This window comes from Nocardia wallacei, from assembly GCF_029869545.1.
Taxonomy (GTDB): Bacteria; Actinomycetota; Actinomycetes; order Mycobacteriales; family Mycobacteriaceae; genus Nocardia; species Nocardia wallacei_A.
The window spans coordinates 1-57671 of sequence record NZ_JARWQD010000106.1 but is presented as its reverse complement, the minus strand read 5'-3'; the positions used below and the strand labels follow the sequence as shown (position 1 = coordinate 57671).

The window sequence follows — 57671 nt, the reverse complement described above, 5'->3', positions numbered from 1 at the left end:
CGGGGCCGGGCACATTCGTGGTGCTCGCGGTGCCGAGATCGGCCGAATCGGTGCTGGCGCTGTGGGCGGTGGCCAAGACCGGGGCCGCGTTCGTGCCGGTGGATCCGGCGGACCCCACCCGCAGGTCGGCGGCCGTGTCGGCGGATTCCGGTGCACGCCTGGGGATTACCGTGGAGTCGGTGCGCGCGGACCTGCCGGAGGGGCTGGCCTGGCTCGTGCTCGATGATCCCGGCATCGCCGAGCGGGTCGGTCGACGGTCCGGCGATCCGGTTGGCGATACCTGTCGTTCGCGTCCGCTGCGCCCCGACCATCCCGCCTATCTGATCTATACCTCGGGCACCACCGGCACGCCCAAGGGCGTGGTGGTCACCCATCGCGGCCTCGGCCCGCTCACCGACTACATCGTCGAACACTATGGGGTGGACCGAGATTCGCGGGTGCTGCACGCGCACGCGCCCTCGTTCGACGCGCACCTGCTGGAGCTGCTGGCCGCCTTCGCCGCCGGGGCGCGGCTGGTGATCGAGCCACCGGCGGTCGTCGCGGGTGCCGAACTGGCCCGGCTGGTGCACGACGCCGGTATCACCCACTTTCTCACCACGCCCGCCGTGCTGGCGACCGTGACTCCTCGGCAGGTGCCCGGACTGCGGGTAGCGGTGGTCGGCGGGGAGGCATGCCCGGCCGAGCTGGTGCGGCGCTGGGCGCCCGAGCTGCGGCTGTTCAACGGCTACGGGCCGACCGAAACCACCGTCATGGCAACGCAATCCGATGCGCTGACCGCCGAGGCGCCGGTGCCGATCGGTCCGCCGCTGCCGGGCGTACGAGCGCTGGTGCTCGACCGGCGGCTCCGTCCCGTGCCGCCCGGGGGCCGCGGCGAGCTGTATCTGGCCGGTCCGGGACTGGCCGAGGGCTATCTGGGCCGACCCGGCGCGACCGCGCAGCGTTTCATCGCCGACCCCTTCGTCCGGGGCGAACGCTGCTACCGCACCGGGGATCTGGTGCGTGCGGAGGTGGACGGTGTCCTGGAGTTCCTCGGCCGCGCCGACGATCAGCTCGCCGTGCGGGGCCGCCGCGTGGAGCCCGCCGAGGTCGAGGCGGCGCTGACCGCCCTGCCGGAGATCGCGCACGCTGTCGTCACACTCGATCATTCCCCGGCGGGGGACCGGATCATCGGCTATGTCGTTGCCGCAGCAGGCTTCCGCACAGACAGCGCCGAGATTGTCCGGAAGCTGCGCGACCTACTGCCCGCCGCGCTGGTCCCGGCGCAGCTGATCGAGTTGGACCGGCTGCCGGTGACCGCACACGGCAAGATCGACCGCCGCGCGCTCCCGACCCCCACCCCCGCGCGGCGGCCCTATCGCGCACCCGGCACCGCACTGCAGCGGCTGGTCGCGGACCACTTCGCGGCGGCCACCGGCGCGGCGCGCGCCGGGCTGGACGACGACTTCTTCGAGCTGGGCGGCAACTCTCTGCTGGGCGTCGCACTGTGCGCGGACCTGGCGGCCACCACCGGGCAGCCGGTCACGGTGCGGTGGCTGTATACCGCACCGACCGTCGCGGAGCTGGCCGATCGCCTCGCCACCGACGACGGCGCCGAGGCGACCGACGACGCACTCGGGGCACTTCTCACGCTGCGCCGCAACGGTTCTCGGCCGCCGCTGTTCTGTGTGCACTCCGCGGTTCCGCTGGCGTGGTGCTACGCGGGGCTGGCTCGCCACATCACCGATCGCCCGGTTCTGGGCCTGCAGGCGCTGGCGGGTGCGCCGCGCGAAGGCATCGACGACCTCGCCGAGGGGTACGTCGAGGAGATCCTGCGTGTACAACCGGACGGGCCCTACCACCTGCTGGGCTGGTCGCTCGGCGGGCAGATCGCGCACGCCATCGCAGTGCGGTTGCGCGCCCGCGGGTACCCGGTGGCGCTGCTGGCGATGCTGGACAGCGTCGTCTTCCCCGATGACATGCCCCCGCCGCCCGTGCCCCGGATGCGCGATCTGCTCACCCACCTGCTGGGTGACGAGCCCGAGGACGCGGACGCGCTGGACGACCTCACCGCCGAGCAGGCCGCGGCCGAATTGGGCACGGCGGGGGCGTGTTTCGGTTCCGGGCTCACCGCCGAGCAGCTCACCCGCCTGCACCGCGGCTACGTCGACGGCGTGCGCCTGTCGCACGGCTACCGCCCCGGTGTCTTCGACGGTGACCTGCTCTACTTCTCCGCGACCCGCGGCGTCACCGAACTGTTCGGCGCGGACCTGTGGCGCCCGTACGTCACCGGAACACTGACCGAGTTCCCGGTCGATGCCACCCATGCCCAGCTCACCAACACCGACGTGGTCGCCGTCATCGGCCCGCGGCTCGCCGCCCACCTGGAGGCCCTTCGATGACCGTTCACCCCCGCGAGCCCGCGGTGCGGGACGGAACACGATCGGGGGTGCGGTGGTGGAACGTGTACGCGGATGGGGAGGGATGGGAGCGGGAGGGTCCGGCCGCGGCCGTGTTCACCAGGTGGGTCGACGAGCATCTGGTCCGGCCGCATCCCGATCTGGGGCGCGACGGGCCCGTGTGTCCCTTTGTGCGGCACAGCGTTACGCGAGAGCTGGTGTGGGCGGGGCTGGTGCCAGGCGGCGACCGGCTGACCGTCACCGATGTGCGGCCGATCGTCGACGACGCCCTCGATACCTACCGCGGCCTGCGCGGCGAAAACCCCACGGAGGCAAAGTCTCTCACCCTGGTCACGGCCTTTCCGGAATTGACTCGCTACGACCTGATCGATGCCGTGCACCAGGCGCGCAAGACCGAGGTGGTCGCGCAGGGCCTAATGCTCGGCCAGTTCTACCCCGGCTGCGCCGTGCCGGGCCTGTGGAATCGCGACTTCCGCCCGCTCGACGCGCCGGTGCCGATGCTGGTGCTGCGCGCGATGATGAGCACGGACTTCCCCTTCCTGGCCGCGCGCAGCGACTGGCTGTACTCCTACTTCACGCAGGTGGCGCCGAACCTGCCCGGCAAACTCCGCAGGGCGATAGCCGATCGGATGCGGGTGGACGGTCCCGCGGTGAGTGAGATCACCGCCCTGCGAGCGCATTCGCCGGGCGAACACGCCCGCTGACATCGTCGGTAATCGGACCGAGGCGGTGCCATACTCCACGCATGCACCGGCTACCGCGCTGCCTGTTCGTCCTGTTCGCGTTGTTTGCCATGATTGTGCCCGTCTCCGCCGCCGCGGATCCGGGCGATGGTCCGGCAATCCTCGATGTGCGCCCGCTCGGCGGTCGGCAGTTCGAGGTCGTCGTCTACTCCGCGGCGATGCGCAAGCCGATCACGGTGTGGGTGTCGCATCCCGGCGCGGGGGCGCCCGCGCTGTATCTGCTCAATGCCGTCGACGGCGGTGAGGACGGTGGCCCCTGGACCGCCCGCACCGATGTCGCGCAGTTCTTCGCCGACAAGCCGGTCAACCTGATCGTGCCGATGGGCGGGCGGGCCAGCTACTACACCGACTGGGTGGCCGACGATCCGGTGCTGGGCCGAAACCAGTGGTCCACCTTCCTGATTCGGGAGCTGCCGCCGCTGCTGGAACAGCACTTCCGGATGACCGGTCGCAATGCCGTTGCGGGAACATCGATGTCGGCCACCTCGGCGCTGGATCTGGCGATCCAGGCGCCGGGCATGTACCAGGCCGTGGGCTCCTACAGCGGATGCCCGCGCACCAGCGATCCGGTGTCGCGCGCCTATGTGCACTCGCAGCTGGGGGTTTTCGGCGCGAATGCGTCCAATATGTGGGGCGGGCCGGACAATCCGGCCTGGCCCGCGCACGACCCGATGGTCAACGCCGAGCGGTTGCGCGGTGTGGCCCTGTACCTGTCGGCGGGCACCGGGGGGCCGGGCGTGCACGACACCCTCACCGCTCCGACCATCGCCGGTAATGCCGGTAAGCTCGCCGACCAGCTGGCGGTGGGCGGCGCGATGGAGACGGTCGTCAACGGGTGCACCCGCGAGCTGGCCGATCGGCTCGGCGCGCTGGGGATTCCGGCCACCGTGGTCCTGCGGCCGGGTACGCACGCCTGGCCGTATTGGCAGGACGACGTGCACAATTCATGGCCGATGTTCGCGGCCGCGCTGGGGGTGTGATCCCGGCCAAAAGCGTGCCGGGAGATGGTGGGCGGGCTGGTGCCGGGAGATGGTGGGCGGGCTGGTGCCGGGATGTGGTGGGCGGGCTGGTGCCGGGAAGTGGTGGGCGGGCTGGTGCCGGGAGATGGTGGGCGGGGTGGTGCCGGGAGATGGTGGGCGGGTGGCACGCCGGATCACGCGCGGACGGGGCGGCGGTAGGTCAGCTTGTCGAACTCGCGGCCGTACTCGTCGACCGCGACGACGTCCATCTCGCTGGCGAAGAAGCCCGGTCGTACGTCGATGCGGAGGAACGAGTAGTTGCGGAAACGGACCCGCGACCACGGCGCCGATTCGTCCTGTTTGGCGCCGTCGGCGGTCCACACGTAACTGTTGGGCACGGTGGTGTCGGCGAGTTCGTGGCCGCGATAGGTCTCCTGCGAGCCGGGCTGGAACTCGTAGCGGGGCCGCCCGCCGCCGCCGACCGTGTAGTACACGGTGCCGTCGGACTCGGGATAGACGATCGCGTTGTCGCCCGCCACCTTGGTGGCGCGTTCGGCGCGGATCGGGTCGGTGCGTTCGAAGACGTGATTGTGCCCCTGCAGCACCAGATCCACCTGATAGCGATCGAACAGGCCGCACCAGGCATCGCGCAGGCCGCCGTCGCTGGCATGCGATTCGGTGGTGGAGTAGGCGCAGTGGTGGAAGAAGCAGACGATGAAGTCGATGTTCGGATCGGCCCGGTAGGCGGCGAGAGTGCTTTCCGCCCAACCGGTCTGGGCGCCGCCGGAGTATCCGGTATTGGCCCTGATCTCATAGGAGATGTCGTTGGCATCCAGGGACAGGACCGCCACATTGCCGTAGGTGAACGAGTAGGCCGACGGGCAGGCCGCCGGGCCGTTGCCCGGAAAGTCCAGGCGCGCAAGGTGTCCGCCGTACCCGTGGGTGTCGTAGGCGGCCTCCATGTCGTGGTTGCCGGTGGCGAACATCCACGGCGTGGTGGACGCGCTGGCCTCGATGGCGCCGAAATACACGTCCCACACGTAGGGGTTGAACTTGTCGAACCCGCTGCCCGCCTTGGCACCCGAGGGCACGAACTGCGGATTCTTGCCCGCCCCGGAGGGGTCGGCGTAGGCGATGTCACCGGCGAGCACGTGGAAATCCGGCCGGGCGGCGACGATCTGGCGCATCACGTTGTCGGCATGGCGCACGGACGGGTCGTTGTCCGCCTTGTAGTACATGTCGTCGTAGTCGCCGGGCGCCACACCGGCGGGCTGCCCGGGCGTTTCGTCGGTGCCCTGATCGCCCATCATCGTGAAGCGGAAGGGCAGCACGGCATTTCGCACGGTCGGCATGGCGGTGCTCGCCGCGCGGACCTCACCGGCGAAACCGTCGGAGGTGCGCCAGCGGTAGAAGTGCGGCATCCGGCCCGGCAGGCCGTCGACCGGTGCGTGTACGTAGAACTGTTCGGCCGCAAGCACTCCGCCGTCGCTGCTGGGGATCTGCGTGACCAGGTTACGCACCTCGGCCGCCAGGCTCGAACCCAGCGCGGGCGTGGGCCCGTGATCCAGGAATATCTTGGTGCCGTGCGGATTTCGCGAGAGCTGCGCGGCGAAGCGGAGCTGGCTGGCGGCGTCCGCGCCGTATCCGACATGCCGTCCGCCGACGGTCAACGGGGCGTCCTCGGCGTAGGCACGGCCCGCGAACGGGGAGGTGCCGACCGCGGCCACCGCGGCGGCCGCGGCCGTGCCGCGCAGGAAGTTGCGGCGCGAAACCCGGTGGCGGCGCAGGTGGGCGCGATGCCATTCGTACTGCTCGGCCATGGTCATGGTGGCGGCCAACGGCTCCGGAATCCCGGTGTCGGGGATATCGCCGGACGGGTTCAAGCGTTTCGACGGCATGGGGATGGATGCTTGTCCAGGCGGCGGGCCGTGGCAAATCGGACGCGCGAACTTGTCGGTGGTGGGGATCACAATGCTCGTATGGCCTATGACGAGGAACTGGCCGACCGCATCCGGGACCTGCTCGGCCCCATGCTGCCGGAGACGGTCGAGAAGAAGATGTTCGGCGGGCTGTCCTTCATGGTCGGCGGCAATATGGCGGTGGCGGCCAGCGGCAAGGGCGGGCTGCTGGTGCGCGTCGACCCGGCCGAGGTGGACAGGCTCGTCGACGGTGAGCTGGTCGCGCCGATGGTGATGGGCGGCCGATCGATGAACAACTGGCTACGGGTGGACATCGAGCTACTGGCGGACGACGAGGCGCTGCGCGAGTGGATCGACCGCGGTGTCGGCTACGCGCGCACGCTGCCGCGGAAGTAGCGGCACGCGGCGCCTGCGACAGGCGTGGTGCCCAGCCCCAACCGGAACGTCCGGGTGCTGTGGATTCTGCGGATTCGGGAGCGCGGCGACCGGCGTCGGGGGTATCTACGATGTGTACAACCGTTCACTGACTCCGACATGTTTGTGGAGGCTTCATGAAGTCCGATGTGGAGCAGTCCGGTACCGAGGAGACGGTGCGCCGCGTCGGTACCGTGATCATCGGCGCCGGGTTCGCGGGCCTGGGCGCGGCCATGGAGCTCGACCGGGCCGCGCATCGCGACTTCTTGATCATCGAGCGCGGCCCCGAGGTGGGTGGTACGTGGCGCGACAACAGCTACCCGGGTGCCGCCTGTGATGTTCCGTCGCATCTGTACTCGCTCTCCTTCGCGCCGAATCCGGACTGGTCGCGGACCTTCTCCTCGCAACCGGAGATCCAGGACTACCTGCGCCGGATCGCGCGGCGGTCCGGCGTGCTGGACCGGGCGTGGTTCGACACGCAGCTCACGCGGGCGCGCTGGGACGAGGCGGCCGCGCTGTGGCGGGTGGACACCACCCGCGGCCCGGTCGCGGCGGAGTACCTCGTCTGCGGGTTCGGGGTGCTGTGCGAGCCGAGGCTGCCGGATATTCCGGGCATCGAGACCTTCGAGGGCGACCTGTTCCATTCGTCGCGGTGGAATCACGAGGTGGAGCTGCGCGGCAAACGCGTGGCGGTGATCGGCACCGGCGCCTCGGCGATCCAGATCGTGCCCGCCATCGCCGCCACCGTCGGCCACCTGGAGGTCTATCAGCGGACCGCGCCGTGGCTGCTGCCGCGGCTGGACCGGCCGTACACGGCGGTGGAGCGGTGGGCATTCCGCCACCTGCCCGGCTGGCGGAAACTGAACCGGGCGTCGGTCTACCTGATGCGGGAGACCCAGGGCTACTGCCTGACGCGCGGCCCCGCATTCACCAAACCGCTGGAGCTGATCGCGGAGGCCAAGCTGCGCTGGGAGATTCGCGATCCGGAGCTGCGGGCGCGCGTGCGGCCGACCTTCCGGATCGGCTGCAAGCGGATGCTGCCGTCCAACGACTACTACCCGGCCCTGTGCCGGGAGAACGTCGACCTGATCACCACACCGATCCGGGAGATCACCCCGGACGCCGTCGTCACCGCCGACGGCGCCCGGCATGCGGCCGATATTCTGGTGGTGGCCACGGGATTTCATGTCACCGACTCGCCGACCTTCGCGATCGTTCACGGCCGGGACGGGCGCAGCATGGCCGAGATGTTCGACGGCGCCGGGCCGCGCGCCTACAAGGGCACGACGATGGCCAACTTCCCGAATGCCTTCGTCCTGACCGGCCCGAACACGGCCACCGGGCACACCTCGCAGCTCTACATGATCGAGGCGCAACTCGCCTACCTCGTCGACGCCCTCACCACGTTGCGCGAGCGCGGCCTGCGCACCTTCGAGGTCCGCGCCGACGCCCAGGCCGACTACAACGCCCGCATTCAGGCCGAACTGACCGGGAGCGTGTGGAATTCGGGCGGCTGCCGCAGCTGGTACCTCGACAAGAACGGACACAACACCACCCTGTGGCCCGGCACTACCTGGCCGTTCCGGCGGGAGACCCGCAGATTCGACCTCGAGGCCTACGAGGTGACGGCGGCACCGGCCCAGGAGCGGGAGACCTCCGCCGCGAGCTGATCCTCTTGTGGGAGAGCGCTTTTCAGGCCGGGGTCTGCAGGGCCGGGTACCAGATGTCGGTGAGGACCTCGGCGGCCCGGTCGGCGGTGACGTCGATGGTGCCCTGCATGGCCCAGCGGGTGAAGAAGCGTTCCAGCTGGGCGACCAGGAGCTCTATCCGGAGGCGGGCCTCGTCGCGGCGGTCGGCGGGCCAGCGGGACAGGTACGCCGGCATGCTGTCGGCGAGGGTCATGATGCCCTCGCGCGCGACCTCCCGGAACTCCGGCTCCAGCGCGGTCGCCTCGTCCCAGGCCGGGAGCAGGTCCTTGTTCTCGGCGAACCATTCGATCGCCCGGGTCATCCAGGCGGCGAACTCGGCGCGGGAACCGGTGACCAGGACGCGGTCCAGGTCCTCGTAGCGCTGCCGGACGCTGGGCAGTGTGCCCTGTTCGGCGATGGCGCGCAACACCTCGGTCTTACCGGTGAAATGCAGGTAGAAGGTGGCGCGGCTGCAGCCGACGGCCGCCGCGATGTCGTCGACGCGCACGCTCGAATAGCCCCGGTCCTCGAACAGCTGCCGCGCCGCGTCGACGATCCGGGCGCGGGTCAGTCGCTTCTGCTCGTCGCGGAGCGAACCGCGGTGTCCTGTCCTCGAATCCGTCGGCATGCCGTCGATGGTAGACGATCGTTCATTCACTAGACATGATGTCTAGCGAGTGCTACTGTGTGCCACGTCACGAGTGCTGCAACGAGTTCTAGTTTTGGAGAACAGAGTTGGACCCACGCGAACTGCCCCGGGTGTGCGTCATCGGCGCCGGGCCCTCCGGGATCACCGTCGCCAAACGCCTGGCCGAGCACGGTATTCCGTTCGATTGCTACGAGTGCTCCGACGAGGTCGGGGGCAACTGGTATTTCAAGAATCCGAACGGGATGTCGGCCTGCTATCAGAGCCTGCACATCGATACGTCCAAGTACCGCTTGCAGTTCGAGGACTATCCGGCGCCGGAGAACTGGCCCGACTTTCCGCATCACTCGGAGCTGTTCGCCTATTTCAAGGACTACGTCGACCACTTCGGAATCCGGGACAGGATCAGGTTCAACACGAAAGTGGTTGCCGCCGAACGAGACCCGGACGGGCTGTGGCTGGTGACCACCAACACCGGCGAGACGGCGACCTATGACGCGCTCATCGTGTGCAACGGCCATCACTGGGATCCCCGCTTCCCGGACTACCCGGGCGAATTCGACGGCGTCCTGATGCACAGCCACGCCTACAACGATCCGTTCGACCCGATCGATATGCGCGGCAAGCGGATCGTCGTGGTGGGCATGGGCAATTCGGGCCTGGATATCGCCTCCGAGCTGTCGCAGCGATTCGTGGCGGAGAAGCTGTTCGTGTCCGCGCGGCGCGGGGTGTGGGTGCTGCCGAAGTACGTCAACGGCCAGGTCGGCGACCGCCGGTCGATGCCGCGCTGGATGCCGCCGAAGCTGGGCCTGCGGCTCAAGCAGCGCTTCGTGCGCAAGTACCGCGGTGAGATGGAGAACTACGGGCTGCCCAAGCCCGACCACCGGCCGTTCGAGGCGCATCCGTCGGCGAGCGAGGAGTTCCTGCATCGCGCAGGCTGCGGCGATATCACCTGCAAACCGGCCATCACCCGGCTGGAGGGCGGGCGGGTGCGCTTCGCCGACGGCAGCGCCGAGGAGGTGGATGTGGTGTTGTGCGCCACCGGATATCACATCAGCTTCCCGTTCTTCGACGATCCGGAGCTGCTCCCCGACCGGGACAATCGCATCCCGCTGTTCGAGCTGATGATGAAGCCGGGCATCGACAACCTCTTCTATCTGGGCCTGGCGCAGCCGCTGCCGACACTGGTGAACTTCGCCGAGCAGCAGAGCAAACTCGTGGCCGCGTACCTGACCGGCCGCTACCACCTGCCGCCGCGCGCGGAGATCGAGGAGTCGGTGCGCAGGCAGGAGACCAAACGCACCGGGCGCTACTATGATTCGCCGCGCCACACCATTCAGATCGAGTTCGAGCCCTACGTTCGCCAGCTGCGCGAGGAGCTGGCCCGGGGCGCGAAACGCGCTGCGGCGGCGGGCAATACGCTGCCGGTACCGGCGCGGGCGGCGCAGGGGGTGCGGGGATGAGTACCTCCTCGGGTTTCTGTCTCGACGAATTCATCGGCGTGCGTGAGGCATTCGACGAGCAGCTGAGTTCGGGTGCCGAACTGGGCGCCTCGGTCTGCGTGACCGTGGACGGCGATCCGGTGGTCGACCTGTGGGGCGGCTGGGCCGACCCCGCGAGGACCGCGCCGTGGCGCGCCGACACCCTGGTCAACGTCTTCTCCGTCACCAAGACCATGGTGGCGCTGTCGGCCCTGCTGCTGGTCGACCGCGGTGAGCTGGACGTCCGCGAGAAGGTGGCCCACTACTGGCCCGAATTCGCGGCGAACGGCAAGGGCGACATCGAGATTCGGCACCTGCTCGCACACACCTCCGGGGTGTCCGGCTGGGAACCGCCGATCGCGCTGCACGATATCTACGACGCCGAGGCGGCCGCCGCCCGGCTCGCGGCCCAGCCCCCGTGGTGGGAGCCGGGCTCCGCCTCCGGCTATCACGCCCTGGACTACGGGCATCTCGTCGGCGCGGTGATCCGCCGCATCACCGGCCGCTCGCTGGGGGAGTTCTTCGCCGAGGAGCTGGCGCGGCCGCTGGGCGCCGACTTCCACATCGGCACCGGGCCCGAGCATTTCGACCGGATCGCCACCATGGTGCAGCCGGAGCTGCCGAAGTTCGACATGGCCGCGCTCGACCGGTCCAGCATCCTGGTGAAGACGCTGACCAGCCCGCTGCTCGACGTCGCCGAAACCGCCACGCCCGCATGGCGGCAGGCCGAACTCGGCGCGGTGAACGGACACGGCAATGCGCGGTCGGTGGCGCGGGTGCAGTCGCTCATCGCCTGCGGTGGCGAACTCGGCGGCCGGAAGTTCCTGTCGCCGAAGACCATCGACCTGATCTTCGAGCAGCAGTCCGACGGCGTCGATCTGGCGCTGCTGGTGCCGCTGCGCTTCGGCATCGGCTACGGGCTGCCGCACCCGCAGACCGTGCCCGCCGTGCCCGAGGGGCGGGTGTGTTGGTGGGCGGGCTACGGGGGCGCCATGGTCGTCAACGATCTGGACCGCCGGATCACCTTCGCCTACACCATGAATCGCATGGCGAGCAGTCTGATCGGATCCGAACGCTCGGACGCCTATCTGCGCGCGACGTTCGACGCGGTGCGGGGACGGACACGAGGAGTGGACCACACATGACCGAAGCCGTTGACCCGCAGGCCGCCGCGGCCCGCATCGCCGCCGAGCTGACCGGCCCGGGCGGGGCGTTCGAGATGACGGTCGAGCAGGTGCTGGGCGCACCGATCCCGGCGATGCGCCATCGCCGCCGCTCGCTGCCGGAGCTGCTGGAGGCGTCCCTCGCCTGGGGCGAGCGCGAATACCTGGTGACCGCGGAGGGCCGAATGTCGTTCGCGCAGCACGCGAACGCGGCCGGTGCGCTGGCACAGGGCTTGGCGGATCGGTACGGGGTCGGCAAGGGCGACCGCGTCGGCATCCTGGCCGCCAACGGCCCGGAGTGGGTGGTGGCGTTCTGGGCGGCGCAGTGCCTGGGCGCGATTCCCGTCGGCTACAACGCCTGGTGGGCGCCGCGCGAGATCGCCTACGGACTCGAGCACACCGAACCCGCGGTGGTGATCGCGGATGCGAGGAGAGCCGCGTTGCTGAGCGAGATCGGGTATCGCGGTCCGCACGCGGGCGACCCGGAACGTAGCGGGGATGCCCGGAGCGAGGGCGCCGACGGTGGGCCGGGCGCCGGTATTGCGGTGCTCACGGTGGACGGCGATCTGCCGGAGCTGATCGAGGAGTACTCCGGCGCGGCGCCGCGGACGATCGTGGCCGAGGACGATCCGGCGGTGATCCTGTACACCAGCGGCACCAGCGGACGCCCCAAGGGCGTGGTGCATTCGCATCGAAACCTGGTGGCCGTCACCGACTACCACCGATTCACCGATGCGATGGTGGCGGCCTTCCGCGGCATGCCGCACCGGGAACCGAGCGATAAGCGCTTCCTGCTCACCTCGCCGCTGTTCCACATCGCCAGCCTGCACAACCTGGTGATCCCGCGGCTGGCGACCGGCGCCGCCGTCGTGATCCACCAGGGCGCGTTCGACGTCGACAGGCTGTTGCGGCTGGTGGAGCGCGAACGGGTCACCAACTGGGGCGCGGTGCCGACCATGGCGAGCCGGATGCTCGAACACGACCTTTCGGGCTACGACCTGTCGACGCTGACGGCGTTCTCGCTCAATGCCGCTCCCTCGTCGCCCGCCTTCCAGCAGCGGCTGCGCGAGCGCCTGCCCGTCGCGCAGGTCGCGCTGACCACCAGCTACGGGCTCACCGAAAGCGGTACGGCCGCAACGGTTGCCACGCCGCCCGAACTCGCCGCGCATCCCGAGACGGTGGGGCGTCCCATTCTCGGCGTCGCGGTGGAGATCCGCGACCCCGACGGCACGCCGCTGCCCGACGGCGAGGAGGGCGAGATCTGCGTCCGCAGCCCGTACGTGATGCTGGGGTACTGGAACGACGAGGCCGCGACCGCCGCCGCGATCGATGCCGGGCGCTGGCTGCGCACCGGTGATTTCGGGACGCTCGAGGACGGCAGGCTGCGATTGTCCGGCCGCCGTTCGGATCTCATCCTGCGCGGCGGGGAGAACGTGTACCCCACCGAGATCGAGAACGCGCTCGACGAGCATCCGGCCGTGCTCGAATCGGCGGTGCTCGGCGTCCCGCACGACGACCTCGGCCAGGAGGTGGCCGCCGTCGTGGTCGTGTCGGCACCGGCCGCCGTCGACGAGACCGGGCTGCGCGAGTTCGCCGCGGCACGACTGGCCTACTTCAAGGTCCCCGCCCGCTGGGTGATCACCGATAAGCCGTTGCCGCGCAACGCCACAGGGAAGGTCGTGCGGCGCGAGATAGAAATCTGACCCCGCCGGGTCGGCGGGGCGCCGAAAGAGGTACTCCCGTGTACGACACCATCATCAAGGGCGGCCGCTGGTTCGACGGCACCGGCGCGCCCGCGGCCGTCCGCCATCTCGGCATCCGGGACGGCCGGGTCGCCACCGTCTCGCCCGTCCCGCTCGACGAAACCGGTTGCGGCACCGTGGTGGACGCCGCGGGCAAGTGGGTGATCCCGGGCATGGTCGATATCCACACCCACTACGACGTGGAGGTGCTGCTGGATCCGGCGCTGTCGGAGTCGGTGCGCCACGGCGTCACCACGGTGCTGCTCGGCTCGTGCTCGCTGTCGACCGTGCACGTGGACCCCGAGGGGGCCGGGGACCTGTTCGGGCGGGTGGAGGCGATTCCGCGCAAGCACGTGATCGAGGCCCTCGGCGACCTGAAGACGTGGCGCGGCGCCCACGAGTACGCCGACGCCCTGGAGGCCCTGCCGCTGGGCGCGAATATCGCTGGCTTCCTGGGACATTCGGATATCAGAGCCGCCGAGATGGGTCTCGACCGTGCGACGCGCAAGGATGTGCGGCCCACGGCGGCAGAGCTTTCCGCGATGGAGCGCCACCTGACCGAGGCGCTGGACGCGGGCTTCGTCGGCATGTCCTCGCAGCAGCTGCTGTTCGACAAGCTGGACGGCGACATGTGCCGTTCTCGCACGCTGCCCTCGACCTACGCGACGACCCGGGAACGGCGGCGGCTCAACGCCATTCTGCGCGATCGCCGCCGGGCGCTGCAGGGCGGGCCCGACGTGGCGCGCCCGCAGAGCCTGGTGGCGATGGCGGCGAGCAGCCTGGGCATCTGGCGCAAGCCGCTGAAGGTGAGCCTGCTGTCGGCGGCCGACATCAAGGCGATACCGGCCGTCGCGCATATCTTTCCGGCCACCGCGCGCCTGCTCAACGCGCTCGGCGGCGACTTCCGCTGGCAGCATCTGCCGGTGCCGTTCGAGGTGTACTCCGACGGCATCGATCTGGTGGTATTCGAGGAATTCGGTTCCGGCGCGGCGGCATTGCATCTGTCCAACCGACTGGAGGAGCGTAGGCAGCTGCTGCGCAGCGAGAGCTACCGCCGCCAGTTCCGCAAGGACTACGACCGGAAATACGGCCCGCGGGTGTGGCATCGCGACTTCTTCGACGCCGAGATCGTCGACTGCCCCGACGCCTCGGTGATCGGCAAGACCTTCGGCCGGGTCGGGGAGGAACGGGGCGGCGTGCATCCGGTGGACGCGTTCCTGGACCTGGTCGTGGAGTACGGCGGGAAGGTGCGCTGGCGCACCACGATCTCCAACCACCGCCCGCGCGTGCTGGACCGCTTCGCCGCCGATCCCGGTGTGCAGCTGGGCTTTTCCGATGCCGGGGCGCATCTGCGGAATATGGCCTTCTACAACTTCGGGCTGCGGCTGCTGCGCCGGGTGCGCGACGCCGAGCGGGCGGGACGCCCGTTCATGACGATCGAGCACGCCGTACATCGCGTCACCGGCGAACTCGCCGACTGGTACGGACTCGACGCCGGACACCTGCGGGCGGGGGACCGGGCGGATGCGGTGGTGATCGACCCGGACCGGCTCGACGACAGCCTCGACGCCTACGCCGAACACCCGGCGCCGTACTTCGACAACCTGTCCCGAATGGTCAATCGCAACGACGGCGCTGTGAATGCGGTATTCGTCGGTGGCACATACGTTTTCGGCGACGGCAACGCGGGAGACACGCTCGGGACCCGGCGCACAGGGAAGTTCCTCCGCGCCGGGTGACAGCCCGGATGTGCTGGGGCGCAGCATGTCTCACCCGCGGCCCGCGCACCGCAGTGCCCAGGCCAGGACGCCGAGGGCGCCGGTGTTGGCAAGCGCGCGCAGGATGTTCAGCCGCACCCAGGGCCCTTCGAACTGCTGTCGCAGGGCGGCGAGATCGGCGCCGTCGGTGACGGCGGCCAGCTGGTTGTTCAGCGGGATATTGCCCGCCGAGGTGATCAGGAAGCTGATCACGTTGAGCGCCAGCGCGGCCAGGATCCACCACAGCACCGTGCGCTGATCCGCCCGCAGGTGCAGCGCCGCCGCCACGGCCGTGAAGACGATCGAGCCGAGGAAGCTGAACATGAAGGCCGGGTTGACGATGACGGTGTTGATCCGGTTCATCACGTCCACGAAGGTGCGGTCGTCGACCTGCCGCAGCGCCAGCATCACCGAACTGGCGTAGGCGTAGAAGACCCCGGCCAGCAGGCCGGTCGAGAGGGCGGCCACCACGAGGGAGATCGCGCCGAACGTCTGGGTGGTGGTGCTTGTCGTTTGCATGGACCAAGTACACCGGGCGGCGGCGCGAATCGACATCGCTGCGACGCTCTCGGACATGCGCGAGCGTCCACCGGCGCGTCAGTCGTCGGCCATGCGGAACGCGCCGCCCTCCAGCCGGTCGATCAGGCGCCGGGTCCAGGCGGCGCGGCTGTCGGCGGTGTCGAGCCACAGGCCGATGACCTCGCCGACCGGGCCCCAGGTGTCGAGGTCGGCGTCCGGTGGCAGGTGGGCGGTGATGCTCGCGCGCCATTCGGCCAGCTCACGGGCCCGGTCGCGGAGCAGGGCGACGGCGTCCGCGCGGGGGAGGTCGTCGATGAAACCGACGGCCGCGGCCAGCATGTCCAGGCGCGGGTCGCGGCGGGCGAGCGCCGAGCGGAGCAGTTCGAGGTAGGCCTGCTCGCCCTCCGCGGTCAGCTCGTATTCCGTGCGCGGCGGCCCGCCCGCCTGGCTCGGTGCCGCGTCGTGCGCGCGCAGCAACTCGTCCTTGGTGAGCGACTTCAACGCGTGATACACCGAGCCCGACGTGGCCCGGGCCCATTCGTGCGCGCCCCAGGACTCCAGGTCGGCGCGCACCTGGTAGCCGTGCGCGCGGCCGTGCCGCCGGACCGCGCCGAGGACGAGCAGCCGAACCGCCGTCACGGGAGCCTCCTGTTCGGGGTTGTCGGGTCGACTAGCCGTATTTGGTTACTTGTCGAGCATAGCTCTACGCATATTCGGCCAGGGTCAGCCCTGCGTTCGCCTATCGCGTGCCGGAACTCTTACGCGCCGGGGCCGGTTTCCGCCGGAACGCGGTGTTCCTGGTGAACGCCCCGTTCAATCGTTTCCGCAGGTGGGCGAGGGGACGGGGATCGATGCCGCGCAGTGCCTCGGCGAGCAGGCGGGCGGGTTCGCCGCACGAGTCGTATCGGTCGCCGGGGTCCTTCGCCAGCTACGGCTGCGAGTTTGTGTCTGCGGTAGTCAGGCATAGCTTGATGCATGCATCGAGGAGCTTGCGGTCACCGCTGGCTACGACGAGATCGTGGTCGTCGAGCCGTTCCGCCGACGCGACGTGGACGGCGTCGTAGCCGCGAAGGGCCAGGTCATGGGCGAGGGTGGCGGCCCGTTCCGTCACCGTTTCGTCCGCCTCGACGACATCGAACTCCTGCCACATGCGGGTGTGTAGCCGAAGGGCGTCGGTGTGCTGACGCTCGGTAAGCCGTTCGAGGCGAAGGCCCTGTGCGAGCGCTGCGGCCGTCTCGACGTAGAGAAGCCGTGAGCTGACGACGCTGTCGGCCTCGTTCCACAGCCGCTGACAGAAGGCCGTGGTCGGTTCCCTTATCAAGAGCGGAACGAAGGCCGAAGTGTCGAAGTAAGCGATCACCGACGCTGCTCGGAAACGAGATCGCTCACGGATCCGTCCGGCTCGACCGGCGCGGGTGCGCGACCCTTGCGGCGCGTGGCAGCGCGGACGCGGCCCTCGGCGATGAGTTGTTCGAGCGTCGTCGGCTGGTCGACCGGCACGATGCGGGCGATCGCCGTGCCATGGTCGGTCACGGTCACGGTGTGTCCCGCCCGCACCTTCGCCAAATGTCGACTCAGTCCGTCTCGCAGCTCGCGTACACCGATCCGCATGGCTACTCCTGTGGCTATATTAGGTGCTGTAAGTATAGCCACAATTCGCCCGGCTGTTGTTCCAGGCTCTCGGGGCCGGGTTGTCAGCGGCGGGTCGGGGGGATTGCGGGGGCTTGCCAGGCCCGGGCGTAGCGGCGTTTGTCGCGGGCGTTGTGTTCCTTGCTGCGGTAGACGACGTAGGGGCGGACGAGGTAGCCGATGGGGGCGCTGAACATGTGGACCAGGCGGGTGTAGGGCCAGATGCCGATCAGGGTGAGCACGATCAGGCCGTGCGCCTGGAAGGTCCAGGGGGTGCCGACCATCAGGTCGGGCTCGGGATGCAGTGTGAAAAGGCTACGGAACCACGGGGATACGGTCTCGCGGTAGTTGTGCCTGCCCCACAGCAGGTTGCTGCCGACGGTGTTGAGCAGGCCGGTGATCAGGGCCCCGGCCAGCAGCACGTACATCACCTTGTCGTTGGTGGTGGTCGCCTGCCGCACCGCGGGCACGGTGATGCGGCGGTAGAGCAGGATGGCGATACCGGCGATGACGGCGACCCCGGCGATCGTCCCGGCCGTCACCGCGACCAGGTGGTAGAGGTGTTCGGAGATGCCGATCGCCGCGGTCCAGGACTCCGGGATGAGAACGCCGAGCACATGCCCGCCGATGACGCCGAGCATGCCGAAGTGGAACAGCGGGCTGCCCAGGCGCAGCAGGCGGGACTCGTAGATCTGGGAAGAGCGTGTGGTCCAGCCGAATTGGTCGTTGCGGTAGCGCCACAGGTGGCCGAGCAGGAACGAGGTGAAGGCCACGTACGGCAGCGTCATCCAGAGCAGGGTGGTCATCGGCGGCCTTCCGATCCGGCGAACAGCGAGGGATCCATCGCGAACGGGTCCAGGCCCACCTCTTCCCCGGGTGGCCCCTGCGCGGCGAGTTCGGCGATGCGGCGGCGGTCCGCCGTGGTGAGGGGCGGCAGTGTCGCCACGACCGCGGCCAGCGCGCCCGCATAGGGAGATCCGCTGTCGGACAACGACAATCGCAGCAGTTCGAGGACGGGAACATGCTCACCGAGCAGGCGTTCGCCGCCGATCGGGTCGACGGTGGCGGCGAACTCCAGCAGCACGGGCAGGTGGTCGGGCAGTTCGGAGTCGCCCAGCTCGACGCCCGCGTGCCGATAGGCGTGCTTGAACCGGAGCAGCGCCATCCCGCGCTTGCGGGTATCGCCGTAGGCGTAGTAGGTGAGGTGCAGGCTGGCGCGGCGGCGCAGGTCGAAGGTCTCGACGTACTGCTGGGCGAGGGCCAGGGGCTCGGTGCTGCGCAGGTGCAGCAGGACGGACTCCAGGTGTGGACGCACCTCGTCCGGCAGTTCGGCTGTGGCGCCGTCCATGTCGTCGATCATCGCCAGGGCTTCCCGGCTCGGATAATCGAGCAGCAGCGCCGCGACGCGCCACACGATGCGCCGCTCGCGCTCGGACATCCGCACGGTGGGCTCGGGGCGGCGGCGGATCTTCAGCAGGCTCATCGCGCGACCTTGCTCGGTTCGGGAATCGTCGTACCGGAGCCGTTCACCGCCGCGCCGTTGCCATGGCCTGATCGCCCACCGGAACCGTTGTGGCCGTTGCCGTTCGAGCCGTTCCGGGAGGGCAGCAGGCCCTCGGTGGACCTGCCGTCCCAGTTGAGCAGGTTGACGCGGGAGGACTTCTCCTCGGGTGCCGCGCCGTTGGTGTCGGTGAGGTGGAACTTGTCGTCCATGGCGTCGAACGCCGTCATTCCGGGCCCGCCGTCGACATCGAGGCTGCAGCCGGTCGCCAGCGAATCCAGTTCGTGCGCACGGGAAGTGGCGCCACTGGGAATCACGTAGCGGTGCTCGTACTTGGCGATGGCCAGCAGCCGGTACATCGCCTCGATCTCCTCCGGCGCCAGCCGCACCGATTCCGGAATGGACAGATCCGGCTCCTGGCCCAGATTGATCGAGCGCATGAAGGCCCGCATCCCCGCCAGCCGCTGCAGCGCGGCACGCACGGGCCCGACCTCACCGGCGGTGAACAGTTCGGCGAGGTACTCCACGGGGATGCGCAGCGCGTCGATGGCCCCGAACAGGTTGGCCACGTTCTCGCCGTCGTGTCCCGTTTCCGACAGCACGTCGACGACCGGCGACAGCGGCGGCACGTACCAGACCATCGGCATGGTCCGATACTCCGGATGCAGCGGCAGCGCGATCTGGTAGTCGACGATGAGCTTGTAGACCGGCGAATCCTGCGCCGCCTGAATCCATTCCGGGGAGATCCCGGCGCGTTCGGCCTCCGCGATCACGCGCGGATCGTGGGGATTGAGGAACACACCCAGCTGTGCGGGGTAGAGGTCCCTGTCGTCGGTCGCCGACGCCGCCTCCAGCACCGCGTCGGCGTCGTAGAGCATGACGCCGATGTAGCGCAGCCGCCCGACGCAGGTCTCCGAGCACACGGTCGGAATGCCGACCTCCACGCGCGGGTAGCAGAAGGTGCATTTCTCCGCCTTGCCCGTCTTGTGGTTGAAATAGATCTTCTTGTAGGGGCATCCGGTGACGCACTGCCGCCAGCCGCGGCACTTGTCCTGGTCCACGAGCACGATGCCGTCCTCGGCGCGCTTGTAGATCGCGCCGGACGGGCACGACGCCGCGCACGACGGATTGAGGCAGTGCTCGCAGATGCGCGGCAGGTAGAACATGAAGGTCTGCTCGAATTCGAGCTTGACCTGGTCCGACAGCTTGGACAGCAGCGGATCCCTACCGACCTGCTCCGGCCCGGAACCCAGGTCGTCGTCCCAGTTGGCGCCCCAGGTGATCTTCGTGTCCTCGCCGGTGATCAGCGATTTCGGCCGCGCCACCGGGGTGGTGTCCATGGCCGGGGAGCTGAGCAGATTGTCGTAGTCGTAGCTCCACGGGTCGTAGTAGTCCGACACCGTGGGCAGGTCCGGGTTGGCGAAGATGTTGAGCAGCCGCTTCATTCGCGATCCGGACTTCAGGGTGAGGCGGCCCCTGCGGTCCAGCTTCCAGCCGCCCTTCCACTTCTCCTGGTCCTGGTACTGCCGCGGATAGCCTTGCCCGGGACGGGTTTCCACGTTGTTGAACCACACGTACTCGGTGCCGGACCGGTTGGTCCAGGCCTGCTTGCAGGTGACGCTGCAGGTGTGGCAGCCGATGCACTTGTCCAGGTTCATCACCATGGCCAGCTGCGCCATGACACGCATGTCAGTACTCCACTTCTTGGCTGCGCTTGCGGATCGTGGTCACTTCGTCGCGCTGATTTCCGGTGGGGCCGTGGTAGTTGATCGCGAACGACTGCTGCGCGTAGCCGCCGATCAGATGTGAGGGCTTGATCATGATGCGGGTCAGCGCGTTGTGGATGCCGCCGCGTTTTCCCTTGGCCCCGTTCATGTTCGGCGTGCCCTCGATGCGCGGGACGTCCACCGCGCGGTCCTGGGCGTGGTACATGAACACCGTGCCCTCGGGCATGCGGTGGCTGACGATGGCGCGGGCGACGACGATGCCGTTGCGGTTGCTCGCCTCGATCCAATCATTGTCGGCGACACCGATTTTCGCCGCGTCCCTCTCCGACATCCAGATCGCCTGCCCGCCGCGCGAGAGCGTGAGCATGTGCAGGTTGTCCTGATACGCCGAGTGGATCGACCACTTGGAGTGCGGGGTGAGATACCGTACCGTGACGCCGCTGTCGCTCACCGTCCCGACGTCGGGCTCCCGGAACAGCGCCGCCATATCCAGCGGCGGCCGGAAGATCGGCAGCTGTTCGCCGAGTTCGATCATCCAGTCGTGGTCGAGGTAGAAGTGCTGGCGCCCGGTGAGGGTGTGCCAGGGCTTGAGCCGCTCGGTATTGATGGTGAACGGCGAGTACCGGCGCCCGCCGGTCTCGGATCCGGACCACTCCGGCGAGGTGATCACCGGGACGGGCCGGGCCTGGGTGTCGGCGAAGGTGATCCGCTTGCCCTCGTGCTCGGCGGCCAGATCCGCCAGCTTGGTGCCGGTGCGGCGCTCGAGAGCCTCGAACCCCTCCACGGCCAGGCGGCCGTTGGTGGTGCCCGACAGCGCCAGGATGGCCTCCGCCGCATGGACGTCCTTGGCCAGCGACGGACGACCCTGCGCGGCGCCCGACACCACGGTGCCGTTGACGCCGGCGAGGTATTCGACCTCGGGATCGGGGTGGGTGGTGACACCCTTGGTGGTGACGCCGAGCGAGTCGATCAGCGGCCCGAGGGCGGCCATCTTCTCCGCGATCTTCGGGTAATCTCGTTCGACCACAACGAGTTTCGGCATCGTCCTACCGGGGATCGGCTCGCAGTCCCCGGCCTTCCAGTCGAGCACCCGTCCGCCCGGCTGGGCCAGCGCATCGGCCGTATCGTGCAGCAGCGGCACCGCGACCAGATCCTTGCGCGTGCCGAGATGCTTCTCGGCCAGCCAGGAGAACCCGCGCGCGATGCGGTGGAACGCCTCGAAGTCGGTCTTGGCCTCCCAGGGCGGCGAGATGGCGGGGGAGAACGCGTGCACGAACGGGTGCATATCGGTGGAGGACAGGTCGTGCTTCTCGTACCAGGTCGCCGCGGGCAGCACGATATCGGAGAACAGCGTGGTGGAGGTCATCCGGAAGTCCAGCGACAGCAGCAGATCCAGCTTGCCGGTGGCCGCGGTCTCGCGCCATTCCAGTTCCTGCGGGCGGACTCCGGTGGCCTCGCCGGTCTGCAGGTTGGAGTCGGCGCCCAGCAGGTGCCGGTGGAAGTACTCGTTGCCCTTGCCGGAGGAGCCGAGCAGGTTGGCCCGCCACACGGTCAGGCAGCGCGGGAAGTTCTCCGGCGCGTCCGGGTCCTCGCAGGCGAAGCGCAGCTCACCGGACTTCAGGCCGTCGATCACGTGCTCCTGCGGTGTCCTGCCCGCCGCCTCGGCCTCGTCGACGAGATCGAGCGGATTGCGGTTCAGCGTCGGATAACTCGGCATCCAGCCCAGCCGCGACGCCAGCGCGATATTGTCGGCCGCGGTGCGCCCGGCGAATCGGCCGGAACCCAAAGGGGAGGCGAAGGATTCGGCGGTGAACGGGTCATAGCGCCACTGGTCGTTGGCCAGATACCAGAACACGGTGCCCTGCATCTGCCGCGGCGGGCGCTGCCAGTCCAGGCCGAATGCCAGTGTGGCCCAGCCGGTTACCGGTCGGCACTTCTCCTGGCCGACGTAATGCGCCCAGCCGCCGCCGTTGACGCCCTGGCAGCCCGTGAGCAGGGTGAGGGTGAAGAACGAGCGGTAGATCTGATCGGAATGGAACCAGTGGTTGGTGCCCGCGCCCATCAGGATCATGGAGCGGCCGCCGGATCGGTCGGCGTTGTCGGCGAATTCGCGCGCGATGCGCGCCGCCTGCACCGCGGGGACGCCGGTGACGGCCTCCTGCCAGGCGGGGGTGTAGGGCTCGTTCGCATCGTCGTACCCGGTCGGCCAGTGGCCGGGCAGGCCCGCGCGCGCCACACCGTACTGGGCGAGGAGCAGGTCGTAGACGGTCGTGACCCGTTTGCCCGCAACGATTCTGGTCGGCACGCCCCGGCTGAGCACACCGGTCTCGCCGTCGTAGCGAGGCAACCGCACGGCCGCAACGTCATCGGTGCGGCCGTACAGCGTCAGCAGGGGATCGACATCCCCGAGATCGAGGTTCCAGCTGCCCGCGCCGGAGTCGGAGAAGCGGTGTCCCAGCGCCCCGTTCGGGACCACGGGCTCGCCGTCGGCATCGAGCAGCACCGTCTTGTGCTCGGCTCCCTCGCCGGTGTCACCGAGATCGGCCGCGGTGAGGAACTTTCCGGGCACCCAGGTGTGGGCGCTGTACTCGCCGTCGGCATTCCAGCCGCCGTCGTGCTCGTCGAGCGCGATCAGGAACGGCAGATCGGTGTAGCGCTTGGTGTAGTCGAGGAATCGGGGCGTGGCCCTGTCGACGAAGAATTCCTTCAGGATCACGTGGCCCATCGACATGGCAAGGGCCGCATCGGTTCCGGGCCGGGCCGCCACCCACTCGTCGGCGAACTTGGTGTTGTCGGCGTAGTCGGGGGAGACCACGACCACCTTCTGGCCGCGGTAGCGGGCCTCGGTCATGTAGTGCGCGTCGGGGGTGCGGGTCACGGGCACGTTCGAGCCCCACATGATCAGGTACCCGGCGTCGAACCAGTCCGCGGATTCGGGCACATCGGTCTGGTCGCCGAACACCTGCGGCGAGGCCACCGGCAGATCCGCGTACCAGTCGTAGAACGACAGCATCGACCCGCCCAGCAGCGAGATGAACCGCGCGCCCACCGCGTGCGACACCATCGACATCGCGGGAATCGGGGAGAATCCGGCGACCCGGTCCGGGCCGTAGCGCTTGATCGTGTGGACGTGCGCCGCCGCGGCGATCTCGGCCGCCTCCCACCATTCGGCGCGTACGAACCCGCCCTTGCCGCGGGCCGACTTGTACCGCCTGGCCTTCTCCGGATCCTCGACGATCGATTCCCAGGCGGCCACCGGATCCTTCACCGCGGCCTTGGCCTCGCGGTACATCTCGAGCAGCGTGCCGCGCACATACGGATACCGCACGCGCGCAGGCGAATACGTGTACCAGGAGAACGAGGCGCCGCGGGGGCACCCGCGCGGCTCGTACTCGGGCTTGTCGGAGCCGACGGAGGGATAGTCGGTCTGCTGGGACTCCCAGGTGATCACGCCGTCCTTGACGTAGATCTTCCACGAGCACGAACCGGTGCAGTTCACCCCGTGCGTGGAGCGGACCACCTTGTCGTGGGCCCAGCGGTCGCGATAGAACTCGTCGGCGCTGCGCCCGCCCACCTTGTGCACGCTGCGCAGATCGCCGGACACCTCGCCGCGCGTGAAGTATTTGCCCAACCGGAGCAGCGCATCCCCTGCCCCGGCGGTATCGGAGGGGGTCGAACCCTTTGTATGCGAAATAACCACAACGCCCCCTTCGAGCTGAGAATCGGGCTGCTGCACCGAGAGTAAGGACGCTCGGGGAGCGGGCAAAACGGTTCTCTCACAACGCTCCTGCGGGCCCTGTGAGTTGTGAGGCTCGGGAAACGTGACGGTCACTGTGCGGTAGCGGCCACACCGGGCCTGGTCGGGGGCGACCTGGGGCGATGCCGGTTTCCGACCCCGCGGGGGCATTCGGGCGGCGCACCGGTGATGCTTTGGAAACGACCGGTTCTCGGGCGTTTTACATTTGTTAACACATCCGGTTTCCGGCTTCGGCGCCGATTTCCGCCGCGGTGAGACGGACGTCGCACAGGTTACGTCGCGCGAATTACCGCGCGGTAAATCATTTGCCCGCCGATCGCCGGGGGATATCCGACACCTGCGGCGGCGTCCGGATTAGCATGCGGTCATGCAGCGATTCGAGGCCACGATCGAGTCCGCCCGGGGCGGCGGGGCCTACGTGCCCGTGCCCGCCGAGGTGGTGTCGGCGCTGGGCGGCGGCGGGCGGATCCCGGTACGAGCCACCTTCGACGGCGTCGACTACACCGGTTCGATCGTCTCCATGGGCGAGGGTCCGTGCATCGGCCTGCTCAAATCCATCCGCGCGGCGGTCGGCAAGGAGCCCGGCGATACGGTCACGGTCACCCTCGAGCGCGACACCGCCGAGCGGACCGTGGCGGTGCCCGACGATCTGGCCGCGGCGCTGGCCGAGGCCGGGCTGCGTGAGAGCTTCGACGGGCAATCCTATTCCCGCCGCCGCGAACAGGCCCGGTCCGTGACCGACGCGAAGCGGCCCGAAACGCGCGCCGGGCGTATCGGAAAGATCATCGACGCGCTGCGCGGGTAGCGCTCATCGCGCGGCCGGTCGTCAGCAGGACCGTCGACGCGCTGCGGGTAGCGCTCGTCGCGGCCGGTGGTCAGCGGGACCGTCGACGCGCTGCGGGCGGTCGTCACCAGCAGAAGCGCGTGGGGTGGGTGAACATCGCCGCGACCACCACCAGGTCGACCACGACGGCCAGCCATACCGCCGGTACCGCCCAGCGGGATCGAAACATGAACGCGCACAACGCGAACGGCAGGGTCCAGACGGCGAGCGTGGCGATCACCCACCAGCCGCCCGCCATGTCGACCCGGGGCGCGGTGCTGCCGCAGCGCGTATCCGCCGCCTGGAACAGGCCGATCGCCACGCTCCATGCCGCCGCGGCCGTCCACGCGATCGCGGCGACCGCGGCTGCCACCCAGGGAATGTGCCGATGCAACCGCACGGTCCCATCCTGCAACGGACGATCCGTGTACGGGGGCGATTTCGGGATCCACTTACTCGGCCAGCACTTCGGCCTCCGCCTCCACGGCGCGCACGGTCCGCTCCGGCACGCGCAATTGCCCCGGGGTGTAGGTGATCGCGCGCAGGTCACCGGTGTAGCGGAACGGGCCGCGGCGCTCGCGCAGCTCCCAGGCGACCGGTCCGCGGGCGTCGACACCGACGGAGATGCCGGTCCACGGCGCCATGCCGACCAGCTGGACCCGATCGAGCAGCTGCGCCACCGGTTCCCCGTCGATGCTGACGGTGAAATCCCAGCGCAGCTTGGGTCGCACGAGGGCGGCGACGGTGATCCCCCGCGCGCCCGGCGGGATCGGCGCGGCGACGGTGGCGTAGCGGCCGTAGCCGTTGAATCCGAACACCGCCCGCCCATCCTCGACATAGAGCAGGTAGCCGCCCTGCGGATCGCCGTGCGCCAGCAGTACTCCCTCGTCACCCGGGGCATATCCGCCGAGTTCGGCGGTGACGGTGAAGTCGCGATAGGCGATCAGCCGCTGCGAGCGGTACCGCTCCAGCGTGGGGGTGCCGGGCAGCAGGCGCAGCGGCCGCGCGAGCCGGGCCTCCTCCGGCCTCCGGCGTGCCAGGTCCGCGCGGGTGACCAGCGGGAACACGGTGTTGTGCCAGGCGGCCGCATCCCACGCGCGGGCCAGCTCGGCGACCTTCTCGGGGAATTGCGCCGCGACGTCGTGTAGCTCGGTCGGATCGGTGCGCACGTCGAACAGCTGCCAGCGTGGGTCGTCGATATCGGTGCCCGGCTCGTGCAGCGCGAGCAGCTTCCAGCCGTCGCGGTAGAAGCCGCGGTGCCCGGTCATCTCCGAATACTGCTCGACGTGTGCCGAGGCCGCCTCGGGATCGCGCAGCACCCGAACCGCCGAAACGCCGTCGAAGTCCTTGGCGGGCAGTCCGTTACGCACGGTGGGGCGCGAGAGTCCCGCCAGCTCCAGCAGGGTCGGCGCCAGATCGGTCACATAGACGTATTCGCGCCGAATCTCGCCGGCGGGCAGCCCTTTCGGCCACGAGACCACGAACGGCACCCGCACGCCCCCGGCGAAGGTCTGCCCCTTGTAGAACCGGAACGGCGTATTCGACGCCTGCCCCCACCCGCGCGGGTAGTGCACGCCCAGGCGTGCGGTCCCGATCAGCTCCTCGTCGTGCGGCACGTCCCCGACCCAGTCCGGATCGTCGACATGCGCGAATTCCGCCAGGTAGCTGCGGGTTCCGACGGGACCGCCCTCGGCGGTGCCGCCGTTGTCGGAGGTGAAGACGACGATCGTGTTGTCCAGCTCGCCCAGCCGCTCCACCACGTCGAGCAGGCGGCCCAGGTTCTGGTCGATATTGTCGACCATCGCCGCGTAGACCTCCATATAGCGCGCGAAGCGGCGCTGTTCCCCGGCCGAGAGCGAATCCCACTCCCGGGCCTCGTATCCCGGTTCGGTGTTGCGCGGCTTCTGCCGGGTCCCCGGCGGAAACAGGCCCTGCGCCAGCTGCGACGCGAAACGGCTGTGCCGCAACCGATCCCAGCCCGCGGCATACCGGCCGCGGTACTTCTCCAGATCGACCGGCTTGGCCTGCAGCGGACCGTGCATCGCGACATGGGCGAAGTAGAGGAAGAACGGTTTGACCGCGTCGTGGGCCCGCAGGTCCTTCAGGTACGCGATCGCCTTGTCGGTGAGATCGTCGGTGACGTAGTAGTCCTCCGGGTAGCTCTCCACGTCGACCACCGAGCCGTCGGAGACGATCTGGTTCGGGTAGTAGTAGGAGTTGAATCCCTCCAGCGATCCGTAGTAGCGGTCGAAGCCGCGCTGTGTCGGCCACGAATCCCGGTGCGCCGCAGGGTTCATGGTGGCATCGCGGACCAGATGCCACTTGCCGACCGCGTAGGTGGCATAGCCGTTGGCGCGCAATGCCTCCGGCAGCGTGAGTACATCGTCGGCCAGCTCCAGCCGCAGGCCCGGATATCCCGGATCGGCGTTCGCGACGAACCCGAAACCCGCACGGTGCGGGTTGATTCCGGTGAGCAGGGCCGCCCGCGACGGTGAGCACAGCGGGGTGGTGTGATAATTGGTGAGCCGGATGCCCTGTGCGGCAAGGCGATCCAGCGTCGGCGTCTCGATCTCCGAGCCGAACGGCCCGATATCGCTGAAGCCCATGTCGTCGACCAGCACCACGATGATGTTCGGGGCGCCCGCGGGCGCGGCCGGGGGATAGGTCCACTGCGGTTCGGCGTCGGCGGTGGTGCGGCCGATCGGTGCGGTGACGTTCTCGTAGCCGCGGGCATGGTCAGGCACAGACATCGGTCCAGCGAAACCGGACACCGGGGCCGTTCGCCAGGGTTTTGTGCAGGGTGCGTGCAACCGGTGCCGACCGGTCGTAGTTCTTCTACCGTCGGTTGCCATGCACACGAGTCGGCCCAGCGCGCCCCGGACAGGCTCGGGCGGACCGTCGTGCTGCTGCTGTCGTGAGTGAACGACGCCATGACAGCAGTCCGCCAGCATTCCGAGGATTTCCCAGATGAGCTCACCACCCGGCGCGTTATCGCGCCGCACGTTTCTGCGGGGCGCGAGCGTGTCCGCGCTCGCTGTCTTCGGCGGCGGTGCGTTGGCGGCCTGCACCTCGGCGGTGCACGAACTCGATGCCGCCGGTGCCGATGCGACGCCGGTGCGGGGCGGCACGCTGAAGGTGGGCACGCCCTACGACATCGTCCCCGCCAACATCCTCACCAACACCGCGACGACTCCGGCGGTCATCGGCCTGGTCTACGAGACCCTGGTCCGCTACCCGAACGACCGGCTGGAACCGCAACCGCTGCTGGCGACCTCGTGGCGGCTGGCACCGGACGGCCTGTCGCTCGCCCTGGAACTGCGCGACGACGTCACCTTCCACAGCGGGCGGCCCTTCACCTCCGCCGATGTGGAATTCGCGCTGCGCACCTACGCCGACCCGAAATGGTCCGCGCAACTGAAGAGTACCGCCGCGGCGATCACCGAATACGACACCGGCGCACCGCACCGCATCGTCCTGCGGTTCGCGCACCCGCTGGGCAATATCTTCGATCTGCTCGACACCGTGCCGATCCTGGACCGCGAGACCATCGGCGAGCTGTCGGCCGGTGAGCAGTTCATCGGCACCGGGCCTTTCCGCTTCACCGAGCGAATCCCCAACAGCCGCATGGTGTTCGAACGCAACGAGCGGTACTGGGTGCCCGACCGGCCGTATCTGGACCGGGTGCAGCTGTCGGTCGTTCCCGACAGTCAGGCGCAGCTCAACGCGCTGCGGTCGGGTCAGATCGCACTCGCCCACGGTCTGAATTCCCGGGATATCGAGAACCTTTCGCGGCGGGCCGGGTTCCGGGCGATCACCTACGATGGGGCCGAACTGCAGGTGTATGTCGGTGTGAACCTGCGGAATCCGGCGCTGGCCGACGTCCGGATGCGGCAGGCGATCGCGTACGCCATCGACCGTGAACGCATTATCGAGGAGGTCTTCCGCGGCGCCGGATATCCGCTGAACCTGCCGTGGCCCAGGACCTCTCCGGCCTACGACGAGGCGCGCAATACCCGCTACGCCCGCAATATCGGCCGCGCCCGCGAACTGGTCGCGCAGCTTCCGCCACCACCGGCGATCCCGCTGTCGTACAACACCAGCCTGCCCTTCTACGGCGCCACCGCCCAGATCGTGCAGGCCAACCTGGCCGAGGCCGGGATCGAGGTGACCCTCGACCCGAACGACGACGCGACCGCGGTGAAAAAGCTGATCGGGGGCCAGTTTCCGGGTCTGTGGGTGACCGATCACTCGTGGGCGCAGTTCGTGCCGTCCACGCTCAACGTCAGCGCCTATCCCTTCAACGCGCGAAAGAACGCCTCCCACTACGAATCTCCGGCGTATGTCGCCGCCGCCGACTCCGCGTGGCGGCGCACCGACGGCACCGGCCCCGCCGCGGTCGCGGCCTACCAGGCCGTCAGCGACCAGTTGCTGGAGGGGCTGTTCCTCATCGAGATCGGCGCGCGGCTCAACCAGGTCGCGGCATCCAAGCGGCTGCACGGCGTGCAGTGGACCAAGCGCCGCGAGACGGTCCTCACGGAGGCGTTCCTGTCATGACCCGATATCTGTTGCGCCGCTTGCCCTCCGCCGTTCTGGTGCTGTTCGCGGCCTCGGTGCTGATCTTCCTGCTGATGCGGCTGGTCCCGGGCGATCCCGCCAGCACGCTCGCCGGACCGGACGCGACCCCGCAGTCGATCGCGGCGATCCGGCACCAGCTGGGGCTGGACCGGTCGATCCCGGCGCAGTACCTGAGCTGGCTCGGCGGACTGCTCACCCTAGACCTCGGCCGGTCCTACATCCTCGGCGGTCCGATCTCCGAACTGGTGAGCCAGGGGCTGACCAACACCCTGGTGCTGACCGGTGTCGCGCTGCTGCTGGCGATCGTGGTGAGCCTCGGGTTCGGTGTGGCCTCGGTGGTCTGGCCGCGTCGCTGGTTGAATACCGTTGTGGCGGCGGCGAATACGGCGGCCGTCGCGCTGCCGACCTTCGTGACCAGTGTGCTGCTGGTGCTGGTGTTCGCGATCGCGATTCCGGTGCTGCCCGCGGGCGGCGTGCCGCCCGACGGATTCATCGCGCGACCCGATATCGCCGCGCAGTACCTGCTGCTGCCCGCCACCTGCCTGGCGCTGCCCGTGGGCGCGGCGCTCACCCGGTTCCTCACCGAGGCGCTGCGCACCGAACTCGCCAAACCCTATGTGCTGACCGCTCGTTCCCAAGGAATCTCGCAGTGGCAGATCGTCACCCGCGGCGCCTTGCGCAACGCGCTGCCCGCCGTGCTGACCGCGCTGGGCATCCAGACCGGGCATCTGCTCGGCGGCGCGGTCCTGGTCGAGGCGGTCTTCGCGTGGCCGGGCATCGGGCAGCTCATCGAACAGGGCATCAATCGGCGCGACTATCCGGTCGTGCAGGTATTGCTGCTGCTGTCGGTGACGGTATTCGTGGCGATCCAGCTGCTCACCGACATCGTGCACGCGTGGTTGGATCCGCGGATCCGGATCGGAGGGCGGGGATGAGGGGTGACGAAATACGCACGGCTGCCGGGCATTCCGGCGTGCGGCGCGATTCGGGGCATCGTTCTGGAGGACTGCGATGAGCGCGGTCGTGGAAGAAACAACCACTGCCGCAGGAGATTCCGGCATCCGGCGACCGGCGTTGCTGCGGGGCCAGGGCTTGGCGGGATCGCTGGTCGTCGCGGTGATCGTGCTGGCCGGGCTGTTCGCGGGGGTGCTGAGTCGGTACGACCCGACGACGCAGATCACCGGGGCCAACCTGCTGGGGCCCGGAGCGGCACACTGGCTCGGCACCGACGAGCTGAATCGGGACGTGTGGGCGCGGGTGCTGCACGGGCTCCGGATAGACCTGCTGATCGTGTTCGCCGCGGTACCGGTCGCGGCGGTGCTGGGGTCGGCCATCGGGCTGCTGGCCAGCGCGCATGCGCTGGCGGATACGGTGGCACAACGCGTCTTCGACGTCGTGCTCGCCTTCCCGGCGCTCATCCTGGCCATCGCGCTGACCGCCATCACCGGGCCGGGCGCGCACGCGGTGATCATCGTCATCGTCGCCGCGGAGGTGCCGGTCTTCGGCCGCCAGATCCGCACCGCGATCCTGCGGGTGCGCGAGCAGGCGTTCGTGGAGGCGGCCGCGGTCATCGGCGCGGGCACGTGGTGGACGCTGCGAAAACATCTGCTGCCCAACGTTCTCGAGCCGCTGGCAGTGCAGCTGGCACTGTCGATGTCGATCGCGGTGGCCGTTGACGGGGCGATGAGCTTCATCGGCCTGGGTGTGCGGCAGCCGCAACCGTCGCTGGGATCGGTGGTGGCGGAGTCGGTGTCGAATATGGACGCCAATCCGGCCATGGCCGTGGGACCTTTGGTGATCATCGCCGGGCTGACGCTGGGCTTCCTGCTGATCGGCCAGGCGCTGGGCCGGGCGAGGAGAATCGGATGAGTACGGGACCGATCCTCGAAATCACGGGCCTGTCCGTGTCTTTCGGCGCGCGCACGGTCGTCGACGACATCACGCTGACGGTCGGCCGCGGCGAAGTCGTCGCCCTGGTCGGTGAATCCGGTTCGGGGAAGTCGCTGACGGCCCGGTCGGCGCTGGGATTGCTGCCGTCCGGAGGCCGCGCCGCGGGCTCGATCCGGTTGGGCGGGAACGAGATTGTGGATGCGGATGAGCGGCAGCTCCGCGAGTTGCGCGGTACCCGGGCGGCCATGGTCTTCCAGGAGCCGCAGACGGCGCTGAATCCGGTGCAGAAGATCGGGACCCAGATCATCCAGGCGCTGCGCGCGCACGGCCCGATCTCGCGGGCCGCTGCCCGGGCGCGGGCGGTGGAACTGCTCGGCCTGGTGGATATTCCGGAACCCGAGCGCCGCGTCGAGTGGTATCCGCATCAGCTGTCGGGCGGGCAGAAACAGCGGGTCGTCATCGCGCTGGCGCTGTCGGGCGATCCGGAGCTGCTCATCGCCGACGAGCCCACCACCGCTCTCGATGTGACGGTGCAGGCGGAGATTCTCGAACTGCTGCGGAGACTGCAGCGGGACAAGGGAACCGCGATCCTGTTCATCACCCACAACCTGGGAGTGGTCGCCGAGATCGCCGATCGGGTGGTGGTGATGCACGGCGGCCGGATCGTGGAGCAGCAACCGGTGCGGGAGCTGTTCGAGTCGCCTTCCGAGAGCTATACCCGGGCCCTGCTCGCGTCGGTGCCGCGACTTCCGGAGGTGGACAGGACCGCTTCGGAATCGAGTGTGGAAGTACCCGAACAGGATTCGGCGGAACCGGTCCTGCGGATACGAGATCTCGCGGTGGTCTACCGTGACCGTGGTAAACGGTTCCGGGCGCTGCGCGAGGTGTCGCTGTCGGTGGCCCCGCGCGAGGTGATCGGGCTGGTCGGCGAATCCGGTTCGGGCAAAAGCACTCTGGGCCGAGCCGCGCTCGGACTGGTCCCGGCCGACACCGGCGAGGTCGTGCTGCACGGGACCTCGCTGCGTGGGCTGTCGCCGCGCGAACTGCGCGCGATCCGCAAGAACGTGGCGCTGGTGCACCAGGACGTCGCCGCCTCGCTGAATCCGCGCCGCACGATCGAGGAATCCATCGGCGAACCGCTGCTTGTGCATCGCGCGGCGACCGGTTCGCTGTTGCGCGCCAGGGTGGCCGAACTGCTCGAATCGGTCCGCCTGCCACGCGATTACGCCGGTCGCCGCCCCGGCGAACTGTCCGGCGGGCAGCGCCAGCGCGTCGCTCTCGCGCGTGCGCTCGCGCTGGCGCCGCGCCTGCTGGTGGCCGACGAACCCACCAGCGCGCTGGACGTCTCGGTCCAGGCCCGGGTGCTGGACCTGTTCGCCGACCTGCGCGCCGAATTCGGTTTCGCCTGCCTGTTCATCAGCCACGACCTGGCGGTGGTGCATCAGGTTGCGGATCGTGTCGTCGTGCTGCAGGGCGGATCCGTCGTCGAAACCGGTCCGCCCACAGAGGTTTTCGGACGGCCCCGCGAGGACTACACGCGCCGCCTGCTGGCGGCGGTCCCGACCCCCGAACCCGACCGGGTCGGTCGGGAGGCGCTGGCCCTCGGTGCCTGAACCGGGCTCTCCGTCGTCACACCGCGAGCGTGAAATGATGCGCCGTAATGGTCAGATGGTGGCGCATGTAGAGACGATGCGCGGTGGCACGGTGTGGCGCGGCGTCCGGAAGACAGCCAGTTCGCCGCGATTATCGTGGGCCACTCGGGAACTAGCCCGGGAGGGGGAGGAATTCGACGTGGGTGCCGTCGACCGCGTTCGGGGGGACGATCACCAGTCCGTCGCGGCCGAGCAGGCCCGCGAGGTGGGCGGTGCGGACGGCGGCGTCGCCCAGCCAGCCGCCCTCCGGGGCGGTGCGGGCGGGCACGATACGGGGTGCGGGGCCGGTGATTTCGGCCGCGTTCAGCAGCGGGCCGGTGATCGGGCGTGCCGGGATGCGGCCGGTGCGGCCCTCGACGATCGCGGGGGTCAGGGCGAGCAGCGTGGCCACCGCCGCGAAGGGATTGCCGGGCAGGCCCAGAACCGCTGTGCCGGACTCGGTTTCGGCGATCACCGTGGAACCGCCGGGGCGCATTCGCAAGCGGTGCACCAGGATTCGCGCGCGGGTGCGATCCAGGGCCGCGCGGAGCTGATCGGCCGCGCCGCCGCCGGTGGCGCCGACGATCACCAGTAGCTCGCAGTCGGCCGCGGCGTCGAGCACCTCGTCGAAACCGTTGGGCGTATCGCGCAGGTGGACCCGGTCCAGGGCGTGCACCCCGCACGAGGCCAGCAGGTCGGGCAGGACGGGGCCGATCGAATCGCGCGTCTGGCCCGGACGCAGCGGGCCCTCGCTGCGAATCTCGTCACCGGTCATGACGATGCGCGCCCGCACCGGGCCGCGTACCCACCCCGTGGTGACCTCGGCGGAGGCGGCCACCGAGACCAGCGCCGCCGAGACCGGGGCGCCCTCGGGCGCGACGGTGTCGCCGGGCTGCCAATCCTCGCCGCGGCGACGGACATCGTCGCGGACCGGGGCGTCGGGCAGCCGGTCCAGCACGCCGTTCGCGTCCAGGCCGACGTATTCGTCGCGGACGACCGCGGTGGTGCCCTCCGGCACGTGCGCGCCGGTCGCGATGCGGACCGCCTCGCCGGGCAGCAGGCCGACCGGACGCTCACCGCCCGCGAATCCGACATCGCGCCGCAGCTGCCACGGGCCGTCCCCGGACACCGCGTAGCCGTCCATCGCCGACACGTCGAATCGCGGTAGCGCCTCGGCCGCGGCGAGCGGTGCGGCGAGCGCGGCGCCGCGGGCCGAACGCAGCGGTACCTGGTGCTCGGGCAGCCGGGACATGGTGCGGCGCACCACACTTCGCGCGTCGTCGAGCGTGAGCGGCGCCGCGTGGGCGCGGGCCCGGCGTACCTCGTCGGGGGTGTCGCAGTCGGTGACGCCGGACAGCGGCACCGTGGCGGTAGCGGCGGGGACCAGCGCCTTCATCGGCTGGTTCATCACCGAATCCAGCCGGTCGAGCCCCGCCAGCAGCGCCTTGCGCCGCCAGACCCCGGCCAGATACTGCGGACGCCCGGACTCGTCGGCCGCGAATACCGCATCGGCGCCGGATTCGGCTGCGGCCCTGAGTAATTCGTCGATCGTCGCCGGGGTCAGGAACGGCATATCGGCCGCCAGCACCACCACCAGGCGGGCCGGGAAATCGCATTCGTCCAGCGTCCGCAGCCCGGTCGCGATGGCGGCCACCGGGCCCGCCCCGGCCGGAACCTCCTGCACCTGCCGGATGTCCGGGGCCAGCTCGGGGCGATGCGGGCCGACCACGACCGTGCGCGCCCCGGCGGCGACCGCGGTCAGCGCCGCGTCCAGCATCGAGCGCCCCCCGACCACGATCGCGGGCTTGTCCACCCCACCCATCCGGGTGGCGCGACCTCCGGCCAGCACGATCGTGTCGAAGTCGGTCACGAGCCGCCGCCCGTCAACTTGCCCATGCCGCCGATCGTAGTTCGTGAAGGTCCCCACTTCCCCCACCCCGCACGCAGAACCCCACCAGACCGAGTTTCGGAAGTGACGGGAATAGGGGTGTGGCGGTGTCAGGTGGTGTGGGGGCGTAGGAGGCAGAACTCGTAGGTGTCCGGGTCGGCCAGAATGACCGGTGGTTCGGTCCGGGGAGTTTGCGCAGGAGAGTTGGGCCGGGGCGGGGCGCTGGGCTGGGCAGAATCCGTGGGGCGCACCGGGGTTGCGCCGGCGGCGCGTAGTCGGGCGACCTCTTCGGCGGGATCGTCGGTGGGGAACGAGACCAGGTCCAGGTGGAGGCGGCCGGGCTCCCGGGTCTCCGAGCTGAGCAGGAATTCGAGCCAGGGTCCCTGCTCGCTGACCGAGCGGATACCGGCGGAATGCTGTTCGTCGTGGGTGATCGGCCAGCCCGAGGCCGCCGACCAGAACTGCGCCTGGCGGCCCGGATCGCGGCTGTCGACCACGATCGCGGCGACGGCCCCGGTGTCGACGTACTGCTCCCGCGGCTCGAGCACGCAGAATTCGTTGCCCTCCGGGTCGGCCAGCACCGTCCACGGCACCGGGCCCTGCCCGATATCGATGCGCCGGGCACCCAGCGACAGCGCCCGATCCACCTGTACGCGTTGATGATCCAGCGATCGGCTGGCCAGATCGAGGTGGATGCGGTTGCGGCCGGACCTGGGCCGCCGCGAGGCGAGGAACGTGAGCGCCACGTCGGGCGCGTCCGGATCCGGTGCGGCCACGTCGACCTCGCCGGGCCGGTCCACGGTCACCTCCCAGCCCAGCAATTCGGCCCAGAACCGGGCCACGCTCCGCGGCCGCACCGCATCGAACACCACGCACGCGAGACGGGTGGACATGGCTCCACGGTAACCGGCCGACCTGGCCGCGCGGAGCGGTTCGGCGGTTGTGCCGCCGGGCTATTCGAAGCGGTGCCGGGCCGCGGCGAGATCCACGCGGTCGCCGCGGATCGGGCAGCCCTCCTCCGCCAGACGCCGCAGCTGGCGGTGGGCCAGATGCGGGGCCGGGGTGCCGTTCGCGCGCAGCACCCGATGCCAGGGCAGATCGGCGGCATCGGTGCGCATGATCCACCCGACCGTGCGCGGCGTCGACAGCCCCGCCGCCGCGGCGATATCGCCGTAGGTGGCGACCCGGCCCGGCGGAATGGCCGCGACCAGCTCGCGCACCCGCTCGACCTCCGCGTCCGTCGTCGCCATGTCAGAGCATCGCGCGCAGGACGGCGGCGGTCTCGGCGGGGCGGGCCTGGGCCACCATGTGGTCGCAGTCGAACTCGTGCACCGTCAGGTCGGCGCCGAGGTGCGCGGTGAGCGCGGCCCGGAACTGCGGGGTGACGAACGGCGACTTCACGGCCCGGACCAGTGCGGTCGGTATTCCGGCGGGCGGGAGCACGACATCGCGGGCGAGCTGGCCCCAGTAGGAGGTGACGGCGGGCAGGCTCATCCGCCACGCCATCCGGCCCGCCGGGGTGGGGACCAGATGTTCGGTGAGTTCGGCCTCCAGCAGCCGTGGCTCGACATCGCTCCAGGCGGTCTCCAGCTTGTCCAGGCGCGCGGCCTCGCGATCGGGATAGTCGGGCGCGGCGAGCGTGCTCTCGGCGATGTGCAGCATCAGCTCCGGGTCCAGGCCGATGGCCGGGTCCAGCAGCACGAGCCCGCGCACCAGCTCGGGATGGCGGCGGGCGAGGTGGATCCCGGCCGCGCCGCCGAAGGAATGCCCGAGTACGACGGCCGGGGTGTCGCCGAGCAGCCGGGCGATGTCGTCGACCACCGTTTCGAAGGTCCACGGCGGGAGCGCGGGGGAGCGGCCGTGCCCGCGCAGATCGGGAGCGACGATGCGCACCTCGGGCAGGTGTTCGGCGGCCAGCGCCGCCCAGCGCCGACCGTGCCCGGTGAGGCCGTGCAGGGCGAGCACCAGGGGGCCGTCGGCCGGGCCGAATCGATGGACGTTGAGTTCGGGCACGCGACCATTGTGCCGAGGGGGCCCGACAAATGCGCGATATCGAAAATGTGTTCGAATAATGCGTATGCCGGTGCGGCGTGCCGCATTCCGTGTCGCCCGGGGAAATCGCCTGATGTCCTATAACGGCGTCGGGCGGCGCGTATCACAGACCGGATACGCCGGACGCGGCCGACACAGTTTGCTGCCGCCGCGGCAATTTCTGTCGGAGGTGTCTGTTGAAATAGCGGCCGTGATGCGATCGGATAGCTCGGTGCGATTGGTGCGTCGCAGCGACACGGCCCCCCGAACGCGGGAATGGGGCGCCGACGTCCGGACGCTGTTCGCGAGCGGTACCGCGGAGGCGGGCTGGCGCCCGTGGCAGGTGCTGGGCGGCCCCGGCACGGGTAAGACCGCGCTGCTCACCGATCTCGCGGCCGATCGGATCACCGGCGGGGCGGATCCGGAATCGATCCTGGTACTCACGCATTCGAAGCAGGCGGCGCTGCGCGTGCGCAATGCCGTCACCCGGCAGCTGTCCGGGGCGTTCGGCGGGGTTCCCGGGGCGGCCCGGGAGCCGCTGGTGCGCACCGTGCATTCGTACGCGTTCGCGATCGTGCGCCGCCACGCCGCCGCGCACGGCAATCCGCCGCCGCGGCTGCTGACCGGCGCCGAACAGGATGTGGTGCTGCGGGAGATGCTGCGCGGTGAACTGGCCGATATCCAGGACGGGTTCGCGCGCAGCGGGTTCGGGGGCGCGAGCGCCGAATTGTGGCCGCAACGGCTGCAACCGGCGCTGGGGACCGTCGGATTCGCCGAGCAATTGCGGGACCTGATGTTGCGCGCCACCGAGCGCGGGCTGGGGCCGGAGGATCTCATCGACCTGGGCCGCCGGTACGACCGGCCGGAATGGGAGGCCGCCGGGCGTTTCGCCGAGCGCTACGAGCAGGCGATGCTGCTGCGCTGGTCGGTCGGCGTCGAGGCGCCCGAGGCGAGCGCGCCCGCGCTGGACGCCGCCGAGCTGGTCGGTGCCGCGCTCGATGTGCTGGCCCTGGACCCCGACCTGCTGGCCGCCGAGCGCGACCGCCTGCACAGCCTGCTCGTCGACGACGCCCAGCACCTGGATCCGCTTGCGGCGCAACTGGTCCGGGCCATCGGATCCGGGCCCGCGGTGACGGTGGTGGCCGCTGATCCGGACCAGGCCGTGTTCACCTTCCGCGGCGCCGACGTGCGCTTCGCCCTCGATCCGGAGGCGCCCGAGGGGCGGCGCATCGTGCTGCGAGACAACCACCGCGCCACGCGCGCGATTCACGACACCGTGGTCCGGATCTCGGCGCGCATGCCCGGTCGGGCGCCGCATCGTTTCGACGGGCACGAGAACGCCCTGGGCGCGGCAACTTCCGACTCCGGCGACGCGGCGGTCCTCGATCGCGATCCCGAGGTCGGTCCCGCCGCTGGGCACCGAGGCGGCCCCGGCGATCAGCCCGGTTTCGACGACCGTCCCGGCGAGGTGTCCGGTTTCGATGATCGTCCCGGCGATGGACACGGGCGGGACGACGGCGTCGTCCTCGTCCGTGTGCTCACCACGCCCGCGAAGGAAGCGGCGCTGATCGCCGACCATCTGCGCCGCGCTCATCTGACCGACGGGGTGCCGTGGTCGCGGATGGCGGTGATCGTGCGGTCGGTGCCGCTGTCGCTGGCCCCGCTGCGCCGCGCCCTGCTGGCCGCGGGAGTGCCTGTTCTGCAACCGAAGCCCGACGTCCCCCTCGCACGCCGCCGCGGCGCCGCCTGGATGCTGCTGTCGCTGCGCGCCCTGCTGTCCGGCGAGCAGGACCGCCCCGATCTGTGCACCGAGGACGACGCCCTCGACCTGCTGTCCGGCCCGCTCGGCGGCGCCGACCAGATCAGCCTGCGCCGCCTCCGCCGCGGCATCCGCCGCACCCTCCTGGAACGAGGAGCCCGCCGCCCCACGGACGACCCGTGGGAAGCCGCCGACCGCGCGGCCCGACCCGGGACGGAACCCGCCGCCGCAGAACCGGAACACGATGCCCGGCCCAGCGAATCCGATACGGCGACGGGCGATTCCGATGCGGCGCCGAGTGCGGCCGGTGCGGCACAGGGCGAGCCCGGTGGGGCGCTGGACGGAACGGGTGCGAAGCAGGAGGAGGGTGAAGGCGGTGGGGCGTCCTCGGGGCGACGTGACGCCGTGGAAGGCGTCGACGGTGATCTTGCGGTTCCGGGCCGTCGGCGGACGGGTGGGAGTGCCGCCGATGATGATTTCGCTTGGGAGGCCGTGGATTCCGTGCAGTCGGCGGATTTGGACCGGACGTCCGCGGAGGTGTTGCGGGAGTTGGTCGCCGGGGTCGGGGATTTCACGATCCTGGATCGGCTCACCGAGGTCGAGGCGGCGCCGCTGCGGCGGGTGCTGAAGGCCGTCGGGCGTGCGCGCAAGGCGGCGCGGCGCGGTGCCGGTCTCGAGGATGTGCTGTGGGCGCTGTGGACCGCGTCGAGCCTGGAGAAGCGGTGGGTCCGGCAGTCCGAGCGCGGCGGCGCGGTCGGGATGCAGGCCGACCGCGACCTGGATGCGGCGGTCGGGCTGTTCGACGCCGCCGCGGCCTACGTCGACCGGCTGCCGCGCGCGACCGTCGCGGGATTCGTGGAATATCTGGAACAGCAGGAGATTCCGCAGGATTCGGCGCCGCTCACCGATTCCGGCGATGCGGTCGCGATCGTGAGCGCGCACGCGGCGGCCGGACGGGAATGGGATGTGGTCGCGGTAGCCGGTGTGCAGGAGGGCATCTGGCCGAATCTGCGCCCGCGCGGCACCCTGCTGGGGGTCGAGGACCTCGTGGATCTCGTTGCGGGCGTGGCCGACTCCGGGGAGCGGGTGAGCCGCGCCGCCCCGATCCTGGCCGAGGAGCGGCGCCTGCTGCTGCTGGCGTGCAGCCGGGCCCGGCGCTCGCTGCTGGTCACGGCCGTCGAATCGGTCAGCGGCGACCGGGATCTGGTGCCCTCCCGCTTCCTCGGCGAACTGGAGGAGACCTCCGGCACGGGCGAGCCCGGCCGTATTCCGCCGCCCATCGATCCCGGCCGAGCCCTCGTGGTGCAGTCCCTGATCGCCGAATTGCGCGGTGTCGCTTGCGATCCCGAGGACGATCCACACCGGCGGGAGCGGGCGGCCGGGCAGCTCGCCCGGCTCGCACGGGCCGGGGTGCCCGGTGCGCACCCCGACAGCTGGTACGGCACCGCCGATCTCAGTTCGCAGCTGCCGCTGTGGGGCGCGGACACGGGTCCGGTCGCGCTGTCCCCGTCCACGGTGGAGCTGCTGCAGACCTGCCCGCTGCGCTGGGCGCTGGAACGCCACGGCGGCAGCGACGGCGACAATCCGCACGCGATCAAGGGCAATCTGGTGCACACCCTGGTGCAGGCGCTGGCCGGGCAGGTCTCCGAGGCGCAGGTGAAGGCCGCGCTGGTACGGGCGTGGAAGGCGATCGACCCGGGCACCGCCGAGGACGGCCCGCACAGCTGGCATTCGCGGCAGGAGCTGCGCCGCACCGAAACCATGCTGGATACGTTCCTGTCCTGGCTGCGCAACACCCGTGACGAACTCACGCAGATGGGCGTGGAGGTGCCGGTCGACTGCGTACTCCCGGCCCGCACGCCGGACGAGTACACCGTGCGGATCCGCGGTCGCGTCGACCGGGTGGAGCGAGATGCGTTCGGCCGCTTCGTGATCGTGGACGTGAAGACCGGTAAGACACCGGTCTCCAAGAAGGCCGCGCAGGAGCACGCACAGCTGGCGACCTATCAGGTGGCGGCGGCCGCCGGGGCGCTCGACGACGGCTCACCCGACGCCGAACCCGGCGGCGCCCGCCTCGTCTACGTCGCCAAGCCGAGCAGCAAGGAGGGCGCCACCCAGCGCCTGCAGACCGCGCTGGACGCCGACGGTGTCGAGCAGTGGCGCGGCGCGATCCACGAGGCGGCCGCCGCCACGCGCGGGCCCAGCTACCTCGCCATGCGCAACGACGGCTGCCGCCACTGCGCGGTCTCGGGCAGCTGCCCGGTCCAGGACACCGGACGGCAGGTGACCGAGGAATGAGGATCACGCCGTGGCAGCTGGCCGAGGCGCTCGGCCTGCCGCCGCCGACCGACGAGCAGGCCGCCGTCATCGCGGCGCCGCCCGGTCCCACGCTGGTGGTGGCCGGTGCGGGTGCCGGGAAGACCGAGACGATGGCCTCGCGGGTGGTGTGGATGGTCGCCAACGGCCTGGTCGTCCCCGACGCGGTGCTGGGCCTGACGTTCACGCGAAAAGCCGCCCAGCAGTTGACGACCCGCATACGCACCCGGCTCGCGCGGCTGGCCGGTGCGCCGCTGCTGCGCGAGATCGACCCGACCGGTCGGCTGCGTGCCCGGCTGACCGGCTCCGAACCGGAGATCAGCACCTATCACTCCTACGCGGGCCGCCTGCTCGGTGAGCACGGCCTGCTGCTGCCGGTGGAACCGAACGCGACCCTGCTCACCGAGACGCAGCTGTGGCAGCTGGCCCACCGGGTGGTGACCGGCTGGGACGGCGATCTGGACATCGACCGCACCCCGGTGTCGGTCACCGAGGCCGTGCTGGCGCTGTCGGGTCAGCTCGCCGAGCACCTGGTGGAGCCCGAGCAGCTGGCCGAGGCCCACACCGAGCTGGAGAAGCTGATCCTGACGCTGCCCCGCGGCCCGCGCCAGCGCGGCGGCCCGAGCCAGGAACTGCTCGGCATCCTCGAGACGCAGCACGAGCGGGTGGCGCTGCTGCCGCTCGTGCGCCGCCTGGGTGACGAGCTGCGCCGCCGCGGCGCCCTGGACTTCGGCGCCCAGATGTCGCTGGCCGCCCGCCTCGCCGCCGAACATCCGGAGGTCGGCGCCGCCGAGCGCGACCGCTTCCGCCTGGTCCTGCTCGACGAATACCAGGACACCGGCCACGCCCAGCGCATCCTCCTGGCCGCGCTGTTCGGCGACCTCGACAGCGCCCACGGCCGCGAGGGGACAGAGGCATTCCAGCCGGTTTCCGGCCAAAACCACGCCGGAAATACCGAGGGTGGACGTACCGGAGACCCCGGGGATGAGCGTGCTGGAGGCGCTGGGGGTGCGGTTGGGGTGGGTTCGGGGGTGGGTGTGGGCGGTGGGGATGTGGGCGTGCTGGGTGCCGGTGCGCGGCTGGCGGTGACGGCGGTGGGTGACCCCATGCAGTCCATCTATGGGTGGCGTGGTGCCTCGGCGGCGAACCTGCCGCGGTTCGCGACCGATTTCCCCAGTGCGCCGGGCGTTCTCGCGCCGATCCTGCCGCTGCTCACCAGCTGGCGGAATCCGCCCGAGGCGCTGGAGCTGGCGAATCTGGTGGCGGAACCGCTGCGGCACACCGGGGTGAGCGTGGATGCGCTGCGACCGCGGCCGGATGCCACCCCGGGCACCGTTGCGCTGGCGCTCACCGAAACCGTTGCCGGGGAACGGGACTGGGTCGCCGAGCGGATCGCGGCCGAATGGGAGGCGCGCGCCGACGCCGGGGTGCCGCCGCCCACCTCCGCGGTGCTGGTGCGCCGCAATGCCGATGCCGCGCCTTTGGCGGAGGCCCTGCGCGAGCGCGGATTACCGGTGGAGATCGTCGGTCTGGGTGGGCTGCTCGCCACCCCGGAGGTCGCCGATGTCGTGGCCACGCTGCGCCTGATCGCCGACCCGGCGGCGGGTAGCGCCGCCATGCGCATCCTCACCGGAGCCCGCTGGCGCCTGGGCGTCACGGATCTGGCCGCGCTGTCTCGCCGGGCCCGTGACCTGTCGATCAACAAACCACCCGAGCAGGCGCCCGCGATCACCGACTCGGCGGGCCTGGCCGATGCGCTGCGCGCGGTCGCGCCGGAACCCGCCGAGAAGGCCGGTCTCGCCGACGCCATCGCCGATCCCGGTGCGGCCGAACAGTATTCGGACACCGGGTACCAGCGTATCGTCGACCTCGGCCGGGAACTGGCCGGACTGCGCGAGCGTGGCGGGCAGTCGCTGCCGGAGCTGGTCGCCGATGTGGAGCGCACGATCGGCGTGGGCGTGGAGACGCAGGCCCGGCGCGCCTCGGCCGGTGGTGGGGCGGGCCGCGAGCACCTGGACGCCTTCGCCGAGGTGGTCGCCGGATACGCGAGCGATCACCGCGCCTCCCTGCCCGGGCTGCTGTCGTTCCTGGCCGCGGCCGAGGAGGTCGAGAACGGTTTGGAGCCGGGCGAAGTCGAGGTCGCCCGCGACCGCGTGCAGGTGCTGACCGTGCATGCCGCCAAGGGCCTGGAATGGGAGGTGGTGGCGGTGCCGCACGTGGTGCGCGGCGTATTCCCCTCCGGCGCCGCGGCGGGTACCTGGCTGGGCGCGCTGGCCGAACTGCCGACCTCGCTCCGCGGCGACCGGCAGCGCGACGCGGCGCCCGCCGATCGCGCGGAGGCGACACCGGATGCCGCTCCGGCCGGTGACGGCGTTCCGGTGCTGGATCTGTCGGACCTCTACGACCGCAGCGACCTCGACCGGGCCATCAAGCAGCACAAGGACGCGCTGAATCGGCGTCGGCTCGACGAGGAGCGGCGCCTGTTCTACGTCGCGCTCACCAGAACCGAACGCGCCCTGTTCGTTTCGGCCCATCACTGGGCGGAGACCGGCACGACCCCCAAGGGCCCGTCCGACTTCCTGCTGGATCTGAAGCGTCCCGTCGAGGACCCCGGCTCCACCCTCGCCGCGACGGTCCGCATCGACCACTGGGCCGACCCGCCCGCCGCCGACGCGGTGAACCCGTTCACCGACAACCCGGCCTCCGCCGACTGGCCCCGCGACCCTTTGGGCAAGCGCCGCACCGCGGTTCAGGAGGGGGCGGGCCTGGTCCGCGCCGCACTGCGGGACGGGGAGCCCGCCGCTGCCGCCACCGAGCCGACCGGGCAGCTGTCACTGTTCGACGAAACAGACAGCGCCACACCGGATCCCGACGACGACCCGGAGGGCTGGGCGGCCGATGTCGACGCCCTGCTCGTGGAGCACTTCGCCGCCGACGACAGGGTCCGCGAGGTGGAGCTGCCCGGTCAGCTCCCCGCCACGGCCCTGGTCGACCTGCGGGCCGATCCGGCGAAACTGGCCGCCCGGCTGCGCCGCCCGCTGCCGTACCCGCCGAGCCCGTTCGCCCGGCGCGGCACCGCGTTTCACGCCTGGATCCAGCAGTGGTTCGGCGCGACCCGGCTGCTCGGGATGGACGACCTGCCCGGCGCGGCCGACAGCGGCACCGCCGACGCCGACCTGGTCCGCCTGCAGGAGGCGTTCCTGTCCTCGCCGTGGGCCGACCGCAACCCGGTGGAGGTGGAGGTGGCGTTCGAAACCTCCCTCGCGGGCACCCTGATTCGCGGCCGCATGGATGCGGTGTTCGCCGAACCCGGCGGCCGCTGGCTGGTGGTGGACTGGAAGACCGGCGCCGCGCCGACCCGCGCCGAGGAGCCCGCGGTGCAGATGCAGCTGGCGGTCTACCGCCTGGCCTGGGCTCGCCTGCTGGCCGCCCGCACCGGCGCCGACGAGCACGAGATCCTCGAAAAGGTAGGCGCCGCATTCCATTACGTCCGCACCGGCCACACCATCGCCCCGCCGCGCCTGCCGGGCCCGGAGGAACTCACCGCCCTGATCGACACCGCCGCCCCGGCCTGGTCCACCCCACCGGACGAATCGGACTGAGCGGCATCGCTCGCGAGAACGTCCTCCTGGATTCGCCGCCGTCCTGCGGCTCGGGACCTGAGGCCGCTCAGCTCGCGTCCCGGCTCACCCGCAGCGCCTGCGTGACCAGCGGGGCCTGCAGCGGCAGGCGCAGCACCGACACCAGCTTGACCGGCAGCGACGCCTTCGGGTTGCGCAGGCTGTCGGCGGTGAACTGCACATTTGCCGGGAATACCGCGATGAACAGCAACGCCGCCAACCGGCCGCCGAGCCGCCGCGTGCGCGGAATCGCCAGCGCGGTCGCCACGCCGAGTTCCGCGGCGCCCGACCAGTAGGTGTAGGTGCGGGCCCGGCCGGGCAGCGCGCGCGGCACGATCGAGTCGAACGGCTTCGGCGCCGCGAAATGCAGCACGCCGGAACCGAACAGCAGAGCGGTCAGCAGATACCGGCGGCGCTGCCGGGCGCGAGTGTCGTCCATACCGATCACTGTCGCATTCGCGCGCCACCGCGTCGAGTCCGCGCCGGACCGGTACGCTGCGGTTCCGTGGTGCACGACAGGATCGGTGGTTCCCGTGTTCGATGAGGCGTCGCGCGGCCTACGTCGTCTGACAGACCGCCCCGACTATGCCCTGGTCGGAATTCTGCGCATCCCGGAAATCCAAACCAGCCCTTGGGTTTCGCTGGCCCGTCGCGTGGTATTCGCGATCACGTTGCTGTTCACCGCGACCTTGGTGGTGTATGTCGGCCGCGACGGATATCACGACAACCAGGGCAGCGACCTGTCCCTGCTGGACGCGGCGTACTACTCGACGGTCTCGCTGTCGACCACCGGATACGGCGACATCACGCCCGCCACCCCGCAGGCCAGACTGGTCAATATCCTCGTGGTCACGCCGCTGCGGGTGCTCTTTCTGATCGTGCTGGTCGGCACCACGCTGCAGGTGCTGACCGAGCGGTCCCGGCAGGCGTTCAAGATTCAGCGATGGAGGCACAGGGTGCGCAATCACACCGTGGTGGTCGGATACGGGACGAAGGGCCGCACCGCCGTCGACGCGATGCTGGGCGACGGCGTGCAGCCCGGCGACATCGTCGTCGTCGACACCGACCAGGTGGCGCTCGAGCGGGCGGCCACGGCGGGCCTGGTGACCGTGCACGGCTCGGCCACCCAGTCCGACGTGCTGAAGCTGGCCGGGCTGCAGCACGCGTCGTCGGTGGTGATCGCCGCCAACCGCGACGACACCGCGGTGCTGGTGACCCTCACCGCCCGGGAACTGAATCAGAAGGCCAAGATCGTCGCCTCGATCCGGGAGGCGGAGAACATCCACCTGCTGCGCCAGTCCGGCGCCGATTCGGTGGTGGTGTCCTCGGAGACCGCGGGGCGGCTGCTGGGCATCGCCACCACCACCCCGAAGGTGGTCGACATGGTCGAGGACCTGCTCACCCCCGAGGCGGGATTCGCCATCGCCGAACGCGAGGTGGAGCCGGACGAGGTGGGCGGTTCGCCCCGGCATCTGCGCGACATCGTGCTGGGTGTGGTCCGCGGCGGCGATCTGATCCGGGTCGACGAGCCCGAGGTGGACGCGCTCGAGGCCGGTGACCGGCTGCTCTACGTGCGCCGCGCGCACAAGTAGTCCGGCGCCGCTCCCGTCGCTCCCGCCGGATACCCTCGGGAGCGTGTCAGGTTTTCAGCTCAAAGACGTTCCGCTGCTGTCGCGTTCCGCGCTCGATCGTGCCGAGGAGCTGCGTTCGGACGAACAGGCGCTGAAGGAGGGCTGGCCGGGCGCGCGGCTGCTGCGCATGAACCGGCGCGGTCAGGTGCGCATCGACGGCGGGACGATTCTGCTGGAACCGGCGACGACGCTGGCGGCCGAACCGGTTCCGGAGGCGGTGTTCCTCGGCGTCGACGGCGGCCACCACCTCTGGGCGGTGCGCGACAACGAACTCGACGGCACGCTGATGGACCTGCGGGTGGTCGGCAGCGCCCTGCACCTCGACGACGTCACCCTCGGCATCCTGTCCACCGCGCTGGCACTGCTGAACTGGCACGACCGGGCGCGCTTCAGCGCCGCCGACGGCACCGCGACCACCCCGGCCAGCGGCGGCTGGACCCGGGTCAGCGAGGCCGGGCACGAGGAGTTCCCCCGCATCGATCCGGCGGTGATCTGCCTGGTGCACGACGGCGGTGACCGCGTGCTGCTGGCCCGCCAGCACACCTGGCCGGAGAAGATGTTCTCGCTGCTGGCCGGATTCGTCGAGGCGGGGGAGTCGCTGGAGCGGTGCGTGCAGCGCGAGATCCGCGAGGAGGTCGGCGTCGATGTGCACGACATCCGCTATCTGGGCAGCCAGCCGTGGCCGCTGCCGCGCTCGCTGATGCTCGGCTTCGCCGCGGTCGCCGATCCGGAGCAGCCGCTCGTCTTCGCCGACGGCGAGATCGCCGAGGGCTACTGGTTCACCCGCGACGAGGTGCGCCAGGCCCTGGCCTCGGGTGCGTGGGGAGCGCCGACCGGAACCTCCGATGCGGTGGCGCAGCAGCGGCTGTTCCTGCCGGGCTCCATCTCGATCGCGCGCAGCATCGTCGAGGCATGGGCGGCGCGGTAACCGCTCAGGCGATGGCCGCCAGCGCCTGCTTCACCTGAGCCAGGCTCGGGTTGGTGGCGGTGGAGCCGTCGGCGTATTTCACGGTCGGCACCACGTGGTTGCCGCCGTTGACGCTGCCGACGAACTCGGCGGAAGCGGGATCCTGCTCGATATCGATCTCGGTGTAGGTGATGCCCGCCTCCTCGAGCTGCTTCTTGAGGCGGCGGCAGTATCCGCACCAGGTCGTCGAGTACATGGTCAGGTCGGTAGCTGTCACGCATGCATTCAACATCGCCGGCGCCGAACCTGTTCCCGCAACTGCGCGATTTCGCGACCTCGCGGGCTATGGTCGGCGCGTGAGGCATCGAGTGCGTACCGAATTCGAGCATGCCGACGACAGCCCGGGCCTGCTGCTGTGGCAGGTGACCAACCGCTGGCAGGCGGCTCAGCGCGCGGCGCTGGCCCCGTTCGGCCTCACCCATGTGCAATTCGTGCTGCTGGCTTCGCTCATCCGGCTGGCCGACAGCTCGGGCGGTGAGCCGGTGATGCAGCGCGATATCGCCGCCCACGCCGCCACCGATCCGATGATGACCTCCCAGGTGCTGCGGGCGCTGGAGCGCAAGGGGCTGGTGCAGCGCCGCGAGCATCCGCACGACCGGCGCGCGAAAGCGCTGGTCCCGACGAAAGCCGGTGTGGCCCTGGCGGATCGGGCCATCGTGGCGGTCGAGGCGTGCGACGGCGAGTTCTTCGGGACGCTCGGTGACGAGGTCTCGCGATGCACCGGTCTGCTGCGCCGCCTGCGTGACCGCTGAGACCCTCGCCCGGGAGACGGCGTCCGCGGTCTGTCGGTGGGCACTGTCATGATGGAGCCCGTGCCCGCGCCGACCACATCGCCCTCGCTCCGGCTCGACGGCCTCGATCCCGAACAGGCGGCCGCCGTCACCGCGCCGCGCGGGCCCGTCTGCGTGCTGGCGGGTGCGGGCACCGGCAAGACGCGCACCATCACCCATCGCATCGCGCATCTGGTGTCGGCCGGGCACGTGCGCGCCGATCAGGTGCTGGCGGTCACCTTCACCGCGCGGGCGGCGGGGGAGCTGCGCAGCCGGCTGCGCGGGCTCGGGCTCGGTGGTGAGGCGAATACGGTGCAGGCGCGCACCTTTCACGCCGCGGCCCTGCGGCAGCTGCGGTATTTCTGGCCGCAGATCGTCGGCGATGTGCCGTGGAAGCTGATCGACAGCAAATTCCCGATCGTCGCGCAGGCGGCGGGCCGGGCCGGGCTGCCCACCAGTACGGAGAGCCTGCGCGACCTGGCCGGGGAGATCGAGTGGGCCAAGGCGTCGCTGGTCGCGCCCGAGGATTACGCGGCGACCGCGGCCCGCCTCCGGCGCGAGATCCCGTACGAGGCGGGCAAGGTCGCCGCCGTGTACAGCGGCTACGAGCAGCTGAAGAGCACCGCCGAGGGCCTGCTGCTCGACTTCGACGACCTGCTGCTGCACACCGCCGCCGCGCTGGAGGACTATGCCTCGGTCGCCGAGGAGTTCCGCGGCCGCTATCGCTGTTTCGTCGTCGACGAGTACCAGGACGTCACGCCGCTGCAGCAGCGCGTGCTCGACGCCTGGCTCGGCGACCGCGACGACCTCACCGTCGTCGGCGACGCCAACCAGACCATCTATTCGTTCACCGGCGCCACCCCCGGCCATCTGCTGGACTTCTCGCGCCGCTTCCCCGACGCGACCGTGGTCCGGCTGGAGCGCGACTACCGCTCCACCCCGCAGGTGGTCTCGCTGGCCAACCGGGTGATCGGCGCCGCCCGGGGCCGCATCGCGGGCACCCGGCTGCAGTTGATCGGCCAGCGCCCCGACGGCCCCGAGCCGTCGTTCGCCGAATACGACGACGAACCGGCCGAGGCCCTCGCCGTCGCCAAGGCCATCGCCCGCCTCATCGGCAAGGGCGTCCCCGCGGGCGAGATCGCCGTGCTGTACCGGATCAACGCGCAGTCCGAGGCATACGAGCAGGCGCTCACCGAGGCCGAGATTCCGTATCAGGTGCGCGGGGGCGAGGGCTTCTTCCAGCGCACCGAGGTCCGGCAGGCGATCCAGGCACTGCGCCAGACCGCCGCCCGCGACGACCTGCCCGACGCCCGCGGTGCCGAACTGGTCAGCCTGGTCCGGGCCGCCCTGGGCCGCCTCGGCCTCACCGCCACCGAGCCCAGCGGCGCCCAGGCCCGGGAGCGCTGGGCCTCGCTGACGGCGCTGGTGCAGCTCACCGAGGAGGTCTCCGCCCACGACCCGGCCCTCGACCTGGGCGGTCTGCTGCGCGAGCTCGCCACCCGCGCCGAGGCGCGCCATCCACCCACCGTGCAGGGCGTCACGCTGGCCTCGCTGCACGCCGCGAAGGGCCTGGAGTGGGATGCGGTATTCCTGGTCGGCCTCGCCGACGGCACCCTGCCCATCGCCCACGTGCTCGGCGACGGCGGCACGGTCGCCGACGAGGCGGCCCTCGAGGAGGAGCGGCGGCTGTTGTATGTGGGCGTCACCCGCGCCCGCGAACATCTGCAGCTGTCGTGGGCACTGTCGCGCAGCGAGGGTGGGCGCCGCACGCGCCGCCGCAGCCGATTCCTCAACGATCTGGTGCCCGAGGAGTCCCCGGCCTCGCGCATCGCCCGGCCCACCGGCGACCCGCGCCGCCGCCGGCATCCGACCTGCCGCGTCTGCGGTCGCCCGCTGCTGGGCACCAAGTCGACCATGCTCGGCCGGTGCTCGCGCTGCCCCGCCGAGATCGACTCCGGCCTGCTGGCCGCGCTGCAGGAGTGGCGGCAGGAGAAGGCCGACGAGCTGTCGGTCCCGCACTTCGTGGTCTTCAGCGACACCACGCTGACCGCTATCGCCGAGCAACTACCCGCCGACGACCGCGCGCTGGTGGCGATCCCCGGCATCGGGGCCAAGAAGCTCGGCCGGTTCGGCGCGGACGTACTAGCGATAGTCCGATCGCGCGCGCGTGCGCAAGACCATAAAACTGCAGGTGAAAAATAGGTTGTGCGGTTGTGTAACGCACCCGTAGGGTGGGGATCACACACCGGGAGGTCATCCTGGCGTGCACAGTGAGCATTCGGATCACAAGAAGGAAGGAGGCAGACCGATGAACGCAATCGCAACCATCGCGTCGACCGGCGTTGCGGCGACGGCGATTACGTGCGCGCCTGCCTCCCGGGGGGTCCTCGCTTCGCAGGGGACCGGCCTGTCCGTCGTAAGCATGCATGGAGCCGCGGCACCGGCGCCGACGCATGCGTTCGCGCCGATCATGACGGACAAGCCCGAGTGGGGCTGGCATCTGGCCTTTGCCGACGCATCCGCCAATGCCTACGTCGCCGACAACAAGCCGGTCGGCAACCAGGCAGTCCGCCTCCGCCGCACCAACCCAGCGTCCGTGTTCAGGGATCGACACCGAAGTCGACATAGGTAGGGATCACCTCCCCTAAGCCTCCTGGCCACGGATCGCCCGAAGCGAAACCGTGGCCATAGTTTTACCGGCTCTCCAGCCACCGGCACCGGTTTCGCGGAAGACAACGAAACGACCGCTGCACGAGCTGAAGGAGAGACGACGTGTCTACCGCGACCGTTCCTCGCGTGACATGCCGCGCTACCGTGGCCCCGACTTCCCGCACCCGGGGAGTCACGCTCAACCTGCCCTGCCGGGTCGGCAACCCCGACCTGTGGTTCGCCGAGAACCCGGCGCAGCTGGAGGAGGCGAAGGCCCTGTGCGCCAGCTGCCCGATCCGCAAGGGCTGCCTGGCCGCGGCACTGGATCGCCGTGAGCCCTGGGGAGTTTGGGGTGGCGAGATCTTCGACCAGGGTGTCGTGATCGCCCGCAAGCGGCCCCGCGGCCGCCCGCGCAAGGTGGCCGTGGCATGAGTGCCCGGCACCCCAGCGAGCACGAGCAAGCCCCGCATCTCTGTCAGAGGTGCGGGGCTTGCCCTATGCGGGCCAAGTGGGATCTGTGAGGTGCGGGCTTGCCCTATGCGGGGCCATGTGGGATCTGTGAGGTGCGGGCTTGCCCTATGCGGGGCCATGTGGGATCTGTGAGGTGCGGGCTTGCCCTATGCGGGCCATGTGGGATCTGTGAGTGGCGCGCGAGTCGCACCTTCTCTGTTTCCGGCGTGCTTTTGGCCGGAATCGGGTGGTGGGGTCAGCGGGGGCGGTGTGGGGGGTGGCGGACTATGAGGCCGTCGGCTACGGCGAGGAGCAGGGTGATGGTGTCGTCGGTGTGGGCCCACCAGCGGTGTTTCGTTCCGGCCGCGCAGTAGTAGGTGTCGCCGGTGGCGAGTTCGATCTCGGAACCGTCGGCGGCCACGGTGATCGTTCCTCGCACCACGTAGATCAATTCGTCGTTGTCGTGGGCGAACTCGCGCTCGCCGCGGCCGGTGCCGCCGGTGAACTCCAGGGCGCGCAGATCCCGGCGGCCCTGCACCAGTGATCGCACCGAGCCGTCGTCGCCCGGATCGGCCTGCGGCAGGACCGGTTGCGCGCCCGCCCGCACCACCGCGGCGCGCGGCTCCGGATCGGCCTCGGCCAGCAGTTCGGTGGCGGTGGTCCCGAGCGCATCGGCGATCCGCTGCAGCGAGCGCAGGCTGGAGTTGGTGCGGCCGTTCTCGAACTGGCTGAGGAACGACGGCGACAGCGCGGTCCGCTCGGCCAGCTGCGCCAGCGTCAGACGCGCCGCCAGCCGCCGATTGTGCACCACATCGGCGAGACTCAACCGGCTTCCGTCCTCACCCTTCGCGTGCACTCACCCAGCCTCTCAACGGTTTCGGGCTTCATTGTCGGTTCCGCGCCGACGCAGCACAGTTTTTACATCACGGTGATCGCAAGTCTTCACCCTCGTCCTACCGTACTGAATATTCAGCGAAGCTACATTTTCAGGAGGTGCGGTGGAACAGAACACGCTCAAGCGCCGGGGGACCGGGCTGATCGGTATCGATCCGGAGCTGTCGTGGCCCGGTTACACCCTGTACGCGCCGCTGGCCGGGCGGGGCGTGGTCGATCTGGTGGATCCGAAGGGCGAACCGGCGCATCGCTGGCACCTGCCGCATCGCCCGGGGCGGCACGCGCGGCTGCTGCCCGGCGGCGTCCTGGCCTACAACGGTGCGACGCTGTCGATTCCGCCGCTGTTCGCGATGTGGCGCAAGTACAGCGGCGGTTCCATGGGCAAGTACGGCCCGGACGGCGCGCTGCTCACCGAGTTTCGCGACGACTACCAGCATCACGACGCGCACCACTACGACGACGGCCGCATCCTCTACACCGCCGTGGAGCCGTTGACCGGCGCCGCCGCCGCGCGGATCGAGGGCGGGGTCGCGGGCACCGAGGCCGACGGCGTGGTCTGGGCGGATGTGATCCGGGAGGTCGCCGCCGACGGGACGCGGCGGTGGGAGTGGAAGGCGTTCGAGCACCTGGATCCCGCCGAATTCGGCCTGCAGCCCCACTACTGGCGCGAGCACTGGCCGCTGATCAACAGCGTCCATCCGCTCGACGAGAACACGGTGGTGGCGAGCCTGCGCAGCGTCTCGGCGGTGATCCGGATCGACAGGCGCACAGGGGATTACACCGTCCTGGCCGACCGCTCGACCGTCGCCCAGCAGCATCACGCGACCCCGGCCGGCGACGGCAGGCTGCTGGTGTTCGACAACGGCACCTTCCGCACCGGCGAATCGGTCACCTACAGCCGGGTCATCGAAATCGACGCCGACACAGGCGAACTCGGCTGGACCTACCAGGACTCCCCGCGCGAGGCATTCTTCACCCCGTTCATGGGCGGAGCCCAGCGGCTGCCCAACGGCAACACGCTGATCACCGAGGCCGCGTTCGGCCGCATCTTCGAGGTGACCGCGGACGGTCGCATCTGCTGGGAGTACGTGGTGCCCTCCTTCACCACATACCCGGACCCGGACACCGCGGCGATCTTCCCGGGCCTGTCCAACGCCGTCTTCCGCGCGTATCGCTATGCGGCCGACGAGATCCCATGGCTGCGGTAGCTCCGGTCGACGAGGTGCCGCCGGTAGGCCGGTTGCTCGCCGCCGCGGTGCAGCACCTGCTGGTGATGGTGGCGACTCCGATCGCCTCGGTGCTGCTGATCGGGCGCAGTCTGCATCTCGACGACGGAGACACGCGCGCATTGCTGTGCGCCGCTCTGCTTTTCAGCGGAATCGGCACGATTCTGCAGTCGTCGGGACGATTGTCGCTCGGTGCGGGCCTGCCGTTCGTGATGCTGCCGGGCGGGGCGGCGGTGGTGCTGTTCATCCAGATCGCCCAGGAATCCGGCGGTGCCACGGCCAGCGGCGCCGTGCTCATCACCGCGGTCGCCGGGATCGTCCTGGTCCCGGTGGCGCGGCGCCTGGTGACCCGGCTGCCGACGGTGGTGATCGCGAGCATGATCGTGGTGATCGGCGTGAACCTGGTGAAGGTGGCGGGCGGGCTGATCACCGGCCCCGGCGACCAGCCCACCCGGACGGCGGTGACACTGGCCGCGGTCACCGTGGCCGCGACCGTGCTGGCGCACCGGGTGCTGCCCCCCGGCTGGCGGCGGCTGTCGGTGCTGATCGGCATGGCCGTGGGTACTCTCGTCGCGGCCGCGCTGGGCCAGTTCCACCTGCAGCCGGGTTCGGCGCTGGTGCAGGCGCCGCAGCCGTTCCTGTTCGGCACACCGCATTTCGATCTGCTGGCGTCGATTCCCTTGCTGGTCTTCGGAATCGGCTCGATGGCCGAGGCGACCGGTCAGACCGTGCTGAACGCCAAGGTGGTCGGCAAGGAGATCGATACCGGTGCCACCGTCGGGCGCACCATCCGCGGCGATGCGGTGACCTCGCTGCTGTCGGGGTTGTTCGGCGGGCCGTCGATGGTCACCAGCGGGGAGAACATCGGGCTGATCCGGCTCACCGGCGTGCGCAGCCGGTACGTCACCGCGGCCACCGGCGCGCTCCTGGTGGTGATCGCCTTCGCCGCGCCGATCGGCCGGATCGTGAATTCCCTGCCGGGACCGGTGATCGGCGGCACCGCGGCGATCGCCTTCGCGATGATCGTCACCGCGGGCATCGGCATGTTCGAGCGGGTCGATCTGGGTTCGGACGCCGAACTCGTGACGGCCACAGCGGCTTTGACGGCCGGTCTGCTGCCGATCCTGACCCCGGCGCTGTACCGGGGCTTTCCGACCGATCTGCGGCTGCTGCTCGGCAGCGGGGTCACGATGGCGGCGCTCGTCGGCATCGCCGTCCACCTGCTGTTCGCCGCCCGGCGCCGGAATATCAGCTGGCGGTACGGTATTCGGCGTAGCCGGGAACCCAGTCGTGCATCAGCTTCATGAACGGGACCTCGGCGTCGAGCTGCGCGCAGATGCCGATGGAACCCATCAGCACCCGGAAGACCATGATGTCTTCGGGCGGAAGCTGCAGGGCCATACCGGTTTTCAGCTCCGGTCGGCTGACATCGGTGGCCTTCCCCGCGACCCGCTGCATCCACTTGCGGGTGAAGTGGAACGACTCGGTCTGGATCGGATCGGTGAACGGCCGCAGGTAGTCGGCGATCTCCTGATGGGACACCTTGCGGCCCGGGATGACGAAGCCGTTGGTGTACATCAGGTCGGTCAGCTCCTCGAACCGCTCCTCGACCGCCAGCGCCACCATCTGCCCGAGAATGGGCCGGAAGCCGTTGGGCAGCGGCGCGCAGGCGCCGAAGTCGATGACCGCCAGGCGGCCGTCGGGCAGCACCATGAAGTTGCCCGGATGCGGGTCCGCGTGCAGCTTGCCGACGATCGCGGGGGAGGAGAAGTGGAACTCGCCCATCAGCTCGGCGACCTGGTTGCGGAGGACGGCGGTGCCCGCCGGATCGTCCTCGCCGCGCTTGATGATCGCGGAAACCGGTGTGCCGTCCAGCCATTCGGTGACGATCACCTTGGGCGCCCCGGCCACCACCTTCGGCACCAGGAAACGCGGGTGGCCGTCGAAACCCTTGGCGAAGGCCCGCTGGTTGGCGGCCTCGGTGCGGTAGTCGAGCTCCTCCTCGGTGCGCTCGGTGATCTCGGCGAGGATGGGCTTCACGTCCGCGCCGGGAATGACCGCGCCGATCATCCCGGCCATCCGGTTCAGTGTCTTGAGGTCCGCGCGCAGCGCCTCGTCGGCGCCCGGATACTGCACCTTCACCGCGACGGTGCGCCCGTCGGACCACACGGCCTTGTGCACCTGGCCGATGCTGGCCGAGGCGGTCGGCTCGTCGTCGAAGGAGTCGAACCGCTTGCGCCAGCCCGTGCCCAGCTGCTGATCCAGCACCCGATGCACGGCCGGGGCGGGCAGCGGCGGGGCGGCGGCCTGCAGTTTCGTCAGTGCCTCGCGGTAGTGCTCGCCGAATTCCTCCGGGACCGCGGCCTCCATCACCGACAGCGCCTGCCCGAATTTCATGGCGCCGCCCTTGAGCTCGCCCAGCACCGCGAACAGCTGCTCGGCGGCCTTCTGATTCAGTTCGGCGTTGATCTCGCCCCTGTCGCCCCCCGCCAGCTTGCGACCGAATCCCACGGCCGCGCGACCGGCGATACCGAGCGGGATCTTGGCCAGCTTGGCATTGCGGGACGAGCGACGGCGCACAATCTCAGACACCTACTCATCATGGCCGACGGACCATGTGATGTGCCATGGGAATCGGGTGAACTTATAGGTCTCACAGAGTGGTGGTATCGGTCACATCCAGCGGACTGGACGTATCAATCTCTCGACTTTTCCCGCATCCCGCGCGGTGGGGCGGTCAGGACGGCCCGGCAGCCGCAGGCGGCGTGCGCGGGCCAGCTGCGGCGGTGGATGCGGTGGGTTTCGGTGTCCAGCTCCAGTGTGGTGTCCAGGGTTTGGGGCGGGGGATCGGGAGTTCCGGCGATGACGATCTCGAGGTCGCGCAGGGCCAGGGCCGCGGTGGCGGCGATCATCGCGGGTGAGCCGTAGCCGATCCGGCCGAGCAGCTGCGCCGCGAGATGCGGCCAGTCGGCGTCGAGTTCGCGGCGGGTGAGGTCGGCGCAGCGCAGGCAGCTCGTCCCGCCGGGCAGCACCAGCGGCCCGACCACGCCGCGGCCGTCGCGGATGCGCAGCTGCAGGTGCGGAATCCGCCGCAGCACCAGATCATTCACCAGGTGGGGTTCGGGCACCAGCGCATCGGCGAGCACCACCACATCCGCGGTCGGGCCGGTGCCCGGCGGGTCGGCGTCGCGGGAACGGCTGGGGCGCAGCCCGAGTCGGCGCACCCCGGCGGCGACCGCCTCCGACAGCGGGCCGCGGCCGTGTACGTGCACCGAGCGGACCCGCCCCGGGCTCGACTGCGGCCGGATCAGGAATCCGGCGCGGTCGATCTCGGCGAGCAGGTGCAGGGCGTCGCCCGCCGCCATCCCGAATCGGCTTGCCTGCCAGATGATCTGCGGATGGCTGCGCAGACCGTCCAGCAGCTTCAGGAATTCGGCGACGAGTTCGGCGCCGACTCCGGGTGGATCCACCACCACCGCGCGCTCGGGATCCCACCCCAGCTGCACCGCGCCCGAGGGCCGCCGCAGCACCGCCACCCGCGGATGCAACATCGGCCCACGCGGCCGAAATATGGTCATGCCCGCAAGTATCGGCGCCGCGTGCGGTGCCCGGACCCCGAAAACCCCTGGTTATCCACAGAATTCGCGACTCATCCACAGGTCATCTCGCCAGGACACCCCGCTGTCCCCGCCCCGCTCACCGGTGTCCTCCCCACCGCGGGCCCACGCGGTAATCCCCAGGCGCCGTGCGGGAATGTGGGTTGGCCGGGGTGGGGGGTTCACAACGTGAGGGGCGCGAACCCGGTGAATTCTCCAGATCGTCGGCGCTGGTGGGTCGGGCGCGGGCGGGGTGGGAAAACAATGGTTGTCCCCTCGGAAGAAACCCGCCGGAACGGCTCGGCCGGATTCGCTGCAAAGGAGCACCATGGGAAGCGTATCCGTCGACGTCCCGCACGTGGCGTCGCATGAACGACTGCGATCGCGCAACGACTTCGCCGTGGCGGCCGAGCGCATCCGCGACTACGCCCGCGCCGTCGGCAACTGCGACCGCATCCACCTCGACGCCGCCGCGGCCGCCGCGCGCGGATTCGGTGCGCTGGTGGCGCCGCCGACCTTTCCGACCATGGTGTGGATGCGGGCCGAGGAGGAGACCCTCGCCGCCATGGTGCCCGGCTTCCACAGCGGCCGCATCCTGCACGCCGACCGCACCCTCGACATCACCCGCCCGCTGCTGGCCGGGGACCGGGTGAGCTGCGATGTGCATTTCGAGTCGTTCCGGCACTACCGCGACTACGACATCGTCTCGATGGCGACGACCCTGCGCGACAGTCACGACCGGATCGTCACGGTCGGCTCGTCGACGCTGCTCGTGCACACCCAGCGCACGGCCCCCCCCCGCGGGGCGCGCGGCCCCCCGCGCCGGGGCGGACAGGTTGCGGCCCCGCCCCCCCCCCCCCGCCCCCGCGCGGCGCCCCCCGGCCGGCCCCGGGGGCCGGCGCCCGCCCCAAACC

At 70.3% G+C, this 57671-nt stretch carries 46 protein-coding genes (1 of these 46 running past the window's edge); 25 read left to right on the top strand and 21 right to left on the bottom strand.

Features of this window, described 5'->3' with window-relative positions:
* The 3 genes in view from QH290_RS07185 to QH290_RS07175 are tightly spaced (at most 41 nt apart) and all read left to right on the top strand, a layout consistent with a single transcriptional unit that may run on beyond the window.
* Window positions 1-2378, top strand: the 3' portion of a protein-coding gene (locus QH290_RS07185; RefSeq protein ID WP_280382314.1) for an amino acid adenylation domain-containing protein. Its footprint begins 1582 nt before the window's first position; the window shows 2378 of its 3960 coding nt (coding positions 1583-3960); the start codon falls outside the window, past its left edge; the stop codon is at window positions 2376-2378.
* Entirely contained in the window at window positions 2375-3100 is a 726-nt protein-coding gene (locus QH290_RS07180) for a DUF6875 domain-containing protein (protein WP_280382313.1), read from the top strand. Before QH290_RS07185 ends, QH290_RS07180 begins: the two co-directional genes overlap by 4 nt.
* A 41-nt stretch (window positions 3101-3141) precedes the next feature.
* A complete protein-coding gene (locus tag QH290_RS07175) occupies window positions 3142-4119 on the top strand; it encodes an alpha/beta hydrolase (RefSeq protein ID WP_280266867.1) in 978 nt (325 codons plus the stop codon).
* 173 nt (window positions 4120-4292) lie between these two features.
* Here the strand turns inward: QH290_RS07175 and QH290_RS07170 are convergent, their stop codons facing one another.
* Window positions 4293-5996, bottom strand: coding sequence for a metallophosphoesterase (locus QH290_RS07170; RefSeq protein ID WP_280266866.1), 1704 nt, complete (start codon window positions 5994-5996; stop codon window positions 4293-4295).
* Window positions 5997-6077: 81 nt separating this feature from the next.
* On the opposite strand from QH290_RS07170, the gene QH290_RS07165 reads away from it, so the two are divergent.
* Complete coding sequence (locus QH290_RS07165; RefSeq protein WP_280266865.1) at window positions 6078-6413, top strand: TfoX/Sxy family protein; 336 nt, start codon at window positions 6078-6080, stop codon at window positions 6411-6413.
* A gap of 155 nt (window positions 6414-6568) precedes the next feature.
* Window positions 6569-8101 carry a flavin-containing monooxygenase gene (locus tag QH290_RS07160; protein ID WP_280382312.1) on the top strand — a complete coding sequence of 511 codons (1533 nt, stop codon included), beginning with the start codon at window positions 6569-6571 and terminating at the stop codon, window positions 8099-8101.
* Between the two features lie 22 nt (window positions 8102-8123).
* Here the strand turns inward: QH290_RS07160 and QH290_RS07155 are convergent, their stop codons facing one another.
* Window positions 8124-8747, bottom strand: coding sequence for a TetR/AcrR family transcriptional regulator (locus QH290_RS07155; protein ID WP_280266863.1), 624 nt, complete (start codon window positions 8745-8747; stop codon window positions 8124-8126).
* 107 nt (window positions 8748-8854) lie between these two features.
* On the opposite strand from QH290_RS07155, the gene QH290_RS07150 reads away from it, so the two are divergent.
* From QH290_RS07150 to QH290_RS07135, 4 genes are read left to right on the top strand one after another with little or no spacing between them, the layout of a single operon-like run.
* Complete coding sequence (locus QH290_RS07150) at window positions 8855-10228, top strand: flavin-containing monooxygenase (protein ID WP_280266862.1); 1374 nt, start codon at window positions 8855-8857, stop codon at window positions 10226-10228.
* A complete protein-coding gene (locus QH290_RS07145) occupies window positions 10225-11391 on the top strand; it encodes a serine hydrolase domain-containing protein (RefSeq protein ID WP_280382311.1) in 1167 nt (388 codons plus the stop codon). The genes QH290_RS07150 and QH290_RS07145 overlap by 4 nt, the downstream gene beginning before the upstream one ends.
* Entirely contained in the window at window positions 11388-13112 is a 1725-nt protein-coding gene (locus QH290_RS07140) for a class I adenylate-forming enzyme family protein (protein ID WP_280382310.1), read from the top strand. Before QH290_RS07145 ends, QH290_RS07140 begins: the two co-directional genes overlap by 4 nt.
* Before the next feature lie 38 nt (window positions 13113-13150).
* Window positions 13151-14890 (top strand): N-acyl-D-amino-acid deacylase family protein, encoded by a 1740-nt coding sequence (locus QH290_RS07135; RefSeq protein WP_280382309.1) that lies wholly within the window; start codon window positions 13151-13153, stop codon window positions 14888-14890.
* A 30-nt stretch (window positions 14891-14920) separates the two neighbouring features.
* Here QH290_RS07135 and QH290_RS07130 read toward each other — a convergent pair whose 3' ends face one another.
* The 8 genes from QH290_RS07130 to QH290_RS07095 form a co-directional block, all read right to left on the bottom strand.
* Window positions 14921-15427, bottom strand: coding sequence for an anthrone oxygenase family protein (locus QH290_RS07130; protein WP_280266858.1), 507 nt, complete (start codon window positions 15425-15427; stop codon window positions 14921-14923).
* A gap of 78 nt (window positions 15428-15505) precedes the next feature.
* Complete coding sequence (locus tag QH290_RS07125; RefSeq protein WP_280266857.1) at window positions 15506-16066, bottom strand: PadR family transcriptional regulator; 561 nt, start codon at window positions 16064-16066, stop codon at window positions 15506-15508.
* A 289-nt stretch (window positions 16067-16355) separates the two neighbouring features.
* Window positions 16356-16787: a type II toxin-antitoxin system VapC family toxin gene (locus QH290_RS07120; protein WP_280382308.1), complete on the bottom strand. Its 432-nt coding sequence runs from the start codon at window positions 16785-16787 to the stop codon at window positions 16356-16358.
* Window positions 16784-17038, bottom strand: a complete 255-nt coding sequence (locus tag QH290_RS07115) for a type II toxin-antitoxin system Phd/YefM family antitoxin (RefSeq protein WP_280382307.1) — start codon at window positions 17036-17038, stop codon at window positions 16784-16786. Before QH290_RS07115 ends, QH290_RS07120 begins: the two co-directional genes overlap by 4 nt.
* An 83-nt stretch (window positions 17039-17121) precedes the next feature.
* A complete protein-coding gene (gene narI / locus QH290_RS07110) occupies window positions 17122-17862 on the bottom strand; it encodes a respiratory nitrate reductase subunit gamma (RefSeq protein WP_280382306.1) in 741 nt (246 codons plus the stop codon).
* A complete protein-coding gene (narJ, locus tag QH290_RS07105; RefSeq protein ID WP_280266853.1) occupies window positions 17859-18539 on the bottom strand; it encodes a nitrate reductase molybdenum cofactor assembly chaperone in 681 nt (226 codons plus the stop codon). Before narJ ends, narI begins: the two co-directional genes overlap by 4 nt.
* Entirely contained in the window at window positions 18536-20236 is a 1701-nt protein-coding gene (narH, locus tag QH290_RS07100; protein WP_280382334.1) for a nitrate reductase subunit beta, read from the bottom strand. Before narH ends, narJ begins: the two co-directional genes overlap by 4 nt.
* Before the next feature lie 10 nt (window positions 20237-20246).
* Window positions 20247-23984, bottom strand: coding sequence for a nitrate reductase subunit alpha (locus QH290_RS07095; RefSeq protein ID WP_280382305.1), 3738 nt, complete (start codon window positions 23982-23984; stop codon window positions 20247-20249).
* A gap of 424 nt (window positions 23985-24408) precedes the next feature.
* Here QH290_RS07095 and QH290_RS07090 point away from each other — a divergent pair, with 424 nt between their 5' ends.
* Entirely contained in the window at window positions 24409-24846 is a 438-nt protein-coding gene (locus tag QH290_RS07090; RefSeq protein ID WP_280266851.1) for a YdeI/OmpD-associated family protein, read from the top strand.
* A gap of 103 nt (window positions 24847-24949) precedes the next feature.
* On the opposite strand, the gene QH290_RS07085 is transcribed toward QH290_RS07090, so the two are convergent.
* The gene (locus tag QH290_RS07085; protein ID WP_280266849.1) at window positions 24950-25264 is read right to left on the bottom strand and encodes a hypothetical protein; all 315 of its coding nucleotides are present in this window, start codon (window positions 25262-25264) and stop codon (window positions 24950-24952) included.
* Window positions 25265-25316: 52 nt separating this feature from the next.
* Complete coding sequence (locus tag QH290_RS07080; RefSeq protein WP_280382304.1) at window positions 25317-27614, bottom strand: arylsulfatase; 2298 nt, start codon at window positions 27612-27614, stop codon at window positions 25317-25319.
* A gap of 217 nt (window positions 27615-27831) precedes the next feature.
* Between QH290_RS07080 and QH290_RS07075 the strand changes: the two genes are divergently transcribed.
* The 4 genes from QH290_RS07075 to QH290_RS07060 all read left to right on the top strand — a co-directional run bounded on the left by QH290_RS07075 (window position 27832) and on the right by QH290_RS07060 (window position 32942).
* Window positions 27832-29418, top strand: a complete 1587-nt coding sequence (locus QH290_RS07075; RefSeq protein WP_280382303.1) for an ABC transporter substrate-binding protein — start codon at window positions 27832-27834, stop codon at window positions 29416-29418.
* Window positions 29415-30374 (top strand): ABC transporter permease, encoded by a 960-nt coding sequence (locus tag QH290_RS07070; RefSeq protein WP_280266846.1) that lies wholly within the window; start codon window positions 29415-29417, stop codon window positions 30372-30374. The genes QH290_RS07075 and QH290_RS07070 overlap by 4 nt, the downstream gene beginning before the upstream one ends.
* 76 nt (window positions 30375-30450) lie before the next feature.
* The gene (locus QH290_RS07065; RefSeq protein ID WP_280266845.1) at window positions 30451-31308 is read left to right on the top strand and encodes an ABC transporter permease; all 858 of its coding nucleotides are present in this window, start codon (window positions 30451-30453) and stop codon (window positions 31306-31308) included.
* Complete coding sequence (locus QH290_RS07060) at window positions 31305-32942, top strand: ABC transporter ATP-binding protein (RefSeq protein WP_280266844.1); 1638 nt, start codon at window positions 31305-31307, stop codon at window positions 32940-32942. Before QH290_RS07065 ends, QH290_RS07060 begins: the two co-directional genes overlap by 4 nt.
* Before the next feature lie 151 nt (window positions 32943-33093).
* On the opposite strand, the gene QH290_RS07055 is transcribed toward QH290_RS07060, so the two are convergent.
* From QH290_RS07055 to QH290_RS07040, 4 genes are all read right to left on the bottom strand, one after another.
* Entirely contained in the window at window positions 33094-34830 is a 1737-nt protein-coding gene (locus tag QH290_RS07055) for an NTP transferase domain-containing protein (protein ID WP_280266843.1), read from the bottom strand.
* Window positions 34831-34958: 128 nt separating this feature from the next.
* Window positions 34959-35741: a VOC family protein gene (locus QH290_RS07050; protein WP_280266842.1), complete on the bottom strand. Its 783-nt coding sequence runs from the start codon at window positions 35739-35741 to the stop codon at window positions 34959-34961.
* A 60-nt stretch (window positions 35742-35801) separates the two neighbouring features.
* On the bottom strand, window positions 35802-36098 hold the full coding sequence (locus QH290_RS07045; RefSeq protein WP_280266841.1) for an MGMT family protein: 297 nt from the start codon (window positions 36096-36098) through the stop codon (window positions 35802-35804).
* 1 nt (window position 36099) lies between these two features.
* Window positions 36100-36861, bottom strand: a complete 762-nt coding sequence (locus QH290_RS07040) for an alpha/beta fold hydrolase (RefSeq protein WP_280382302.1) — start codon at window positions 36859-36861, stop codon at window positions 36100-36102.
* A gap of 232 nt (window positions 36862-37093) precedes the next feature.
* Between QH290_RS07040 and QH290_RS07035 the strand changes: the two genes are divergently transcribed.
* The gene (locus QH290_RS07035) at window positions 37094-40936 is read left to right on the top strand and encodes a PD-(D/E)XK nuclease family protein (RefSeq protein WP_280382333.1); all 3843 of its coding nucleotides are present in this window, start codon (window positions 37094-37096) and stop codon (window positions 40934-40936) included.
* The gene (locus QH290_RS07030) at window positions 40933-44556 is read left to right on the top strand and encodes an ATP-dependent helicase (protein WP_280382301.1); all 3624 of its coding nucleotides are present in this window, start codon (window positions 40933-40935) and stop codon (window positions 44554-44556) included. The genes QH290_RS07035 and QH290_RS07030 overlap by 4 nt, the downstream gene beginning before the upstream one ends.
* A 67-nt stretch (window positions 44557-44623) precedes the next feature.
* On the opposite strand, the gene QH290_RS07025 is transcribed toward QH290_RS07030, so the two are convergent.
* Entirely contained in the window at window positions 44624-45013 is a 390-nt protein-coding gene (locus tag QH290_RS07025) for a DoxX family protein (protein ID WP_280382300.1), read from the bottom strand.
* A gap of 94 nt (window positions 45014-45107) precedes the next feature.
* Here QH290_RS07025 and QH290_RS07020 point away from each other — a divergent pair, with 94 nt between their 5' ends.
* Both QH290_RS07020 and nudC read left to right on the top strand, forming a co-directional pair.
* A complete protein-coding gene (locus tag QH290_RS07020; RefSeq protein ID WP_280382299.1) occupies window positions 45108-46166 on the top strand; it encodes a potassium channel family protein in 1059 nt (352 codons plus the stop codon).
* A 43-nt stretch (window positions 46167-46209) separates the two neighbouring features.
* The gene (nudC, locus tag QH290_RS07015; protein WP_280382298.1) at window positions 46210-47133 is read left to right on the top strand and encodes an NAD(+) diphosphatase; all 924 of its coding nucleotides are present in this window, start codon (window positions 46210-46212) and stop codon (window positions 47131-47133) included.
* A 4-nt stretch (window positions 47134-47137) separates the two neighbouring features.
* Here nudC and QH290_RS07010 read toward each other — a convergent pair whose 3' ends face one another.
* Window positions 47138-47389, bottom strand: a complete 252-nt coding sequence (locus tag QH290_RS07010; protein ID WP_280266835.1) for a mycoredoxin — start codon at window positions 47387-47389, stop codon at window positions 47138-47140.
* Between the two features lie 79 nt (window positions 47390-47468).
* Between QH290_RS07010 and QH290_RS07005 the strand changes: the two genes are divergently transcribed.
* The 4 genes from QH290_RS07005 to QH290_RS06990 all read left to right on the top strand — a co-directional run bounded on the left by QH290_RS07005 (window position 47469) and on the right by QH290_RS06990 (window position 51023).
* The gene (locus QH290_RS07005; protein WP_280382297.1) at window positions 47469-47924 is read left to right on the top strand and encodes a MarR family winged helix-turn-helix transcriptional regulator; all 456 of its coding nucleotides are present in this window, start codon (window positions 47469-47471) and stop codon (window positions 47922-47924) included.
* Between the two features lie 48 nt (window positions 47925-47972).
* A complete protein-coding gene (locus QH290_RS07000; protein WP_425303561.1) occupies window positions 47973-50144 on the top strand; it encodes an ATP-dependent DNA helicase UvrD2 in 2172 nt (723 codons plus the stop codon).
* Window positions 50145-50250: 106 nt separating this feature from the next.
* Window positions 50251-50574: a hypothetical protein gene (locus tag QH290_RS06995; RefSeq protein ID WP_280382296.1), complete on the top strand. Its 324-nt coding sequence runs from the start codon at window positions 50251-50253 to the stop codon at window positions 50572-50574.
* A 182-nt stretch (window positions 50575-50756) separates the two neighbouring features.
* Window positions 50757-51023 (top strand): WhiB family transcriptional regulator, encoded by a 267-nt coding sequence (locus QH290_RS06990; protein ID WP_114699484.1) that lies wholly within the window; start codon window positions 50757-50759, stop codon window positions 51021-51023.
* Window positions 51024-51297: 274 nt separating this feature from the next.
* On the opposite strand, the gene QH290_RS06985 is transcribed toward QH290_RS06990, so the two are convergent.
* Window positions 51298-51897: a helix-turn-helix domain-containing protein gene (locus QH290_RS06985; protein WP_280382295.1), complete on the bottom strand. Its 600-nt coding sequence runs from the start codon at window positions 51895-51897 to the stop codon at window positions 51298-51300.
* A 142-nt stretch (window positions 51898-52039) separates the two neighbouring features.
* Here QH290_RS06985 and QH290_RS06980 point away from each other — a divergent pair, with 142 nt between their 5' ends.
* Window positions 52040-53143 (top strand): aryl-sulfate sulfotransferase, encoded by a 1104-nt coding sequence (locus QH290_RS06980; RefSeq protein WP_280382294.1) that lies wholly within the window; start codon window positions 52040-52042, stop codon window positions 53141-53143.
* Window positions 53131-54468: a uracil-xanthine permease family protein gene (locus QH290_RS06975; RefSeq protein WP_280261712.1), complete on the top strand. Its 1338-nt coding sequence runs from the start codon at window positions 53131-53133 to the stop codon at window positions 54466-54468. Before QH290_RS06980 ends, QH290_RS06975 begins: the two co-directional genes overlap by 13 nt.
* Here the strand turns inward: QH290_RS06975 and QH290_RS06970 are convergent.
* Both QH290_RS06970 and QH290_RS06965 read right to left on the bottom strand, forming a co-directional pair.
* Complete coding sequence (locus QH290_RS06970; RefSeq protein ID WP_280261714.1) at window positions 54410-55753, bottom strand: ABC1 kinase family protein; 1344 nt, start codon at window positions 55751-55753, stop codon at window positions 54410-54412. The two genes, QH290_RS06975 and QH290_RS06970, sit on opposite strands and share 59 nt — an antisense overlap.
* Window positions 55754-55857: 104 nt before the next feature.
* Entirely contained in the window at window positions 55858-56739 is an 882-nt protein-coding gene (locus QH290_RS06965) for a hypothetical protein (RefSeq protein WP_280382293.1), read from the bottom strand.
* Window positions 56740-57085: 346 nt separating this feature from the next.
* Between QH290_RS06965 and QH290_RS06960 the strand changes: the two genes are divergently transcribed.
* Window positions 57086-57671: FAS1-like dehydratase domain-containing protein (locus tag QH290_RS06960; RefSeq protein WP_280382292.1), on the top strand; the 586-nt coding region annotated here is incomplete at its 3' end.

Bases quoted from the DNA above. Each gene is read 5' to 3' on its own strand.
- QH290_RS07070 (WP_280266846.1), top strand. From the start codon at position 29,415: ATGACCCGATATCTGTTGCGCCGCTTGCCCTCCGCCGTTCTGGTGCTG.
- QH290_RS06965 (WP_280382293.1), bottom strand. From the start codon at position 56,739: ATGACCATATTTCGGCCGCGTGGGCCGATGTTGCATCCGCGGGTGGCG.
- QH290_RS07000 (WP_425303561.1), top strand. From the start codon at position 47,973: ATGATGGAGCCCGTGCCCGCGCCGACCACATCGCCCTCGCTCCGGCTC.
- QH290_RS07155 (WP_280266863.1), bottom strand. From the start codon at position 8,747: ATGCCGACGGATTCGAGGACAGGACACCGCGGTTCGCTCCGCGACGAG.
- QH290_RS07075 (WP_280382303.1), top strand. From the start codon at position 27,832: ATGAGCTCACCACCCGGCGCGTTATCGCGCCGCACGTTTCTGCGGGGC.
- QH290_RS07115 (WP_280382307.1), bottom strand. From the start codon at position 17,038: ATGCGGATCGGTGTACGCGAGCTGCGAGACGGACTGAGTCGACATTTG.
- QH290_RS07050 (WP_280266842.1), bottom strand. From the start codon at position 35,741: ATGTCCACCCGTCTCGCGTGCGTGGTGTTCGATGCGGTGCGGCCGCGG.
- QH290_RS07065 (WP_280266845.1), top strand. From the start codon at position 30,451: ATGAGCGCGGTCGTGGAAGAAACAACCACTGCCGCAGGAGATTCCGGC.
- QH290_RS07140 (WP_280382310.1), top strand. From the start codon at position 11,388: ATGACCGAAGCCGTTGACCCGCAGGCCGCCGCGGCCCGCATCGCCGCC.
- narJ (WP_280266853.1), bottom strand. From the start codon at position 18,539: ATGAGCCTGCTGAAGATCCGCCGCCGCCCCGAGCCCACCGTGCGGATG.
- QH290_RS07180 (WP_280382313.1), top strand. From the start codon at position 2,375: ATGACCGTTCACCCCCGCGAGCCCGCGGTGCGGGACGGAACACGATCG.
- QH290_RS07035 (WP_280382333.1), top strand. From the start codon at position 37,094: ATGCGATCGGATAGCTCGGTGCGATTGGTGCGTCGCAGCGACACGGCC.
- QH290_RS07145 (WP_280382311.1), top strand. From the start codon at position 10,225: ATGAGTACCTCCTCGGGTTTCTGTCTCGACGAATTCATCGGCGTGCGT.
- QH290_RS07175 (WP_280266867.1), top strand. From the start codon at position 3,142: ATGCACCGGCTACCGCGCTGCCTGTTCGTCCTGTTCGCGTTGTTTGCC.
- QH290_RS07060 (WP_280266844.1), top strand. From the start codon at position 31,305: ATGAGTACGGGACCGATCCTCGAAATCACGGGCCTGTCCGTGTCTTTC.
- QH290_RS07090 (WP_280266851.1), top strand. From the start codon at position 24,409: ATGCAGCGATTCGAGGCCACGATCGAGTCCGCCCGGGGCGGCGGGGCC.
- QH290_RS07045 (WP_280266841.1), bottom strand. From the start codon at position 36,098: ATGGCGACGACGGACGCGGAGGTCGAGCGGGTGCGCGAGCTGGTCGCG.
- QH290_RS07165 (WP_280266865.1), top strand. From the start codon at position 6,078: ATGGCCTATGACGAGGAACTGGCCGACCGCATCCGGGACCTGCTCGGC.
- QH290_RS07080 (WP_280382304.1), bottom strand. From the start codon at position 27,614: ATGTCTGTGCCTGACCATGCCCGCGGCTACGAGAACGTCACCGCACCG.
- narH (WP_280382334.1), bottom strand. From the start codon at position 20,236: ATGGCGCAGCTGGCCATGGTGATGAACCTGGACAAGTGCATCGGCTGC.
- QH290_RS06975 (WP_280261712.1), top strand. From the start codon at position 53,131: ATGGCTGCGGTAGCTCCGGTCGACGAGGTGCCGCCGGTAGGCCGGTTG.
- QH290_RS07030 (WP_280382301.1), top strand. From the start codon at position 40,933: ATGAGGATCACGCCGTGGCAGCTGGCCGAGGCGCTCGGCCTGCCGCCG.
- QH290_RS07130 (WP_280266858.1), bottom strand. From the start codon at position 15,427: ATGCAAACGACAAGCACCACCACCCAGACGTTCGGCGCGATCTCCCTC.
- QH290_RS07170 (WP_280266866.1), bottom strand. From the start codon at position 5,996: ATGCCGTCGAAACGCTTGAACCCGTCCGGCGATATCCCCGACACCGGG.
- QH290_RS07160 (WP_280382312.1), top strand. From the start codon at position 6,569: ATGAAGTCCGATGTGGAGCAGTCCGGTACCGAGGAGACGGTGCGCCGC.
- QH290_RS06995 (WP_280382296.1), top strand. From the start codon at position 50,251: ATGAACGCAATCGCAACCATCGCGTCGACCGGCGTTGCGGCGACGGCG.
- QH290_RS07025 (WP_280382300.1), bottom strand. From the start codon at position 45,013: ATGGACGACACTCGCGCCCGGCAGCGCCGCCGGTATCTGCTGACCGCT.
- narI (WP_280382306.1), bottom strand. From the start codon at position 17,862: ATGACCACCCTGCTCTGGATGACGCTGCCGTACGTGGCCTTCACCTCG.